Source organism: Streptomyces sp. NPDC107765 (genome assembly GCF_055657085.1).
In genome coordinates this window covers 1-57,671 of record NZ_JBVKBL010000019.1, presented here as the reverse complement: position 1 = coordinate 57,671, position 57,671 = coordinate 1, and the positions used below count along the sequence as shown (strand labels likewise).

Below are 57,671 nucleotides of genomic sequence, written 5' to 3'. Positions count from 1 at the left end.
CGCCCCGGCTCGACCGCCCTGCGACCGTGCAGACCCACTGCCACCAGCACGCGGTGTTCAAGGACGACGCCGACCGTGAGCTGATGCGCCGGGCCGGGCTGGACGCGGACGTCCTGGACGTCGGCTGCTGCGGCCTGGCCGGGAACTTCGGCTTCGAACGCGGCCACCACCAGGTCTCCATGACCATCGCCGAACAGGGCCTGCTGCCGGCCGTCCGCGCCGCCGACCCCGCCGCCCTGGTGCTCGCCGACGGCTTCAGCTGCCGGACCCAGATCGCCGACGGCGACACCGGCCGGGGCGCACTCCATCTGGCCGAGGCGCTGGCGCTCGGCCTCGACGGTCCGCTGCCCGCCGGGCGCCCCGAGCAGGGCGCCGACCGGCCGCGGGTCCCCGCCCGGGACGCCCACCTGGTCACCGCCGGCGCCGCGCTGACCGGCCTCGGGGCGCTGGCCGCCGGGGTGGCCGCCGCACTCAACCGACGAGAAAAGAGGAACGTCCGTGTCGACCAAGGTCTCTGACCACATCCTTGCCCGGCTGCGTGAGTGGGGCGTCGAGCACGTCTTCGCCTACGCCGGCGACGGCATCAACGGGCTGCTCGCCGCCTGGGAACGCGCCGACAACACACCGCAGTTCATCCAGGCGCGGCACGAGGAGATGGCCGCCTTCCAGGCCGTCGGCTACGCCAAGTTCTCCGGCCGGGTCGGCGTCTGCGCGGCGACCTCCGGGCCCGGCGCCATCCACCTGCTCAACGGCCTCTACGACGCCAAGCTCGACCACGTGCCCGTGGTGGCGATCGTCGGGCAGACCAACCGCAGCGCCATGGGCGGCTCCTACCAGCAGGAAGTCGACCTGGTCAGCCTCTACAAGGACGTCGCCTCCGACTTCCTCGAAATGGTGACCGTCCCCGAGCAACTGCCCAACGCGATCGACCGGGCCATCCGCACCGCCTACGGCCGGCGGACCGTGACCGCGGTGATCGTCCCCGCCGACGTCCAGGAACTGGACTACTCGCCGCCCACCCACGCCTTCAAGATGGTCCCCTCCAGCCTCGGCCTCGCCTCCTACGCGCCGGTGCCGACCGACGACGACCTCGCCCGCGCCGCGGAGGTCCTCAACGCCGGGGAGAAGGTCGCCGTCCTGATCGGGCAGGGCGCCCGCGGGGCCCGCGCCGAGGTGGAGCAGATCGCCGACGTCCTCGGTGCCGGGGTGGCCAAGGCGCTGCTCGGCAAGGACGCGCTGCCCGACGACCTGCCGTACGTCACCGGCGCCATCGGGCTGCTGGGCACCCGGCCGTCGTACGAGCTGATGCGGGACTGCGACACCCTGCTCGTGGTGGGGTCCAGCTTCCCCTACACCCAGTTCATGCCGGAGCTCGACCAGGCCCGGGCGGTACAGATCGACATCGACCCGCACATGGTCGGGATGCGCTACCCCTTCGAGGTCAACCTCGTCGGCGACGCCAAGGCGACCCTGCAGCGGCTGCTGCCGCAGCTCAGGACGAAGAAGCACGGCAACTGGCGGAAGAAGATCGAGAAGGACACCGCCCGCTGGTGGGAGGTGATGGAGCGGCGGGCCGCCGTCGAGGCCGACCCGGTCAACCCCGAGTACGTCGTCCACGCCCTCGACGCGCTGCTGCCCGACGACGTGATCCTCGCCGCGGACTCCGGCTCGTCCGCCAACTGGTACGCCCGCCACCTACGGATGCGCGGCACGATGCGGGGTTCGCTCTCCGGGACGCTGGCGACCATGGGACCCGGTGTGCCGTACGTCATCGGTGCGAAGTTCGCCCACCCCGACCGGCCCGCGATCGCCCTCGTCGGGGACGGCGCGATGCAGATGAACGGCATGGCCGAGCTGATCACCGCCGGCAAGTACTGGTCCGAGTGGCAGGACCCGCGGCTGATCGTCGCCGTGCTCAACAACCAGGACCTCAACCAGGTGACCTGGGAGATGCGCGCCATGTCCGGCGCCCCGCAGTTCCTCCCCTCGCAGGCGATCCCGGACGTGCGCTACGCCGACTTCGCCCGCTCCATCGGCCTGGACGGCGTCCGGGTGGAGAAGCCCGGCGAGGTGGAGGACGCCTGGCGCCGGGCGCTCGCCGCCGACCGGCCGTTCGTCATCGACTTCCGTACCGACCCGGCCGTCCCGCCCATCCCGCCGCACGCCAGCCTCGACCAGATCGAGGCCGCGGCCGCGGCCATCCTCAAGGGCGACAGCGACCGCACCGCGATGGTCAAGCAGGGCCTCAAGGCGAAGGTCCAGGAGATGCTCCCGGGCGGCAAGCACCGGCACGGCCGGCCGGACCAGGACTGACGGTGCATCAGACCCACGGGGGCGGTGACCCGGTCGTCGACGCGGTCGAGGCGGCCGCCTACACCGTCCCCACCGACGCGCCCGAGGCCGACGGCACCCTGGAGTGGCACGCGACCACCCTGGTCGTGGTGCAGCTCCGCTCCGGCGGCACCACCGGCCTCGGCTACACCTACGGCGCGCCCCAGACCGCCGCCGTGGTCCGCGACGTACTGGCCCAGGAGGTGCGCGGCGCGTCCGTCTGGGACGTGCCCGCGGCCAACGAGGCGATGTCCCGGGCGGTGCGCAACGCCGGCCGGCCCGGGCTGGTCGCCGGCGCCCTGTCCGCCGTCGACATCGCCCTGTGGGACCTCAAGGCCCGGCTGCTCGGCCTGCCGCTCGTCCGGCTGCTCGGCGCGGCCGGCCGGGCGGTGCCCGTGTACGGCAGCGGGGGATTCACCACCTACGACGCCGACCGGCAGGACCGGCAGCTGCGCGGCTGGGTCGAAGAGCAGGGACTGCCCCGGGTCAAGATCAAGATCGGGGAGTCCTGGGGCCGGGCCGAGGGCCGCGACCGGGAACGCATCGCCCAGGCCCGCACCAGCATCGGCCCCGCCACCGAGCTGTACGTCGACGCCAACGGCGGCTACTCCGTCAAGCAGGCCGTCCGGCTCGCCGACCACCTCGCCCGGCACGGCGTCACCTGGTTCGAGGAGCCGGTCTCCTCCGACGACCTGACGGGCCTGGCACAGGTCCGGCAAGCGGTGCCGGCCGAGGTCACCGCCGGCGAATACGGCTACGCCCTCCCGTACTTCGCGCACATGCTGGACGCCCGCGCGGTGGACTGCCTCCAGGCCGACGCCACCCGCTGCGGGGGCCTCACGGTCTGGCTGCGCGCCGCCGCGCTCGCCGAGGCCCGCGGCCTGGCGCTCTCCGGGCACTGCGCGCCCCACGTCCACGCGCACGCGGCCGCGGCGATCCCCAACCTGCGCCATCTGGAGTGGTTCCACGACCACGTCCGCATCGAGAACCTGCTGTTCGACGGCGTGCTGGACCCGTCGGGCGGCAGCGTGACACCGGGCGCCGACGGAGCCCCGGGACACGGGCTGACCCTGCGCACCGCGGACGCCGAACCGTACCGGGCCGGCTGAGGAGGACACCGACATGGCACAGACCGTCGTCATCACGGGAGCGAGCGCCGGCATCGGCCGCGCCACCGCCCGGCTGTTCGGGGACCGGGGCGCCGACGTGGCGCTGGTGGCCCGCGGCCGGGCCGGTCTCGAAGCGGCCGCGGCGGAGGTCGAACGGGCCGGCGGCCGGGCGCTGGTACTGCCCACCGACGTCGCCGACCACGAGCAGGTGGAGGCCGCCGCGCAGGCCGCCGAGGACGCCTTCGGCCCGCTCGACGTCTGGGTCAACGACGCCTTCACCTCGGTCTTCGCGCCCTTCACCGAGATCGAGCCGGACGAATACCGCCGGGTCACCGAGGTCACCTACCTGGGCTTCGTGCACGGCACCCGGGCCGCGCTGCGCCGGATGCTGCCCCGCGACGCCGGCACGGTCGTGCAGGTCGGCTCGGCGCTCAGCTACCGGTCCGTACCGCTGCAGTCCGCGTACTGCGGTGCCAAGCACGCCATCAACGGCTTCACCTCCGCCGTGCGCACCGAACTGCTCCACCAGGGCAGCAAGGTCCGGATCACCGTGGTCCAGATGCCCGCGGTCAACACCCCGCAGTTCTCCTGGGTGCTCTCCCGGCTGCCCCGGCACCCCTCCCCGGTGCCGCCCATCTACCAGCCCGAGGTCGCCGCCCGCGCCGTCGTGCACGCCGCGAACCACCCGCGCCGCAAGCAGTACTACGTCGGCGCGTCCACCGCGGCGACGATCTGGGCCGAGAAATTCGCCCCCGGCCTCCTCGACCGCTACCTCGCCCGCACCGGCTTCGACTCCCAGCAGACCGACCGGGCCCCGTCCACCGCCCGGGACGTGAACCTGTGGCAGCCGGCCGACGACACCCCGGGCCACGACCACGGTGCCCACGGCGTCTTCGACCCGCAGGCCAAGGCGCACTCCGCCCAGGCGGCACTCGCCCGGCACCCCGCGGTGACCGCGGGCGCGGTCACCGCGGCGGCGCTCGGCGCGCTGTCCGTGCTGCGGTCCCGGGGGCGCCGCGCCGGGCGGTAGCGGCCGGAAGGCTCCGATGGGACGTCCTAGAGCAGATCCCGGGGCAGCGTCTCGTTCCACGTGCGGGAGAACACCCGGCGGTCGTTCTCGAAGCCGTCCAGGGTGGCGTCCACGAAGAACTCCGTCCCGCTGCACCGGAGGACCGTGCGGGTCTCCACCCGGACGTCCCAGTCGTCGCGCCGGAAGCGCGTGGTCCAGGCCGCCTCACCGCGGACGGACGTGAAGTCGTCGGCCACCGCCGTGTACCGCTCGTGGGCGCGGATCCCGACGTCCAGCCCGATGTCCTCGTAGCGCACCGTCCCGCGGTCCTTGACGATCTCCAGCTCGGAGCGGTAGTCGACCAGGTCCCGCTTGACCTCCCAGCGCTGTTCCGGGGCCGTCAGCTGCGTGGTGGCGAGCGGTGGGGTGGCCTCGGGCTCCCCGAACGGGCCGTCCGGCACGGAGTCGGGCTCGCGCACCGGGCGCACCGGCAGGGTCAGGCTGCTGCTTCCCTCGTACACGGTCAGCCGCACCGGCCGGGGCGGCGGCCAGGCCAGGGGCCAGTACGACGTGGACAGCGACAGCCGGATGCGGTGGCCGGGCGGGAACGCCTGGGCGACACCGTTGAGTTCCACCGTGGCCCGGCACCGGGCGCCCGGCTCCAGCGGCTCCGGCGTACCGATCCCGTTCCGGTGGGTCAGGTTCAGCAGCCCGTAGGTGACCCGGGTGGCGGCACCGTCCGGGCTGACGTCGGACAGCCGGGCGGCCACCATGGCCACCGGCTCGTCGGCCGAGAACTCCAGCTCCACCGTGGGGGAGCCGAGGATCTCCACCCGCTCGGTGAGCGCCCCGGTCTCGAAGACCAGCGAGCCGCCGTCCTCCTCGCGCTGGTCGTACGGCAGGTCCGGGGGAGCGTTGTAGGAGGCCCACTTCCCGGCGAACTGGCCGACGGACAGCGGGGACCGGACGGTCAGCGCGGCATCGTCCTTCGCCCGGTCACCGGGCTCTGCCGCCTCCTCTGCCGCATCCTCGGGCGGGTCGATGCGGTGCCGGCGCAGCGGGTGGCACACCGGCCGGACGTGCGGCGACGGCCAGTCCGGCTCGGCCACCCAGCGGCCCGGCCGCTCCTCGTACGACGTCGAGGGCGGCACGCTGTCCTGCATCCAGGTGCGCAGCATCGGGCCGTCCATCACCCCGTTGTCGACGCCCTTGAGCCAGTGGTCCCACCACCGCACCACCTCCTGGAGATAGCCGATGGCCGGGCCGGGCTCGCCCAGGTGCGGGTACTTGTGCGACCAGGGGCCGATCAGCCCCTTGCGCGGGACGTCCAGGTGGGCCAGCAGCCGGGTCACGGCGTTGGAGTAGCCGTCCGCCCAGCCGCTGGAGGCCAGGACCGGGCAGCGCACGGCCGCGTAGTCCTCGCAGACCGACGCGTGCCGCCAGTAGTCGTCGCGGCGCTGGTGGCGCAGCCACTGAAGGACCCAGGGCCGGGTGTGCGCCAGGCGCTCGTGCCACATCTCCCGCCAGCGCGGGCCGACCACCGCGGGGTCCGGCGGGCAGGTGCCGTAGGCGAACATGGTGCCCGCCTCGGCCAGGTTGTCCGACAGCAGCGCGCCGCCCATGTAGTGCATGTCGTCGGCGTACCGGTCGTCCGTGAAGGAGGCGATGACCAGGGCGCGCAGGCTCGGCGGCTGCCGGGCGGCGACCTGGAGGGCGGCGAACGCGCCCCAGGAGATGCCCATCATGCCGGTGGTGCCGTCGCACCACGGCTGGGCGGCGAGCCAGGCCAGCACGTCCTCGGCGTCGGCCTGTTCCCGCTCCAGGTACTCGTCGGTCAGCACCCCCTCCGACTCGCCGGTGCCCCGCAGGTCCACCCGGACGCTGGCGTAGCCGTGCCCGGCGAGGTAGGGGTGGTGCATCGAATCGCGTACGGAGCTCAGATCGCGCTTGCGGTACGGGATGTACTCCAGCACCGCCGGCACCGGCTCCCGGTCGGAGGAGACCGGGCGCCAGATGCGCGCCGACAGCCGGGTGCCGTCGGACACCGGCACCTCGACGTGCTCCTCCTCGGTCGTCGCACAGGGCAGTTCGCTGACGAAACGCATACGGCCGGGGCTCTCCTTTCGCGGCGGCCGGGCAGGCGGGCGGATCAGCTGTCGCGCTCGCCGGGCGGGGGCGGGTCGAAGGCGAGGCCCAGGGCCGCCACACAGCGGTCGTACTTGGTGCACAGCTCCTCCTCACTGTCCCCTCCGGTGAAGATGTGGGCCACTTCGAAGCTGTAGCTGTCCTGTTCCGCCAGGTCCGACAGCCGCTGCCCCTCCGCGGGCCGCAGCTCGATCCGCACGCCCGGGATCTCCCGTTCGATGCGGGCGAGGTCCTCCGCGGTGGGCACCTGGCGGACGATGCCGTCGGTGAACGTGCGGTAGTACCACTTGGCGGCCGTGCGGTAGGGGCCCGCGCCCTTGGGCAGGGCGGGGTCCCGACCGAGGGCGAGGCTCACCATGCAGTGGTGGTTGGGCACCCCGTCGACGTCCTCGAAGAGCTCGGCGTGCGACTGGGAGTGCCGGGGGTTGACCTCCAGCACGTTGATGTCCCCGGTCTGCGGGTCGTAGAAGTACTCGATGCTGAAGGTGGCGGCGTCCATGCCGATCTGCCGGATGAGGCGCTCCGAGACGTCGTGCAGCCGCCGGATGACGGGCTCGGGCAGCGTGGAGGGGTACTGGTGGCGCAAGAAGGACGGCGTATCGGGGTAATTGATGGAATCCAGCACGCCGTAAACGGTGACCTCGCCCTCGTGGACGTAGCCCTCGACCGCGACCTGGATTCCGGAGAGCCGTTCCTCGGCCAGACACACCTCGGCACCGACCCCCGCCATTTCCGGCGGCAGTGACACCCGGTCGAGGATGTCGGCGAACGGCCGGCCCACCCGTCCGATTCCCGCACGGATCTCGTCCACCGCGGTGCGGAATTCCTCCTGATCGCCCACCCCGAAAGCCAGCTCCGAGGAATAGGCGAGTGCCGGCTTGAGCCACATCGGGAACCGGACGCCGTCCGGCGGCCGCGGATCGTCCGCGGCCAGGTCCACCCGGCCGAAGCGCGGATGCTCCTCGATGGCCTTCTGCTGTTCCAGCCGGCACCAGTACTTGTGCTCACACTTGACGATCGATTCGAGGCTCGTGCAGCGGGTGCCGTAGCGCTCGCCGAGGATCGGGACGAAGGTGCTCACCGGGAAGTCCCAGAACCCCACGATGGCGTCGATGCGGCCGTCGAAGGAATCCAGCTGCCGCTGCGCCTTTTCCAGCAGCTCGGGTACGGACACCTCGCCGACCTGGAGTTCCTCCAGCGTCAGCAGCTGGTGGAACCGGTAGTCCCGGGCTCCGGGCAGCTTGCGCAGAAGCGGGAGATTACCGTCGTCCAGGCCGATCACGAAGATGTTCCGCATTACGCCCCCTTTACTCTTCGGGCTGGTGGTCGGGCTGTCCCGTGTACCCCCACCCGGCCGGAAGACACGCCCGTTCCGCGTGTTGTACCCGTTGCGCCGCGGGGGCTGGCGCAGCGGTGGGGGATTAACCCGACCGGCGGAGCCCGGCTCGCCGCCGCCCGCCGTTCCCAGGACGCTGATCGAGGAACCCGACGACTTCGGACCAGCCTTGAGGAGTCCCATGGACACGGCACTTTCGCGGAATTGGCAGCGCGCGGTGGTGACCGGTGGCGCGGGTTTCGTCGGGTCCCATCTCTGCACCGAATTGGTGGCGCGGGGAACCGCCGTCATATGCATCGACGATTTCAGCACCGGACGGCCGGAGAACATATCCGCGCTGCGTGACCACCCCGCGTTCACGGTCGTCGAGGCGAATGTCACCGAGCCGGTCCACCTCGACGCGGAGCCCGATCTGGTGCTGCACTTCGCGTCCCCGGCGTCGCCCGTCGACTACCTCAAACTCCCGCTGCACACCCTGGAGACCGGCAGCCTGGGCACCCGCAACATGCTCGCCCTGGCCCGGGCGAACGGCGCCCGCTTCCTGCTGGCGTCCACCTCCGAGGTCTACGGCGACCCGCAGCAGCACCCGCAGAGCGAGGACTACTGGGGCAACGTCAACCCCGTCGGCCCCCGCAGCGTCTACGACGAGGCCAAGCGCTTCGGTGAGGCCCTCACCACCGCGGAGGCCGGGACGCACGGCACCGACACCGGCATCGTCCGGCTCTTCAACACCTACGGCCCCCGCATGCGCGGCCACGACGGCCGCGCGGTGCCCACCTTCATCCGCCAGGCACTGGCCGGCGATCCCCTCACGGTCACCGGCGACGGCTGCCAGACCCGCTCGCTGTGCTACGTCGACGACACCGTGCGCGGCATCCTCGCGGCCGCCGCTTCCGACCTGCGCGGGCCGGTGAACCTGGGCAACCCGGCCGAGATCAGCATGCTCGAACTCGCCCGGCTCGTCATCGAGTTGACCGGTTCCCGGTCCTCCGTCCGGTTCATCGACCGGCCCACCGACGACCCGGCGGTGCGCTGCCCGGACATCACCATGGCCCGCGGCAAGCTCCAGTGGGAACCCCGGGTGCCGCCACGGGACGGCCTGGCCCGCACCATCGCGTGGTTCCGGGAGCGGCAGACGCCCTGAGCCCGCCGGAGCCCCGGAGACCGAACCGCCGCCCCCGGACGAAGGAAAGGCCCGCGAACCGTGATGCGCATCCTTGGAATCAACGCACTCTTCCACGACCCCGCCGCCGCACTCGTCATCGACGGCATCACGGTGGCCGCGGCGGAGGAGGAGAGGTTCTCCCGGCGCAAGCACGGCAAACGGCCGGTGCCGTTCTCCGCCTGGGAACTGCCCGAGCAGGCCGCCCGCTGGTGCCTGGACTACGCCGGCCTGCGCCCCCAGGACATCGACGCGGTCGCCTACTCCTTCGACCCCCGACTGGCCCGGCCCGCCGCCCAGATGGGCCTGCACGACCCCTGGGACCACCTGCGCCTGACCTACGCCCGCGAGGCACCCGGCTTCCTCGCCCAGGCGCTGCCCGGCCTCGACCCCGACGCGGTGCGGTTCGTACCGCACCACATGGCGCACGCCGCGTCCGGCGCCTTCGCCGCACCGGACGCCGACACCTGCTCCGTCCTGGTCCTCGACGGCCGCGGCGAGGCCACCTCCCACCTGGCCGCCCACCGCGTCCAGGGCAAACTGGAGCCGCTGTACGGCCAGGAACTGCCGCATTCGCTCGGCCTGGTCTACGAGGAACTGACCGAGCACCTCGGATTCCTGCGCTCCTCCGACGAGTTCAAGGTCATGGCCCTCGCCTCGTACGGCAGGCCCCGGATGCTGGCCGAACTCCGCCGCCACATCCACCCGACCGGGGACGGCGGCTTCCACGCCACCGGCGTGCCCTGGCACGAACTGTGCGCCCCGCGCCGCCCGGACGAGCCCTGGAACCAGGACCACGCCGACCTCGCCGCCAGCGCCCAGACCTGCCTGGAGGAGACCCTCCTGGACCTGGTCCGCTGGCTGCACGGCCGCACCCACGACGACGTACTGACCCTCGCCGGCGGCGTCGCCCTCAACTGCGTCGCCAACGCGCGGATCGCCCGGGAGGGCCCGTTCGGCCGGGTCTGGGTCCAGCCGGCGGCCGGCGACGCGGGCACCGCGCTCGGCTCCGCCCTGCTGATCGGCGCCGACGCGGGCGAGGAACCGCTGCCCATGCCCGGCGCCGCCCTCGGCCGCGACTGGACCGACGCCGAACTCGAAACCTGGCTCCGGACCGCCGCCGTCCCCTACGACCGCCCCGCCGACATCGCCCGGACCGTCGCCGAGGCCCTCGCGGACGACGCGGTCGTCGCGTGGTTCCAGGGCCGCGCCGAATACGGACCGCGGGCCCTCGGACACCGTTCCCTGCTGGCCCACCCCGGCCACTTGGCCAACCTGGAGCGGCTCAACGACGTCAAGGGCCGCGAGCAGTTCCGGCCGGTCGCCCCCATGGTGCTCGCCGACCGCGCGGCGGACATCTTCGACGGCCCGCTCCCCAGCCCCTACATGCTGTTCGTCCACGACGTGGCCCCCGAGTGGCGGGACCGCATCCCCGCCGTGGTCCACGTGGACGGCACCGCCCGGATCCAGACCGTCGACCCGGCCGCCGAACCGCTCGTGGCCCGGATGCTGACCGAGTTCGAACGGCTCACCGGCCTGCCCGTCCTGGTCAACACCAGCCTCAACACGGCCGGCCGGCCCATGGTCGACGACCCCCGCGACGCCCTGGAGTGCTTCGGCTCCACCCCCGTCGACCTGCTGGCCATCGGCCCGTTCGCGGTCCGCCGCCGCACCTTCCTCGCCGCCGGGCAGCACGCCCCGCACACAGCGGAGGCCCCCCGATGACCGCCCCGTCCGCCCCGGGCGACCGGTCCACCGACTACACCGTCGTGATCCCCACGCTCGGCCGGCCCAGCCTGACCGCCTGCCTGGCCGCGCTCGCCGCCGCCGACGGCCCCCCGCCGCGCCGCGTGATCCTCGTCGACGACCGCCCCCTCGACGACTGCACACCGCTGCCCGCCGACATCCCCCAGGCGCTGCGCGACCGCACCGTGACCGTGCCCGGCTGCGCCCGCGGCCCGGCCGCCGCCCGCAACACCGGCTGGCGGACGGCCGGCGGCACCCCCTGGATCGTCTTCCTCGACGACGACGTGCTCCCCGGCCCCGCCTGGGCGAGGGAACTGGCCGCCGACCTCGCCGCCGCCACCCCGCGCACCGCCGGCGTCTCGGCCCGGATCGACGTGCCGCTGCCGTCCGGACGCGAACCCACCGACTGGGAACGCAACACCGCCGGACTGGCCACCTCCCGCTGGATCACCGCCGACATGGCCTACCGCCGGGCCGCCCTGGAATGCGTCGGGGGCTTCGACGAACGCTTCCGGCGCGCCTTCCGGGAGGACGCGGACCTGGCCCTGCGGGTCCTGACGACCGGCTGGACACTGGCCGAGGGTCGCCGCCGCACCACCCACCCGGTCCGCCCCGCCGACCGCTGGGTCTCGGTACGGCTCCAGGCCGGCAACGCCGACGACGTCCTGATGACCCGCCGGCACGGCCGGAGCTGGTGGCGCCGCGCCCACGCCCCGCGCGGCCGGCTCCCCGGACACCTCGCGGTGACCGCGGCGGCCGCCGGCGCGCTGCTGTGCGGCGCGGCCGGCAAACGGGGCGCCGCGGCGGCGCTGGCCGCCCTGTGGCTCGCCGGGACCGCCGAGTTCGCCTGGGCCAGGATCGCACCCGGGCCGCGTACCCGGGAGGAGACCCGGACCATGGCGCTGACCAGCGTCCTGATCCCGCCCACCGCCACCGCGCACTGGCTGCGCGGCCTGCTCCGCCACCGCCGCATCGCTCCGGTGGACCCCTGGGGCGGCGCACACCCCGCGCCCGACGTCCCGCCCCGGCCGGCCCCGGAACGGGTATGACCGTGGCCGCCCCGGAGCGGACCGGCGGTCCCTGGCTCTACGCCGGGGGGCCGTGCCCCGCCGCGCCCGCACCGGTGCGGCCCGCCGCGGTGCTCTTCGACCGGGACGGGACGCTGGTCGCCGACGTGCCCTACAACGGCGACCCGGCACGGGTCGCGCCGATGCCCGGGGCCCGCGCCGCACTGGACGCGCTGCGCGGCCTCGGCATCCCGGTGGGCGTGGTCAGCAACCAGTCCGGCGTGGCCCGCGGCCTGCTCACCCGCAGCCAGGTCGAGGCCGTGCAGCGCCGGGTGGAAGAACTGCTGGGGCCGTTCGCCGTCTGGGCGGTGTGCCCGCACGGGCCCGCGGACGGCTGTGGCTGCCGCAAACCGGCACCCGGCCTGGTGCTCGCCGCCTGCCGCCGGCTCGGCGTCGCACCCGAGGACACCGCCGTCGTCGGGGACATCGGCGCCGACCTGGGCGCGGCCCGCGCCGCGGGCGCCCGAGGCGTGCTCGTACCGACCCCCGTCACCCGCCCCGAGGAGATCGCCGCCGCACCCTGCCGGGCGGCCGATCTCCCGGACGCCGTACGGCAGTTGCTGGGCCGGCCGATCAGTGCGGAGCCGGCGCGATGAGCGCCGCGCCGCGCACCCTCGTCGTCCGGCTGGACAGCGCCGGCGACGTGCTGCTCGCCGGGCCCGCCCTACGGGCCGTGGCGGCCGGCTCGTCCCACACCGCGCTGCTCTGCGGCCCCACCGGCGAGCGCGCCGCGCACCTGCTGCCCGGCGTCGACGAGGTGCTGGTCCACGACGCGCCGTGGGTCGGCCTGCGGCCCCCGCCGGTCAGCCGGGCCACCACCGACGCGCTGGTCGACGCCCTGGCCGCGGGCCGGTTCGACCGGGCGCTGATCCTCGTCTCCTACCACCAGAGCCCGCTGCCGGTCGCGCTGCTGCTCAAGATGGCCGGCGGCATCTGGACCGCCGCGGACAGCCCGGACTACCCGGGCGCGCTGCTGGACCTCCGGCACCGGCGGGCGCCGCACCGCCACGAGGCCGAGGCCGCGCTGGACCTCGCCGAGGCCGCCGGATACGCCCTGCCGTCCGGCGACGGGGGAGCCCTGGAGATCCTGCCGCCGCCCGCCACCACGCGGCTCACCGGCCGCGACCCGTACGTGGTGCTGCACCCCGGTGCGGCGGTGCCGGCCCGGGCCTGGAGCGCCGACCGGGCCGCCCGCGCCGCGGCCGCACTGGCGGCGGCCGGCCACCGCGTGGTCGTCACCGGCGGCCCCGACGAACGCCGGCTGACCGCCGCCGTGGCCGGCGACCACGCACTGGACCTCGGCGGCCGCACCGATCTGCACCAGCTCGCCGGGGTCCTCGCCGGTGCCCGGGCCGCGGTCGTCGGCAACACCGGCCCGGCACACCTGGCCGCCGCGGTGGGCACCCCCGTCGTCTCCCTCTTCGCCCCGGTGGTCCCCGCCGAACGGTGGGCCCCCTACGGCGTCCCGCACGTCCTGCTCGGCGACCAGCAGGCGCCCTGCGCGGACAGCCGCGCCCGGAGCTGCCCGGTGCCCGGGCACCCCTGCCTCGACGGGGTGACGGACGCCGAACTGCTGGGCGCGCTGGCCCGGGTGACGAGGGGCCGGGGTGCGGCGGTGCCGGCCGCACCGGGCCGCGCGGACGGCCGGGCACCGGGGGCCGGCGCGCCACGGACACCGACCGACGACGAGCGAGGGGCGACCGTATGAACATCCTGCTGTGGCATGTGCACGGCTCCTGGACCACCGCGTTCGTCCAGGGCCCGCACACCTACCTGGTGCCGGTCACCCCCGACCGCGGACCCGACGGGCGGGGCCGGGCCCGTACCTTCCCCTGGCCCGGCTCGGTGCAGGAGAAGACCCCCGCACAGCTCCGCGAGACCCCCGTCGACCTGGTCGTCCTGCAGCGGCCGCACGAGGCGGAACTCGCCGCGTCCTGGCTCGGCGGCCGCCGCCCGGGCCGGGACCTGCCCGCCGTCTACCTGGAGCACAACGCCCCCGACGGCGCCGTACCGCACACCCGGCACCCGTACGCCGACCGCGACGACCTGGTGCTGGTCCACGTCACCCACTTCAACCGGCTGTTCTGGGACAGCGGCCGGACCCGCACCGCCGTGATCGAGCACGGCATCGTCGACCCCGGCCACCGCTACACCGGCCGGCTCCCGCGCGCCGCCGTCGTCGTCAACGAGCCGCTCCGCCGCGGGCGGACCGTCGGCACCGACCTGCTGCCGGCACTGGCCGGGGCCGCCCCGCTCGACGTCTTCGGCATGGGCACCGAGGGACTCGCCGGCCACCTCGGCCTCTCCCCGGACGCCTGCCGCACGGTCGACCTCCCGCAGGCGGAGCTGCACACCGCCATGGCCGAGCGGCGGGTGTACCTGCATCCCGTGCGCTGGACCTCGCTCGGCCTGTCCCTGCTGGAGGCCATGCACCTGGGAATGCCGGTGGTGGCGCTGGCGACGACGGAGGCCGTCGAGGCGGTGCCCCCCGGCGCCGGCACGCTCTCCAACCGTCCCGAGATCCTCGCCCGCGCCGTCCGCACCTACCTGGCCGAACCGGAAGCCGCCGCCGAGGACGGCGCCCGGGCCCGGCAGGCCGCACTCGGCCGGTACGGGCTCAAGCGCTTTCTCCACGACTGGGAAAGCCTGATCACGGAGGTACTCGCATGACCGCCCGCGGCACCGCCCCCCCTCTGTCCATCGCGCTGGTCTCCGAGCACGCCAGCCCGCTCGCGGTCCTCGGCGGTGTGGACGCCGGCGGCCAGAACGTCCACGTGGCGCGGCTGGCCGGTGCGCTCGCCGACCGCGGCCACCGGGTCACCGTGTACACCCGCAGGGACGCACCCGACCCGCCCGACCAGGTCGGCCTGCGACCGGGGGTGACCGTCCGGCACCTCGCCGCGGGCCCGCCGTGCCACCTGCCCAAGGACGAACTCCTGCCGTTCATCCCGGAGTTCGGCCGGCTGCTGACCGAGGACTGGGCACTCGGGCCGCCGGACGTCGTGCACTCGCACTTCTGGATGTCCGGACTCGCCGCCCTGCAGGCCACCCGGAAGCTGGACCTGCCGCTGGCCCACACGTACCACGCGCTGGGCACCGTCAAGCGGCGCCACCAGAAGGACAGCGACACCAGCCCGGCCAGCCGCATCCCCTCCGAGGCCGAGGTCGGCGACGGCTGCGACCAGGTGATCGCCACCTGCCGCGACGAGGTCACCGAACTGATGCGGATGGGTATCCCGTCCCGCAAGGTCAGCGTGGTGCCGTGCGGGGTGGACGCCACCGCGTTCAGCCCGCACGGGCCGGTCGCCGACCGCGGCCCGGTACGCCATCTGCTGCTGCAACTCGGCAGACTGGTGCCCCGCAAGGGAGCCGCGCTGTCCGTCTCCGCGCTGTCCCGGCTGCCCGACGCCCACCTCGTCATCGCCGGCGGCCCGCCCGCCGCCGAGCTCGACCAGGATCCCGAGGTCCGCCGGCTGCGGGCGCTCGCCCGGGCGGCCGGGGTGGCCGACCGGGTCCGCTTCACCGGCGGGGTGCCGTGCGAGGACGTCCCGCCGCTGCTGCGCGCCGCCGACGTGGTGCTGTGCCCGGCGGACTACGAACCGTTCGGGATCGTGCCCCTGGAGGCCATGGCCTGCGGCACCCCGGTGGTCGCCACCGCCGTCGGCGGCCAGCTGGACACCGTCGTCGACACCGTCTCGGGACGGCTGGTCCCGCCCCGCGACCCGGGCGCCCTCGCCCGGGCCGTCGGCGAACTCCTCGCCGACCCCGAACACCGGGCCGCCTGCGGTGCCGCGGGCCGCCGCCGGGTCCTGGCCCGCTACGGCTGGGACACCGTCGCGGCGGCCACCGAGACCGTCTACCGCGGGCTGCTCGCGCACCGGCCGACCGTGCCGGAGGCCGTCTGACGAACCGTCAACCAACCGGGACGACGCTTTCCGGCCCCGGCCGACCCGGCCGGCTCCCGACTGCGGACTTTTGAAGGAGGTGCGGGCCCCGACCGCCGCCGGTTTCACGCACGGAGCGGCCCGATCGACATGAGCCATCCCCTTGAGAGCGCACACCAGCACTGCCAGTCCCTCCAGGAGGCGCTGGGCCATCTGCGCCGGCACAGTCTGCACCAGCTCGCGCAGTGGGCCTCCCACCTCAGCGCCGTACTGCCGCTGGGCGGCCGGCTGCTCGCGGCGGGCAACGGCGGCAGCGCGGCCCAGGCCCAGCACCTGACGGCCGAACTGGTCGGCCGCTACCAGCAGGAACGTCCCGCCTACTCCGCCGTCGCCCTGCACGCGGAGACCTCCAGCGTCACCGCGATCGGCAACGACTACGGCTTCGACCAGGTCTTCGCCCGGCAGGTCGCGGCCCACGGCCGGCCCGGCGACATCCTGGTGCTGCTGTCCACCTCGGGCCGCAGCGACAACCTGCTCGCCGCCGCCGACACCGCGCGCAAGGCCGGACTGCGGGTGTGGGCGCTGACCGGTCCGCGGCCCAACCCGCTGGCCGACGCGGCCGACGAAGCGCTGTGCATCGAATCGTCCAGCACCGCCACCGTCCAGGAGGCGCATCTGATCGCGCTGCACATCCTCTGCGAGAACTTCGACGCGGTCGGCCCCGAGGCCGCCGTCGCCCTGTCCGCGGACGAGCCCGGCATCAGCCCGGACGGCGCGGTATGAGCTCCCGTCAGCCGCTGCTCGTCGTCGGCGACGTCCTGCTGGACCGGGACCTGGCGGGCGACGCCACCCGGCTGGCACCGGACGCGCCCGCCCCGGTCGTGGAGGTGGCCGACGACCGCAGCCGGCCGGGCGGGGCCGGGCTGGCCGCCGCGCTCGCCGCCCGGGCCGGCCGCGAGGTCACCCTGCTGACGGCCCTGGGCGACGACCCGGCGAGCGAGGAGGTACGCCGCCAACTCCGCCCGCTGCTGCGCCTGGTGGAGCTCCCGCTGACCGGCACCCTGCCCGAGAAGACCCGGGTGCTGGCCGGCGGCCGGCCCCTGGTGCGCTTCGACCGAGGGGGCGGCACGCCGGGCGAGGCCGGTCCCGACGCGGCCGCCGCGCTCGACGCGGCGCGGGCCGTCCTGGTCGCCGACTACGGCCGCGGCACCGCCCGGGCGGTCGCCGGGCGGCTCGCCGACGCCGCGCGCCGCGGGCCACTGGTGTGGGACCCGCACCCCAGGGGCGGCCGGCCGGTCCCCGGTGCGCGGCTGGTGACCCCCAACGCGGCCGAGGCCCGGACGCTGACCGGCGACGACGCCCGGTCCCTGCACGCCGACGCGGCGCGCGGCAGCCGGCTGGCCGCCCACTGGCGCGCGGCCGCCGTCGCGGTGACGCTCGGCGCCCGCGGCGCGCTGCTGGCCAGGGCCGGCGGCGACTCCCCGATGCTGGTGCCCGCCCCGTACCGGGCCACCGGCGACCCCTGCGGGGCCGGCGACTGCTTCGCCGCCACCGCGGCCGCCGCGCTCGCCGACGGCGCGCTGCCCGAGGAAGCCGTGCAGCTCGCCGTCACCGAGGCCACCTCCTTCGTCGCCGCCGGCGGCGCCGGCAGCCGGGCGCTGTGGGACGGCCCGCCGCCCGCGGACCGCACCCCGCCGCGGGACGCCGATCCGTTCGCGCTGGCCCGCTCGGTACGGGCCCGCGGCGGCACCGTGATCGCCACCGGCGGCTGCTTCGACCTGCTGCACGCCGGACACGTCGGGCTCCTGGAGAGCGCCCGGCGGATCGGCGACTGCCTCGTCGTCTGCCTCAACTCCGACGCGTCGGTCACCCGGCTCAAGGGCCCGGGCCGCCCGCTCACCCGCCTCGACGACCGGATGCGGGTGCTGACCGGCCTGGGCTGCGTCGACGCGGTCGCGGTCTTCGACGAGGACTCCCCGGTGAACCTGCTGCGCCGGCTGCGTCCGGACGTCTGGGTCAAGGGCGGCGACTACACCGTCGACACCCTGCCCGAGGCCGCCACCGTCCAGGAATGGGGCGGCCAAGCGCTGGTCCTGCCCTACCTGGACGGCCGCTCCACCACCGCGCTGGCACGGCGCGCCGCCCGCTCGGCCACCGGCCGGCCCAGGGCCCGCTCATGACGCCGCGGACCACACCCCGGGTCGGCGTCGTGGTCATCACCCGCAACCGGTGGCACAGTCTGGCCCGCACCCTCGACCGGCTGGCCGGCCTCCCCGAGCGGCCACCGGTCGTCGTCGTGGACAACGGCTCCTCCGACGGCACCCCGCAGGCGGTCCGCACCCACCACCCCGCCGTGCACGTACTCACCGCGGGCCGCAACCTCGGCGCGGTCGGCCGCACTTACGGAGCCGCGGTCCTGACCACCCCCTACGTGGCCTTCAGCGACGACGACTCGTGGTGGGAGCCGGGCGCCCTGGCCCGCGCCGCCGACCTCTTCGACCACCACCCCCGGCTCGGCCTCGCCGCGGCCAGCACCCTGATCGGCCCCGCCGGTGCCCGCGACCCGCTCAACGCCGCCCTCGCCGCCTCCCCCCTGGGCCGGGAACCCGACCTCCCCGGACCCTCCGTGCTCGGCTTCCTGGCCTGCGCCGCGGTGGTGCGCCGGACGGCCTTCCTGGCGGTGGGCGGCTTCCACCCCGTACTGCACTTCGGCGCCGAGGAATCACTGCTCGCCATGGACCTGGAGGCCGGCGGGTGGGGCGTCGCCTACTGCCCCGAGCTGATCGCCCGGCACCAGCCCGACGGCCCGGACGGCACCCCCCGGCCGGGCCGCACCGTACGGGTACGGCGCAACGCGGTGCTCGCCGCCTGGCTGCGCCGCCCCTACCGCCATGCGCTCACCCACACCGTACGGCTGGCGCTGGACAGCCTCGACGATCCGGACGCCCGGCGCGCGCTGTCCGAGACGGCCCGCCGGCTGCCGGCCGCACTGGCGCGCCGCCGCCGGCTGCCGCCGCGGGTCGAACGCCGCCTGCAGGTCCTCGAAGCCCGCCCGTGACGCGGCCACCCGGCCGAGGGAGCCCGCCGTGACCGACCCCCGCACCACCGTCATCGTCATCACCCACAACCGCAGGCGCGACCTGGTGCACACCCTCGACCGGCTGGCCGAACTCCCCGAGCGGCCACCGGTCGTCATCGTCGACAACCACTCGACGGACGGCACCGCCCCGGCCGTGCGCCGCCACCCGCTCCCGGCCCGGCTGATCGCCCTCGACCGCAACCTCGGCGCGGTCGGCCGCAATCTGGCCGCACGCACCGCCACCACGCCCTACCTCGCGTTCTGCGACGACGACTCCTGGTGGCAGCCCGGTTCGCTGGCCGGCGCGGCCGACCTGCTGGACGCCCACCGCCACCTGGGCGCCGTGACCGCCCGCATCCTGGCCCATCCGCACCCGGACGGCCCGGCCCCCACGGACACCCCCCAGGAGCCGTACGAGGACCCCATCGTCCAGGAGCTCCGGCAGTCGCCGCTGCCCGCCCCGAAGTGGCTGCCCGGCCCGGCACTGGGCTCGTTCCTCGCCGCCGCGACCGTGCTGCGCACCGACGCCTTCCGCGCCGCGGGCGGCTTCTCGCCGCGGCTGGTGCTCGGGGGTGAGGAGGAGCTGCTGGCCGCCGATCTCGCGGTGGCCGGCTGGTGGCTGACGTACGCCGACCATCTGACGGCCCATCACCGCGCCTCGCCGCACCGAGACCCCGCCCTCCGCCGCCGGCAGGGCATCCGCAACACCCTCTGGTTCACCTGGCTGCGCCGCCCGCTGCCCGGCGCGGTGCGCCGCACGGCCTCGCTGGCCGCGACCGTCCCGCGGGACGCCGTGTCGCTGGCCGCCTTCGCCGAGGCCGCCGCCGGGCTGCCCTGGGTGGTGCGGGAACGGCGGCGGCTGCCACCGGAGATCGAGCGGCGGATGCGCCTGCTGGAGGCACCGCAGCGGGCGTCCACGGCCCGGTCCTACCGCGGCTGACCCGCGCCGGGCCGCTCCGCTCCCGCCCCGGCCGCCCCGCGCAGCCGGTCGACCAGCATGCCCAGCAGTCCGCCGTCCGGCCGGTGCTCCGGGTACGTGGCGGCCCGGGCCCGGCCGGCGGGGGACAGGCACCAGGCGAGCAGCCGGTCGAGCTCCGCCGGACGGACCTCCTCCGGGCGCAGCACCGCCGGCCAGCCGAGCGCCGCCGCCTGGGCGCTGACCTTCGCACCGCCCTCGACCGGGTCCACGGCCAGCACCGGCGTCCCGGCGCGCAGCGCGAGCGCGAGCCCGTGCAGCCGGGTCGTCACCACCGCGTCCAGCCGGGCGAGCACCGCCTGCACCTCCTGCGGGGTCGCCGGAAGGCGCCAGTCCCGGGTGTCCAGCCGGGTGTCCATCGGGAGCCGGGCCACCCCGGCGGCGCCCAGCCACCCGGCGAGGGCGTCGGACACCTCGTGATGCCGCCGGCGGTCGCCGTATTCGTGCTGGCCGCCGGTGAGCATCACCCCGACCAGCGGGAGGGGGCCCGGCGCCGCAGCGGACAGGCTGAGGTCCACCGCGGCGGCGGGCCGCCCGGGGGCGTCCCGGGGGAGCACCTCGTCGAACCGGCGCACCGCCGGATCGGCCGGGTCCACGACCGACACCCCGACCGCGATCCGGCGGCACCGGGCGAACCGGTCGTGCAGCGCCGTGAGAGGACTCTCCGCGCCGTCCGGGGGCCGACGGGAGTGCACCGGGCCGCAGACGAACAGCAGATGGGTGTAGCGGGCCGGGTCGGCGTGCGCCAGGTGGAGCGCGTCCGGCCGGAACGCCGGGGACCACGCGGTGTCGTACGGGACACCGGCCCCGTCGAGCGCCCGCTGCACGGCCTCGGCGGCGAGCGCGTCGCCGGCCGTCACCTCGCCGTGCAGGAAGCTGAACCAGCCGGTGACCAGGGCGCGCAGCGGGCCGGTCATCGCGCCGGGGCCATGACGGAGGGCGGCCGGCCGGGGAGCGGCAGCGCGTCGACCGCGGCGAGCACCTCGTCGACGGTGATCCGCAGCAGCCGGTCGTCGGGCCGGTCGCCGTGCGCATCGCCGGGGCGCGGCCGGTCGTCGGGGTCCGGATGCCACAGGACGCGGTGCCGGTCCGTGCCCGGCGGGCCCCACAGCCGGGGGGCGACCGGACCGAACAGCACCACCGACGGCGTGCCCAGCGCGCTGGCCAGATGCGCCAGCCCGGTGTCCCCGACGAGCACCGCGCGGGCCTGGGCGACCAGCGCCGCGAGCTCGGCGAACGGCAGGTCCGCGGCTCCGCCCAGCACCGCAGCCCCCGGCAGCCGGGCCTGCTCCGCGACCCGCCGGGCGAGCGGCCCCTCGCCCTTCCCCGCCGTGACCACGACCCGGTGCCCGGCGCGGTGCAGGGCCGCGGCCACCGCCGCGAACCGTTCCGCCGGCCAGCACCGGGCCGCGGCGTCCGCGCCGGGATGCACCACCACCGCCGCGGGGGCCGGCGAGGGGAGCGCCGGGGCGGCGATGCCGAGGTCGGCCGGATCGGCCGGCAGTCCGTACCAGGTGAGCAGCCGGCACCAGCGGTCCCGCTCGTGCTCGTCCTCCCGCCAGGCCGGGCCGGCGAGCTCCGGGGTGGCCGGACGGGCGTACCCGAAGAGCCGGGCGGGCCGCAGCGCCCGCAGGAGGCCGTGGCTGGCCGGGCCGTTGCCGTGCAGGTCCACCGCGAGGTCCGGGGGCGGGCCGGGCCAGTCGAGGGTCCGCGGGACCTCCCGGCCGGGCGCCGCCGTGGGCAGCAGCCGGTCGACCACGCCGGTCGCCGCGGCCGCCTCCGCCAGCCGCCGGGGCGCCGCCAGGACGAGGGTGTGGTCCGGACGGGCGGTGCGCAGCGCGCGCAGCGCGGGGACCGCGGTCAGCAGATCGCCCAGCCCGAGCGCCCGGAGCACCAGGATCCGCGGGCCGGGATCGTGACCGTCGGGTGGCGGGCAGGAGCGCGGACGGGCCGAGGGCATGGGACGCCTCCTTCGCGGACGCCGGGCGGGCTTCCTCCAATGTGGGGGTGCGGCCGCGCCCCCGCGACTTGTCGCCCGTCACCTGCCCGGGCGCCACCGCGCCGCCGCCGCGGCCCCGCATCCGGCGCCCCACCCGGTATGCCGGTTCTGCTCCCCCGGTGCCGGGCATCCGCAGGGGGAGCGACGGAACCGGTGACGACGAAGGGTGCGCGGAATGTCCGACGAAGCCATGGGTGACGAGGTCTACCAGCCCGACACACAGGACGCGCAGGACGCCGGCCGCGGGCCCGTGGAGGACGCCGTCCGCACGCTGCTCGCGGACGGGGAATGAGACCTGGCCCACAGACCGCGAACCGCCCTGTGAGCAACCACACTCACGCCCGCCCCGGCCGTCATCTCCCGTGCCGGACAAGGGAGATGACACCGGCCGAGGCCGGTCGCCGGCCGTGCGCGGCCCCGCGGACCCCGCGCCGGCTTCCGGGCGTCCCGGCCGATCTGTGAAGATGTGACATCGCTGGCCCGCAAGGAGTCGTCACGGACGGCCCGGCCTGAGCCCAGCACCGACAGACCTCGGTACGGACGCCGCGCACGCAGTGGTGCGTGCCCCGCGCCCGCCGACCCGCTTCCCGAGCCTGACGGGCTCTTCACAAAGTCTCTGCCGCTGTGCCTTCTCCCGCTCTCGCCCCTGCCCGCATCCCGGCGCAGGCGCCCCCGCCCGAGTCCGCCACCGATTCCGCGCACGCCCGGCCGTACGGCCGCGCGCCGCGCGCCGTGCGCTTCCCCGCACCCCGCCGTGCCCTCGGCGCCGCCAAGGGCCCGACAGGGGGCCGGAAGGGCGACCACGCCCCGTGGCGCTCGCTGCGCTACCGCAGCATGCGCTGGTGGTCGTTCGCCAACCTGGTGTCCAACGCCGGCACCTGGATGCAGCTCACCGTGCAGAACCTCCTGGTCCTGCAGCTGACCGGCTCGGCCGCGGCCACCGGTCTCTCGCTCTCCGTCCAGGCGGGGCCCGGGCTGCTCATGGGCCTGGTGGGCGGCGCCGCCGTCGACCGCTGGCCCCGGAAGGTCACCGCCGCGGTCAGCCAGGCCGTCCTCGGTGCGATCGCCTTCACGACGGCCGCGCTGATCGCGTTCGACCAGCTCAACTACGGCATCCTGCTGGCGCTGGCCGGCGTCACCGGCCTGATCGCCACCGTCGACGGCCCGGCCTGCGCCCTGCTGGGCAACGATCTGGTCCCCACCGAGGACGTTCCGTCGGCCATCGCCGTCGGATCGCTGGTGCACAGTGTCGGACGGCTGGGCGGCACCGCCCTGGCGGGCCTCTCCGTGGGCGTCCTCGGTACCGGAGCCGCCTACGCGGCCAACGGCCTGTCGTTCCTCTTCGTCGCCGCGGTCATCCCCTTCCTGCGCCCGGTGAGCGCGGCACTGCGCCGGCCCGCCGGGACGCCGGACGGCGCGGCCGCCGCCCCCGCCGCACCGGCCGCGGAGCCGGAACCCGAAGCCGGCACCGGCGCCCGCGACGGGCTGGCCTTCTTCCTCCGCAGGCCGCGACTGGTGGCCCTGGCGGCCGTCACCGGCCTGAGCGCCATCTTCGGCCGCAACTACCAGCTGACCCTGGCCGTACTGGTCACCGGCCCGCTGGGCGCCGGCGCGGCCGCCTTCGGCACGGTCTCCACCGTCCTGGCGGTCGGCGGCATCCTCGGCGCGGTGCTCGCCGCCCGCCTCCGCAAACCCACCGTCGCCCTGGTCGGTGCGCTGGCCGCGGCCGGTGCGCTGCTGCAGATCGTCGCGGGCTTCTCCCCGTCCCTGATCGTCCTGCTCGTCCTGGTCCTGCCGATGTCCGTGGTCGAGTCGATCTCCGACACCGCCGGCACCACGGTCCTGCAGACCGACCCGCCGGCCCACATGCGCGGCCGGGTGCTGGGGGTGTGGCGCAGCGCCAGCACGGGCTGGGGCCTGGTCGGCCCGCCGTTGCTCGGCTTCCTCATGGAACTGGCCGGCGCCCGCGGCGCCCTGGTGGCCGGCGGCCTGATCATCGCCGGTGCGGTCGCCGCCGGGGGCCTGCTGCAGTCCCGCCGGCGCGCCGCCACCGGCCCGGCCCCGGCACCCTGCCCCACGGCCGCCTAGCCGTCCGGCCCCCGCGGTGCGGCTGCTCCTGCCGCCGCACCCCCTGGCAGCCCGCGGATCCCCGGCGGGGCGGCCCGGGCACCGTGGCGTCCACCCGCTTCATCTCGGGGCGGACCCGCTCGGGGCGGGCCGACCGGACGGTGGCCCGCCACGCCCGTGGACCGGCCGCTGTTCCCCGTGGGCACCGACGGCTTCCCCGGCCGGGAGGAGCCGGCCCGTTCCCTGGTCCGCCTGCTCGCCCACCCGCACGGCCGCACCCGCCGGCGGCAGATCCGGCACACCGGGCACGCCGTGTGCACCGACCACGCCGCCTTCGCACCGCGGTTGCAGACCGCCGGTCCGACGACCGTCCGGGACCGGAACGCGCTGGTCCGCGCGCTGGGCCCGGCGTGGTCGGTCCCCGCCGTGCGCGGCCTGGTCCGCACGTCCTTCGCCCGGCACCCGCCGCCGCGCCGACCGGGGCGGCGGGACGGGTGCCGCGGCCCGTGCCGGGTACCGGCTTTCGGGAGAGGCTCGAGGTGCGGGACGGACGGCGGAGAGGAGCTTCGGGATGGCCGGTGACCCGGGGGAGCGGACGACGGGACGCGGCCGGGCCGCCCGTACGGCGACGTGGTGGCAGCGGGCCCGGTCCTACGACGGCCACGAACGGCACACGGTGTTGCTCATCGGGAAGAGCACCGTGGCCGCCACCCTCGCCTGGCTGATCTCCTACCACCTCCTGCACGCCCGCTCACCGGCCTTCGCGCCGTTCTCCGCGGTACTGATCATGCAGGTGACGGTGTATCAGTCCCTGCACCAGTCCCTGCGCTACATCGGCGCGGTGGTCGCCGGAGTGGCGGTGCAGGCGGTGCTCGGGTTCGCCGGCGGACCCCAGCTCGCCACGTTCGCCCTGGTCGCGCTGATCGCCCTCACCCTCGGCCGGTGGCCGGCCCTGGGCAGCCAGGGCAACCAGGTCGCCACCGCGGCCTTCTTCGCCTTCGCGACCTACACCTCCGCTACCACGTACCTCGACCGGGCCGCCCAGCTCGGACAGATCGTCCTGCTCGTCCTCATCGGCTGCGCCGTGGGCCTCGCGGTGAACGTCACGCTCGTCCCGCCGATGCGCTACCGCAGCGCCGAATACGCCCTGCGCGCCCTGGCCCGCACCCTCGACGACCTGTTCGCCGACATGCACCCGGTCCTGCGGCAGGGCGGGCTGGACACCGAAGCCACACAGCGGTGGCGCACCCGCGCGGAACAGACCGGAGAGCTGATCGATCAGGCCAGGGCCGGTCTGCGCACCGCGCGGGAGAGCCTCTACTACAACCCGCGCCGGCTGCTGGGCCGCCACCGCGGCCGCACCGGCTTCCAGGGCTACCGGTCGGTGCTGGCGGCCCTGGAGCGCGCACTGCACCACGTCGCCTCGCTCGCGCGCAGCCTGGACCAGTGGCGGGAGGCCGAGGACCACTACCGCTACCGCGACTTCCTGCGCGCCTACGCGGACTTCCTGGCCTCCCTCTCGACGCTCACCCAGCTCCTGAGCGGGCTGGACGAGGACCTGGTGACCGCCCAGGCCCGCGCCCTCGGCGCCGCGGCCGAGCGCGCCCGGGAATGCCGCGATGCGCTCGCCGAGCAGGCCGCGCGGGCCGGACTGCCGCTGGCCGACCCGACCCGTCCCTACGGCGTGCTCGTCATCGAGGCGACCCGTCTGATGCAGGAGTTCTCGTACCTCACCGACGTCATCGGCTCGCTGCCCCGAGTCGCGGGCGAGGGACCGTCGGGGTGAAGTAGGAGGAGGGGCGCGGCCTGCTCGGGGCGCCCCTACGGGCTCGGGGGAGCAGAGGAAAGGGAGACCGAGATGGACCACGCCGGAACCCCTGGGGAACCCCACGACGAGCCGAGCAACCCGCCGCCCGCGGCCGGCCCTCCGCAGCCGCCCCCCGAGCCCGGCGGGGCCCCGCCCGCGACCGGCCGCGACAGGCCCATGAAGCTCACCGAGATGGCTCGGCGCAAGGCGAAGCAGGCCATGGAGAAGCTGAAGCCGCACGAGGGCAAGGGCCACGGCGAACCGCACACCTAGGGGACCTCTCCGCGATGACCGCCCGCCCGCCCGGCACCCGCGAAGGCTCCCGCGCGGAGCTCTCGCCGACCGACCGCGCGGAGGTCAGGGACAGCCTCACCGCGCAGGCCGCCCGGCTGCGCGACGAAGTGGCCGCGGCGGCGAGCACCGCGGCCGGTCTGCGCGCCGACTGCGCGCTGGACGCCGCCGACGCCAGTGCGACGGCCGCCTCGATCGAGCAGCTGCGCACCGGCACCGACGCGCCCGGGTCCGCCTGCGGCAAACCCTCGACGCCCTGGACCGGCTCGCCCGCAGCACGTTCGGGACCTGCACCCGCTGCGGCCGCCCGCTCGGCAGGGACCGGCTGTTGGCCGTACCGCACGCCGAGGTGTGTGTCGACTGCCGCCGGACCTCAGGCCCCGGGCAGCAGTGAGTCGTCCGCCACGCGGGCGCCCGGCAGGCGGTGGTCGGCGGCGATCAGGGCCGCGTCCACATCGCGGGTCCCGGTGGAGATGCACAGCGTGTACGCGAGGTCGTCCATCCGCTGCCGCACGCCTTCGGTGCCGCGGTCCGCGTGCAGCAGCTCCAGCGTCCGGTACTCGTCGGCGATGCCCTGCAGCACTGCGGGGTGGGCCAACAGCATGGTGGTCTCCTTCCGTCGGCCGTCCGGGTCCACGGCTGCTCGTGCCCGTTCGCCGACCGTCCACACCTGGCCCGCCGGAGCCTCAGCCCCGCTGGTTGAAGCGGCCGGCCGCCCGCTCGTTGAGCACGCCCAGCACGCTGCGCAACCGGCGGGCGGGCGGCTGCTCCTCGGCCTCGACCCGGTAGCCCTCCGCCGTACCGGTGCCACCGTCGCGGGGCAGCACCCGGCCCACCGCCGACACCAGCCGGGTGGTGAGCACCGGCGCCACGCCGTGCGCCACGGAGCCCAGTTTGGCCGCCGGGGTGAGCACGATCCGGGGCCGCCGCCGCTGCACCGCGGAGACGATGCGTTCCGCCGCCCGCTCGGCGTTCATCGACAGGACGGGCGCGCCGGCCAGCGCCTGGAACCAGGCGTACTCCCGGCGCCGGTCGCCGCCGAACCGCGCGTGCAGATGCGATCCGGTCCGCATCAGCCCGGGATGCACCCCGGTGACGGTGACCCCGTACGCGGCCTCCTCCGCGTGCAGCCCCTCGGCCAGCGCGGCGACCGCCGACTTGGCGCACGAGTACGGCAGCAGGTGCGGCACCGCCAGCAGGCCGCCGACCGACCCGACGAGCGCCAGCCGGCCGCCCGCCGGACTGCGCCTGAGGTGCGGCAGGGCGGCGAACGCGGTGTTCAGGGCGCCGTGGAAGATGGAGTCCAGAGCGTCCCGGAACCCTTCCACGCCGAGGGCTTCGGCCGGGCCGACCTGGATGATGCCGGCATTGGCGATGACGATGTCCAGCCTGCCGTTGTCCCGCGCGATCTCCGCCAACCGCTCCTGGACCGCGGCGCCGTCGCGCACGTCGCACACCATGCCGCGCACCGCGCCGCCGCCCGGCCGGCCGAGCTTGCCGACCGCCCGGTCCAGTTCGGCCGCGTCCCGTGCCAGCAGCACGACGTCGCAGTCCCGGCGCAGCAGCTGACGGGCCATGAGCAGACCCAGTCCGCGTGAGCCGCCGGTGACCACGGCGGTGAGCCCTTCGATCGAGGGAGCGGCCGGCAACACCCGCATGAGGAGCCTTTCGTCGAGCCCGTTGCCCGTGATGACGAGGGCTCCGGCCGCCCGTCTTTCGTGGCGACGAAGAGCCCTTCCTGGGGCGTGCGTGCGGACGCGGCGGGACCGGCGCATCGCGCGGCGGCCCGTGCGCGTCGCCCCTCCGACGCTACCCGGAGGCGTTGCCGTGCGCATGTGCGCCGGGCGGCGGCCGCGGACCCCCGCCGCCCCGTTTCACCGGCCGCGCCCCGGGCACCCGGCTCAGGGACCGGACGGACCGGCCGTGCGGCATCCGCGAGCCGTTCGGTTACCGCGGGACGCATCCGGCTTAATCGCGGCGGATCCGGCATGGGCGGCCGGGCGCACCGGGAATTCGTCCTGCGCGCGATCCCGGCCTCCGCCGCACCGCGCCCTGTGCCGACGACCGGCGCGACCGCACGCATGACAGCGGCCTCGATACCGCAGCAAGAAAGGAACCACGGCTCATGCAGATTGCATTCCTGGTAGCGCCCGAGGGTGTGGAGCAGGTCGAACTGACCGGCCCCTGGCAGGCGGTTCTGGATTCGGGGGACGTTCCCCACCTGGTGTCCACCAAGTCCGGCCGGATCCAGGCGTTCAACCACCTCGACAAGGCCGACACCTTTCCGGTGGACCGGACGGTGGACGCGGTCGACGTGTCGGAGTACGGCGGCCTGGTCCTGCCCGGTGGCGTCGCCAATCCCGATGCGCTGCGGATGGACAAGAACGCGGTCGCCTTCGTGAAGAGCTTCTTCGACCGGGGCCGGCCGGTGGCGGCCATCTGCCACGCACCCTGGACGCTGATCGAGGCCGATGTGGTGCGGGGACGCACCCTGACGTCCTGGCCCAGTCTGCAGACCGATATCCGCAATGCCGGCGGCACCTGGGTGGACGAACAGGTCAAGGTCTGCACGGCGGGCAACAACACGCTGATCACCAGCCGTAAGCCGGCGGATCTCAAGGCGTTCTGCGCCAGTTTCGTCGCGGAATTCGCCCAGGCGGGAAGGGCGGCCTGAGGTGGCGGACCAGAAACAGGAGCAGCGCCGCGCGCATTTCGCGGACGATCCTGCCGCCGGTCCGCTGACCACCGACCAGGGCGTGACCGTCGACCACACCGACGATTCGCTGCAGGCGGGTGAACGCGGCCCGACGCTGATGGAGGACTTCCACTTCCGGGAGAAGCTCACCCGCTTCGACCACGAGCGGATCCCGGAGCGGGTGGTGCACGCCCGGGGCGCCGGCGCCTACGGCTACTTCCAGCCGTACGAGTCCTGCGCGGAGTTCACCCGGGCCGCCTTCCTCCAGGACCCGGGCGTGCAGACACCGGTGTTCGTGCGGTTCTCCACGGTCCAGGGCCCGCGCGGTTCGGCGGACACCGTGCGGGACGTCCGTGGATTCGCCACGAAGTTCTACACCTCGGAAGGCAATTACGACCTGGTCGGCAACAACATGCCGGTCTTCTTCATCCAGGACGGCATCAAGTTCCCGGACTTCGTGCACGCGGTGAAGATGGAGCCGCACAACGAGATCCCCACCGGGGCGTCCGCGCACGACACCCTGTGGGATTTCGTCTCGCTCCAGCCCGAAACCCTCCACATGATGATGTGGCTGATGTCGGACCGGGCCATTCCGCGCAGTTACCGGATGATGCAGGGCTTCGGCGTACACACCTTCCGCTTCGTGAACGCGGCCGGCAAGGGCACGTTCGTGAAATTCCACTGGAAGCCCAAGCTCGGGGTGCACTCGCTGGTCTGGGACGAGGCCCAGGAAACGATGGGCCGCGACCCGGACTTCAACCGCCGCGACCTCTGGGACATGATCGAGGCCGGGGAATACCCGGAATACGAACTCGGCGTCCAGCTCGTACCGGAGGAGGACGAGCACTCCTTCGACTTCGATCTCCTCGACGCCACCAAAATCATTCCCGAAGAGCTGGTGCCGGTACGGCCCATCGGCCGGATGGTGCTCAACCGCAACCCGGACAACTTCTTCGCGGAGACCGAACAGGTCGCCTTCCACACCGCGAACGTCGTGCCCGGCATCGACTTCACCAACGACCCGCTGCTCCAGGCCCGGAACTTCTCGTACCTCGACACCCAGCTCATCCGGCTGGGCGGGCCCAACTTCCCCCAGCTGCCGGTCAACCGGCCGCTCGCGCCGGTCCGCAACAACCAGCGCGACGGCTACCACCAGAGCCGGATCCACCAGGGCACCAGCTACTCGCCGAACTCCCTCGGCGGCGGCTGCCCGGCCCTCGCCGGCGCCGACGAATCCGCCTTCCGGCACCTGACGGAGCGGGTCGACGGGCGGAAGATCCGTAAGCGGAGCCCCAGCTTCACCGACCACTACACCCAGGCGGCGCTGTTCTGGCACAGCATGGCCGATTGGGAACAGCAGCACATCATCGACGCGTTCCGCTTCGAACTGGGCAAGGTCAACGCCAAGGAGGTCCGCGAGCGCACCGTCGGAGAGCTGGCGCACATCGACCACACCCTGGCCTCCAAGGTCGCCGAGGGCCTCGGCCTCCCCGCCCCGGAGGCCATCGACACCCCGCGGCCCACCCCGTCCCCCGCGCTGAGCCTCGAGAACCTCAAGGGCGACGGATCCATCCGCAGCCGCCAGATCGCGGTCCTGGTCAGGGACGGCGTGGACGCGCGGCAGGTCGGCGGACTGAAGCAGGCGTGGGGGGAGCAGGGCGCCTTCGTCGAGGCCCTGGCGCCCCAGGACGGGGAGGTCTCCGGCGCCTCCGGCAGCCTCTCGGCGGACCGCGCCCTGCCGACCGTGGCCTCCGTGCTCTACGACGCGGTGGTGCTGCCCGACGGCGGCCTCGGGGCCGGCGACACCGCGGCCGACGGCGCCGCCCGCCGCTTCGTGCTCGACGCCTACCGGCACGGCAAGGCCATCGGCGCCCTGGGCTCCGGGATCGAGGTGCTGAGGAAACTGCTGCCGGACCAGGTGCGCACCGCCTCCGGGGGTGCGGAACCGGTGAGCGACCAGGGCGTGGTGACCGCCGCCGCGAACGGCGACGCCTTCGCCCGGGCCTTCGCGGAGGCCACCGCCGCCCACCGGCACCGCAACCGCCCGCCGGCGAAGATCTGAGCCGGCACCGGGAGATCGGCTCGGCTCCGCGTCCCGGCGGCCACCCCGGCTCCCCGTCCCGGCGGCCGCCGTCGGCCGCCGGGACAATGCCGCGTCAGCCGATCCGTGCCCCCGTCTTCGCCAGGGCCTCGGTCACCGGCTGGTAGAGGCTCACCCCGCCCGCGGCGCAGCTGCCGCGGCCGCCGGAGGTCAGGCCGAGCGCGGTGTCCCCCTCGAAGAGCGGACCGCCGCTGTCGCCGGTCTCCGCACAGACCGAGGTCTGGATCAGTCCCTCGACGGTCCCCTCCTGGTAGTTGGCCGTCACATTGAGCGCGGTGACCTCCCCGTCGTGCACATGGCTCGTGCTGCCGCTGCGCTGCACCTTCTGGCCCACGATCGGGTCGGCGGCCCGGACGATGTGCTGCGCCCCGCCGCTGTAGAGGTTCACCTCGCTCGGGTGCGCGACCTCCGCGGCGGTGTACCGCGCGATCCCGAAATCGTCACCGGGGAAGCTCCCCGCCTCCGACATCGCGATCGGGGGGCCTTGCTGGGTGGCGGACCAGCTCGGCACCGCGTGCGTGCAGTGGCCGGCCGTCAGGAAGTACGGCTGCCCGCCCTTGACGACGTTGAAGCCGAGCGAACAGCGCGCGGCGGCGCCCCAGACGGCGTCCCCGCCGGCGATCAGCGGCTCGATGGTGTCCGGCGACAGCTGGATCACCGCCCGGTCGCCGAGCGAGCCGGCGACCGCCTTGAGCCGCTCCAGATCCTCCCCCCGGACGGTGCGGTCGGCGGTGACGACCACCTTGTTGATCTTCGGGTCCATGGCCCAGGAGGTCCCGGGGATCGAGGCGTGCTCCTTGAGGGTCGCCCGGGCCGCGTCCAGCGACGCCAGGGAGTGCTTGACGATCCTCGCCTCGGCGCCGGCCGCCCGGGCCTTGCCGGCCGCCTCCTCGGTGGTCACGTTCACCACCAGCTTGTGGTGATCGGGGTCGTAGTAGGAACCCGCGCCGGCCGCACCGAGCGAGGAGCTGATGGCCACCGCCCGTTCGGCGGCGGCGATGGCCGACGGGGGCCCGGGGGCCCGGACGGTGTGCGCCTGGGCGCTCTGCAGGGCGAGCAGGGGAGCGATGGCCAGGGTCACCACACCGGCGCCGGCGAGGACGGAACGAGGCGTGGGTACGCGCGGATGCTTCAACACAAAACCTCTCGCTGGGGAGCGGGCCAGCAGCGGGTCTCCGTCATGCGCACGCCTCAAGGGCTACTGGCGCCACGGGCGGGGCCGAAGGCCGGGCGAGGCGGCGCGGGGTGTCTACTCTCCCTGCCCGTGCGCCACCCCGGCCGCCCACACTTCTCCAGGAATCACCTGTACGGACGGGTGAACGGGCCGCGCCGCCGGGCCGTACAGACGGACAACGACGCCCCGGCCGCCGGCCGGCCGGACCGTCGCCACATCAGTCCGCCTCGTACGGAAGGACCTTCGGGTGCCGCTCATCACGCAGCTGCGTCAGCTCCTGGCCAGGGGGACGAACCGGCGCCGGAGGCGGGCCGTCACCTCCGTCCTCGCCGCCGTGCTCGTGTTCGGCGCGCTCGTCCTGCCGGACGACCTGATCCGCCTGACGCCCGGCGCGTTCGTCCGGATCCCGGTGGAGGGGATCGCCGGGGCGGCGCTGCTGCTCCTGCTGCCGCCGAGGCCGCGCCGGGTCGTCGCGGTGCTCGCCGGGGCGGGCCTGGGCCTGATGACCCTGCTCGACCTCCTCAACATGGGCTTTCGCGCCGTGCTGGTCAGGCCGTTCGACCCGGTGCTGGACTGGGGGCTGTTCGGCGACGCCGCGTCGTTCCTCGACGACTCGGCCGGCCGGACGGGTGCGGTCGCCGCCGTCGTCGGGGCCGTGCTCGTCGCGCTGGCCCTGCCCGTGCTCATGGCGCTGGCCGTGCTCCGGCTGAGCCACGTCCTGGCCCGGCACAGCTCCCTGGCGACCCGCGGCACCCTCGTCCTCGGGACCGCCTGGCTCGTCAGCGCCGCGCTCGGCCTCCAGCTCGCCGGGGCGCCGCTCGCCGCCCGCACCACCGCCGATCAGGTCGACGCCCGGGCCCAGCAGGTGCGCACGAGCCTTGCGGACGAGCGGGTCTTCGCCGCGGAGGCGGCCGGCGACCGCTTCGCGAGCACACCGCCCGACCGGCTGCTGAACGGACTGCGCGGCAAGGACGTCATCTTCACCTTCATCGAGAGCTACGGCCGCACCGCGATCGACGACCCGGTGATAGGCCCCGGCGTCGACAAGGTGCTCGCGGACGGGACCGAGCAGTTGCGGCGGGCCGGCTTCACCGCCCGGAGCGGCTGGCTCACCTCCTCGACGGCGGGCGGCGGCAGCTGGCTGGCGCACTCCACCTTCCTGTCCGGCCTGTGGATCAACAACCAGCAGCGCTACCGCACCGTCACCTCCAGCGACCGGCTCAGCCTGACCCGCGCCTTCCGGCGGACCGGCGCCTGGCGGACCGTCGGCATCATGCCGGGCGTCAGCCGGTCCTGGCCGGAGGCCCGCTTCCACGGCCTCGACACCGTCTACGACTCCCGCACCCTCGGCTACCGCGGCCCGAACTTCAGCTGGTCGCGGATGCCGGACCAGTACAGCCTGTCCGCCTTCGAGCGGCTGCAGCACGGCAAGCGGGGCGGCAAGCCGTTGATGTCGGAGATCATCCTGACCTCCAGCCACAACCCGTGGGCGCCGCTGCCGAAGATGCTCGGCTGGGGCCGGGTCGGCGACGGCTCGGTCTACCGGGCCGTCAGGGCGGCCGGCAAGGACCCCAAGGACGTGTGGCAGGACGCCGCCCGGGTCCGCACCGAGTACGGCCGGGCCATCCAGTACTCGCTGCACAGCCTGCTCTCGTACGTAGAGAAGTACGGCCGGAAGAACACCGTGCTGGTCTTCCTCGGCGACCACCAGCCGGTCCCCACCGTCACCGGCCAGCACGCCGGCCGGGACGTACCGGTGGCGATCGTCGCCCACGACCCGGCCGTGCTGCGCCGGATCTCCGACTGGGGCTGGCAGCCCGGCCTCCGGCCCGGCCCCAGGACGCCGGTCTGGCGGATGGACGCCTTCCGCGACCGCTTCCTGACCGCCTACGGGCCCCGGTCCGGCTCCGCACACCAGGCGCGCAAGTGACCCGCGCCCGCCCCCGGAGCGACCGCCAACCCCCGGCGAAATCCACCGCATTCGCCCTGTTGAGCATCGCTAAGCCGCTGCCTATGCTCGGCACGCACCGACGCACACCACGTGGAGTCGGGCCGCACCCCGCCAGGAGCCCGAATGAGCTTCAACCTCGCCATCGCTCTTCGTGAATCCCGCCGGAACCACCCGGACAAACCCCTGTGCCACCACGGCACACGGACCGTCAGCTACGCCGGGGCCGACGAGACCTCCGGCCGGATCGCCGCGACCCTGCGCGCGCTGGGCCTGCAACGCGGTGACGCGGTCGCCGTCCATCTGCCCAACGTGCCGGAGTTCCTGTTCGCCTACTTCGGCATCCTCAAGGCCGGCCTGGTCATGGTCCCGCTCAACCCCCTGCTCCGGACCCCCGAGATCGCCTACCACCTCACGGACTCCGGGGCCCGGCTGCTCCTCACGCACGAGGAGTTCGCCGACGAGGCGGTCAAGGGCGCCGAACTCGCCGACGGGGTACCGGTGTACGTCGTCCCCGGGCCCGGCAGCGCGCGGCGGATCGCCGGCACCCGGCCCTACGACGAGCTCACCACCGTCGACGACACCGGCGAGATCGAGCCGGCCGACGCCGACGACACCGCCGTCCTGCTCTACACCAGCGGCACCACCGGCCGCCCCAAGGGCGCCGAGCTCACCCACTTCCAGCTCTACATGAACTGCACCGTCACCGGCGAGCTGTTCGGCTGCCGCCCCGACGACATCGCCCTCGCGGTGCTGCCGCTCTTCCACGTCTTCGGCCTCTCCGGCGTCCTCAACCTGGCCGTGCGGTACGGCGGGACGCTCGCGCTGGTCCCGAGGTTCGAGACCGGTGCGGTCCTCGACGCGCTCGAACGGCACCGCTGCACGATCTTCGCCGGTGTCCCCACCATGTACACGGCCCTCCTCCAGGCCGACACCTCCGACCGGGACCTGACCGCGCTGCGCGTGGGGGCCTGCGGCGGCGCGCCGATGCCGGGCGAGACCATCCGGGCCTTCGAGGAGAAGTTCCCCGGCGTGGCGGTCCTGGAGGGCTACGGCCTGTCCGAGACAGCCAGCACCGCCACCTTCAACATCAGTGTCGAGCAGCGCAAGGTGCTCTCCATCGGCAAGCCGATCTGGGGCGTGGAGGTGCGGATCGCCGACGACACCGGCGCCGCCCTGCCGCCCGGCCCCGACCACGTGGGCGAGATCCTGATCCGCGGCCACAACGTCATGAAGGGCTACTTCCGGCGTCCCGAGGAGACCGCCGAGGCGCTGCGCGACGGCTGGCTGCACACCGGGGACCTCGGCTACCGGGACGACGACGGCTACTTCTTCGTCGTCGACCGCAAGAAGGACCTGATCATCCGCGGCGGCTACAACGTCTATCCGCGCGAGGTCGAGGAGGTCCTGTACGCCCACCCGGCCGTCGCCGAGGCCGCGGTCATCGGCCGCCCCGACGACCGGCTCGGCGAGGAGGTCGTCGCCGTCGTTGCGCTGCGCCGCGGTTCGCACACCACTTCCGAGGAACTCACCGCCCACTGCCGGCAACAGCTTGCCGCGTACAAGTACCCCCGGGAGATCCGGCTCGTCGACGCGCTGCCCAAGGGGCCCACCGGCAAGATCCTCAAGAAGGAGCTGCGCGCCCGGTGACGTGACCGTCGGCCCCTCTCTGTCATGCGCCCTTGGCATATGCCAAGGGCGCATGCCGTCATGCATATACAGAAAAGCGGACATAGTATCAAAAAGCGTCCAGGTTGACCGCGGAGGACGGTGGGCGTCCGTCCGGTCACGGGAGGAGGCGGTTCGCTTTGAGCCGCATACACCGCCTGATGACCACGTATGTCATCTTGGTGATCCCGCCCACCGTGGTCTATTTGACGGTGCCCGCCGCCCACACGTACACCTGGGCCGCCATCATCCTCGGCAACGTCTGGGCCATCATCGCCGGCATCCGCAGGCACCGGCCGGCCCACGCCTGGCCCTGGCTGCTGCTCGCCGCCGCGAACCTGGCCTTCATGGCCGGCGACACCACGTACAACGTGCTCAACACCTTCCTGCACGAGGACAACCCGTTCCCCTCCCTCGCCGACGTCTTCTACCTGGCGACCTACCCCCTGTTCGCCGCCGGGCTGCTGGGCTTCATCCGCTACCGCCGGACCGGCCGCGACGTGGCGAGCCTGCTGGACGCGATGATCCTCACCTCCGGGCTGGCCCTGCTCTCGTGGAACTACCTGATCAACCCGTACACCACGGCCCCCGACATGACGTGGGTGCAGCGGATGATCTCGATCGCCTATCCACTGGGTGACGTGCTGATGCTGGCGATGCTGGCCCGGCTGCTGACACCCGGCTCCGCACGGACCCGGGCCGTCCAGTTCCTCACCCTCGGCACCTTCGGCATCCTCTTCTCCGACGTCCTGTACGGGCTCCTCCAGCTCAAAGGGGTCTGGCAGGTCGGCACGCCGATGGACCTGGGCTGGGTGGTCTTCTTCACCGCCTGGGGACTGGCCGCACTGCACCCGTCGATGGTGGAACTGACCGAGCGCACCCCCGTACGCCAGGCGGGCATCCACCCCCGGCGGCTCGCCGTGCTCGCGCTGGCCTCGCTCGTCGCGCCCGTACTGCTCATCCAGGAGGCCGTCCGTGGCGACCTGCACGACGTGCCCGTGATCGCGGTCTTCTCGGCCGTGCTCTTCCTGCTCGTGTTCGCCCGGCTGTCGGGCCTGGTCGTGGTGCACCTGATGGCCGTGACCCGGGAACGCGGCCTGCGGGTGGCGGCCGCCGCGCTGGTGTCCACGTCCGGCGTCGAGGAGATCGCCCAGTCGATCCGCCGGGCGGCCGGACCGCTCTTCGGCCCCGGGGTGGGCCACGAGGTCGCCCTGCTGACCCGCGCCCCCGGCGAGTCCCGGCTGCACACCGTGCCCACCACCGCACAGCCGCACACCTGGACCGTCGACTGGCAGGACGAGGCGGCCGACGCCTGGCGCCCCCGGCTCCTGGCCCGCGAGACGCAGATCGTGCACGTCGCCGACCTCGGTCCCCAGGCCGCCGCGGAACTCGCCCCGTTGCCCAGCGCGCTGCTCTGCCCACTGGCCGTCAGCAACGGGCCCGCCGGGGACTCCCTGATCGGCGCCCTGATCGTCGCCGGCACCGAGAAGAGCCTGGCCGAACGGTGGGGCTCCTTCGAGACCCTCGCCGCGCAGGCGGCCCTGGCGCTGGAGCGCGTCGCGCTCGGCCAGGAGATCAACCGGCGCAACAGCGAGGCGTACTTCCGCACCCTGGTGCACAACACCTCGGACGTCATCCTCATCCTCGACGACGACAACACCATCCGCTACGCCAGCCCCTCCGCGGAGGGCATGTTCGGAAGCGCCTCGCTCAACGGAGTGCGCCTCGCCGAGCTCATGACCGAACAGGACGGCGAACGCGCCCTGCGCGCCCTGGCCCGGATGCGCGACGGCGACTGCCAGGACAGCCGCGACGACTGGCAGGTCCTACGCCGCGACGGCGCGCGCATCGACGTCGAGGCCCGGTGCAGCAACCTGCGGCACGACCAGACCGTCCACGGCCTGGTCCTGACCCTCCGGGACGTGACCGAGCAGCGCAAACTCGAACGCGAACTCACCCACCGGGCCTTCCACGACGCCCTCACCGGCCTGCCCAACCGGCTGCTCCTCCTGGAGCGGATCGAGCGCGCCCTGCTGCGCGGCCGCCGCGACGGCACCGTCCCCTGCGTCCTCTTCATCGACCTCGACGACTTCAAGGTCGTCAACGACACCAGCGGCCACTCCGTGGGCGACGCACTGCTGATCGCGGTGGCACGACGGCTGACCGGAACGATGCGGGCCAGCGACACCGCGGCGCGCCTGGGCGGTGACGAGTTCGGGGTGCTCATGGAAGGCGTGCGCGAGCCCGCCGACGCCGAAGCGCTCGGCGAACAGGTCGTACAGAACCTCAACCAGCCCTTCCGGCTCTCCGCACAGATGGTCAGCACCTCCGCCAGCGTGGGCATCGCCACCGCCCTGGACAGCGCCGACGCCGAGGAGTTGCTCGGCCACGCCGACCTGGCCCTGTACGCGGCGAAAACGGCCGGCAAGCGGCAGTGGCGCCGCTACCAGGCGGGGCTGCACACCGGCATGCTCGAACGGCACGAACTCCGGTCCCGGCTGGAGGGCGCGCTGGACGCGGAGGCGTTCGACGTCCGTTACCAGCCCATCGTGGAGATCGCGACCGGCGCGCTCGCCGGCTTCGAGGCGCTGGCCCGCTGGCCGCACGCCCGGCGCGGCTCGGTGACGCCCCATCAGTTCATCGCGCTCGCCGAGGAGACCGGGCACATCATGCCGCTCGGCGCCTGGGTGCTCCAGCAGGCAACCGCCCACCTCGCCCGCTGGCAGCGCGAACTGCCCCGGCCGGACCCGCTGCACATCAACGTGAACGTCTCCGCCCGGCAGTTCCGCGACCCCGGCTTCCTCGACGAGGTCCGGGCCGTCCTCGACGCCACCGGAGTGGCCCACGGCTCCCTCGTACTGGAGCTGACCGAGACCGTCCTGATGCATTCCGACGAGCAGATCCGCGCGGTGATGAGGGAGCTGAAGGATCTCGGCGTGCGCATGGCGATCGACGACTTCGGCACCGGCTTCTCCTCGCTCAGCTATCTCCGGGAATTCCCCATCGACCTGCTGAAGGTCGACAAATCGTTCATCGACGACATCGGTGTCGACACCCAACAAGTCGCCCTGGTCGAGGGTATTGTGCGCATCGCCGACACCCTCGGCCTGCAGGTCATCGCCGAAGGCATCGAAGAGGACGTGCAACGGGACCGACTCCTGGCCATGGGGTGCCGGTTCGGGCAGGGCTATCTGTTCGCCCGCCCGATGACGGTGGACCAGGCGGAAGAGCTGCTGCGGAGCACGGCCGAGCGCCGGGTCCCGTCCCTGGCCGGCAGCGCGGCGACCAGCCCGGTATCCCGCCGGACCACCGCACCCTCAGACCCACAGCGCACCGGTACCCGCCGGTCCGGGGCGGAGGAGGATCACGTGCACAAGGCACTGAGGACAACCGGCGGAGCACGACGCGATCCGCGGTGGGGCGAGCTCGAACGCCTGCGGCAGACCAACCCCATGTGCGACGCGGTCATCGACGAGGTGGACGGCCGGCACCTGCGCAGCGGCGACCACTGGCTCATCGACTTCGCCTCCTGCAACTACCTGGGCTTCGACCTCGACCCCGAGATCATGGCCGCCATCGAACCGCAGGTCCGGCGCTGGGGCACCCACCCCAGCTGGTCACGGCTGATCGGCAACCCCCGGCTCTACCCCGACATCGAGGACCGGCTCACCGCACTGCTCCACGCCCAGGACAGCCTGCTGCTCCCGACCATCACCCTCATCCACGCCTCCGTGATACCGGTGCTCAGCGGCGAGGGACACATCTTCGTCGAGGCCCGCGCCCACCGCACGGTCTACGACGGCTGCCTGGTGGCCCGGGGCCAGGGCGCCACCGTGCAGCGCTTCCACGCCGACCGGCCCGACGAACTGGAGGTCCTGCTGCGCTCGGCGCCGCGCGGAGCGTCCCGCCTGGTGTGCCTGGACGGCGTCGACAGCATGACCGGCAACCTTCCCGACCTGCCCCTGCTCGCGGGCATCTGCCGGCAGCGGGACGCCCTGCTCTACATCGACGACGCGCACGGATTCGGCGTCATCGGCGAGCGCGGCGCCGGCGAGACCTCCCCGTACGGCAGCCGCGGCAACTGCATCGTGCGCCACCTCGGCGAGACCTACGAGGGCATCGTCCTGGTCGGCGGCTTCTCCAAGGCGTACTCCTCGCTGCTGGCCTTCCTGGCCCTGCCGACGTGGCTGAAGAACCACCTCAAGGTCGCCGCCACGCCGTACCTGTACTCCGGGCCGTCCCCCACGGCGTCGCTCGCCACCGCGCTCGCCGGCCTCGACGTCAACGACCGGCGCGGGGACACCGTCCGCGCCGCCCTGCACCGCAAGACCGCCCGCATCCTGGACCACCTCTACCTGCTGGGCATCGAGACCCCCAACGAAAGCGGACTGCCCATCATCGAGCTCCCGCTCGCCCGCGACTCCGACCTGGACGACGTCGGCCGGTTCATGTGGGACCGCGGCATCTACGTGACGCTGGCGGCGTACCCCCTCGTCCCGCGCAACCGGGTGGGCATCCGCATCCAGGTCACCGCCGCGAACACCGACGACGACATCGGCCGGCTCAACGAGACGATCTCCGCCCTGGCCGAGCGGTTCGCACTCCGGCAGAGGACCTGAATGCGCGTCATGGAGGATGCGGGCCGGGCCCGCCGGGTACGGCTGCTCACCCCGCTCGCCCATCGCGACTTCCGGGTCCTGTGGATCGGGATGAGCATCTCGCTGGTGGGCGACGGGGTGCTGCTCGTCGCCCTGGCCTGGCAGGTCTACACACTGTCCGGCTCGCCCGGCGCGATGTCCGCGGTCGGCGTGGCACGGGCCGTCCCCCAGGTCGCCCTGGTGCTGCTCGGGGGCGTGGTCAGCGACCGCTTCGACCGCCGGCGCACCATGCTGATCAGCGACCTCGTCCGCTTCGTCTGCCTGCTCACGCTGGCCGTCCTGGCCCTCGGCGGCGCCCTGGAGCTGTGGCAGCTGATCGTCGTGGTCATGGTGTACGGCGGCGCCGCCGGATTCTTCCCCCCGGCGTACGACGCCGTCGTGCCGACCCTCGTCCTGAAGTCCGAACTCGTCCAGGCCAACGCCCTCGACCAGTTCGTCCGCCCGGCCGCCGTCCAGATCGGCGGTACCGCGCTGGGCGGCATCCTGGTCGCCGGCATCGGCACCGGCGGGGCGTTCGCGTTCGACGCGCTCACCTTCGCCGTGTCCGTCGGCTGCCTGCTGTGCATCCGCCCCAAGCCGCCACCGGCCGGCGCCCGCGGATCGCTCTGGGCCGACCTGCTCAGCGGTCTGGCGTACGTCCGGGCCAACAGCTGGCTCTGGGCCACCTTCGTCTCCGCCACCTTCGCCTACCTGCTCTTCCTCGGCCCGGCCGAGGTGCTGCTGCCCTACCTGGTCAAGAACGGGCTGCACGGCTCCGCCGCGGACCTGGGCGTGGTGCTCACCTGCGGCGGACTGGCGTCCGTACTGGTCGCCCTGGCCGTCGGCCAGACCGGGGTGCCGAGCAGGTTCATCACCTTCGTGTACGTCTCCTGGACGCTGGCCACGCTCGCCGTCGCCGGGTACGGCCTGGCCGCCCACTCCTGGCAGCTGGCGGTCGCCTGCGCCGCCGTCAACGGCTTCGAGACCGCCGGCCTGGTCGCCTGGGCCACCGCGAAGCAGCGGCTCGTACCGGGCGCCCTGCTCGGCCGGGTCTCCAGCGTCGAATGGTTCGTGTCGATCTCCCTGCTGCCGCTGTCCTACGCCCTGGCCGCGCCGGTCGCGGCCGCCGCCGGCGTCCGGGCGACCCTCATCGGCGCCGGCGTCCTCGGAGCCGTCGTCACCTTGGTCTTCCTCTACGTGCCGGGCGTACGCTCGGTGGACCGGGGCAGTGCGCCCCGCACCGCGAAAGAGGGCACATGACAGAGCCCGCCGAGCACCCGCCGGGTCCGGTCCGCAACGACGACGCCGACTGGGACCACTGGCCGGTCCAGGACTACCTCGCGGAGAACTACCGCGAGATCCACCCCTGCGACGCGGCCGTCATCCGGCACCACTCCGCCTTCTACCGCCGGTTCGCGCCCGGCAGCATCGCCCGCTCCCTGGAATTCGGCGCGGGCCCCAACCTCTACCCGCTGATGCTGGCCGGCGCCGCCAGCCGGCAGGTGGACGCGGTCGAGCGCAGCGCCGCCAACGTCGCCTACCTGACCGGCCAGCTCAGCCACGGCCCCGACGAGAGCTGGCAGGCCTTCTACGCCTTCTGCCGCGAGCTGGACCCCGCACTGCCCCCGACCGCCACCGAGGCCCTGGCCCGGGTGCGCGTGCTGCACGACGACGTCCGGACCCTGCCGGCCGGTACCTACGAACTGGCGTCGATGAACTTCGTGGCCGAGAGCATCACCGAGGACTTCGAGGAATTCGCGCAGCTCTGCCGCACCTACCTCGCCACCGTGCGCCCGGGCGGCCACCTCGTCGCCTCCTTCATGGAGAACATGCCGACCTACCGCATCGGCACCGCCCCCGCATGGCCCGGCTGCCCGGTCGACGCCACCGTCCTCCGCGAGGTCTTCGGCCCGCACACCGACGAGCTGACCCTCACCCACGTGGGCCCCGACCCCACCCGCCCCGACTACGGTGACACCGGCATGGTGCTGCTCCGCGCCCGCACCGTCGCACCGGCCGGAAAAGCGGAGGCGGGCATGCGGGACGACCGGGCATAATCGGTCAACTGTCCTGATCCCGGCCCCTGGAGCCCACCACGTTCGCCGAGCCGCCCGAGCCGTACTCCCCGCAGCGCCCGCTGACCTGGGACGAACTCGACCCGCAGCGCCACCCGTTCACCTTCGACGCGGCGGAAGAGGCCGCTGTCACTGCCCTGATCAAGGAGTGGGTCCCGCCCGTGCTGTCCGGGATGGACGGGTGGTGGCAGGGGGAGCGCTGGTGCGAGCGCCATATCCACCGGATCTTCCTGGAGCGCTACGGCCTCTGGGCCCGGGAGTGGAACTGGACCGTCGGCATGGCCGGGGGAGTGGTCGGCAGCTGGTGCTGCGGCCCCGCCTCGGTGAGCACCCCCGACGAGACCGCCGCCCGGGCCGTCGCCGCTCTCCTGGAGTGGCGGGACTGGCTGGAGGAACTCGCCGCCTGCTTCGCGGACTTGGCCCCGCCCCCTGGTGCGACCCCGGAGCAGCGCAGTTGGCACCTGGAACGGGCGGCGGTGCGGCTGGTGACCCGGGTACTGGACCGCACCGGCGCGGAGAGCGGCTGGTACGGCCAGTGCGCGCTGGCGCTGGAGTGGTTCCTGACCTCGACCGGGATGGACCCGGCGGCGGCCGGTGCGGCGGTGCACACCGCCATCGGCGGGCGGTTCAGGAGCTGGGCAGCGCCCGGCCCGACGGTCATCGACTCGGTCGGCGAGGACCTGGCCGTCGGCCTGACCGGCCGGCAGCCCTACCGCGACCACCGCGAACACGACCACCTGGAGGAGTTCCATGACCGCCGGTACACCCGCCACTGACGCCGGGCCGCCCACCCCGGCCGGCGACGCGACGGCCGCCTGGCACCGGGCCAGGGCGCGGGTCGACTGGGCGCACACCGGCGCGTACGAGGTCACCGGCCCGGTCGTCCCGGCCACGGACGGCTTCACCGCCTGGTGCGAGGGCCCGGTCCGCCGCCGCGACCCGGTCCGCGCCGGGCGGTTGCGGTCCGCCCACGCGCTGGCCCGCGCGGACGCGGCGCGCCGCGCCCCGCTCACCTTCGGCCTGCTGGCCGGCTGGCAGCGGCTGGTCCTCGGCACCCCCGACGCACCCTTCCGGACCGGCGACGCCTACGCGAAGAACGGCCGCGAACGCTACCCGCTGACCCCGCACACCCGCGCGGACTTCGCCCGCTGCCTGCGCGAGGGCGACGAGACGGGCGTGCCGCTGCCTGCCCGCGCCGCCCGGACCTTCCTCGACGTGGCCTTCCACCACCCCTTCCCGGACGGCAACGGCCGGGCCGCGCTGCTCGCCCTCACCTTCGTCCTGGCCCGCGAAGGCGTCGCCCTGGACGAGGTGGGCCCCCTCCAGACCACCCGCTACGCCGACGACCCCGACGGCGCCGCCGACCTCGCCGTACTCGTGGGGATCCTGCTCCGGGCGACCGAGCGCCGCGCGGCCCGCCCCCGGATCCGGCCCGACAGCCACCGCGTCCCCACGAAAACCGCTGCCGTGAGCACCAGATAACCCAGCTCCAGGACCGCGGCATGCGCCGGGGCGACGCTCGCCGACCAGCCCGCCGCGCGCTCCCGTCCCTCGAACACGACCCGGTTGACGCTCAGGAACGCCAGATGCGTACCGATCGCCGCCCACAGCGGCGCGCGCACAGGAACGGTCCGGGCGGCCACCAGCGTCAGCCCGAACACCGCGAGCAGCACCAGATACGCCCACGGGTCCTGGCCGGCCGGCGTCGGGCCCACCGCCGGCAAATCCCCGCCCACCACCCGGGCCGTACCGGCCTGCACCACCGTCGACGCGGCCGGCACCAGCAGGAAGACCACCGTCGTCCCCAGCGCCGACAGCACCCCGCCGAACCGGTCCCGCAACGCCGCCCAGGCATGCCCGCGCAGCGTCGTCTCCTCCGGCAGGGCCTCCAGCAGCACCGCCACCAGCGCATTGCCCGTCAGGAACGCCCCCAGCGCCGCCGGGTCGAGCCCGGACCACCGCACCCACCCGGCCGCCGTGCCCGCCCCGAGCACCAGGCCGGCACACGACACCGTGACGGCCAGCCCGCCCAGGAAGGCCCGCACCGCCGCGGCCGGCGGCCCCGCCCCCAGCCGGCGGTGCCCCGCCCACCGCCCGGCCGACCGCAACGCCCGTACGCCGCCCACGGCCAGCACGCTCACCAGCACCGCGGGCAGCAACTGCCGCGCCCAGCCGTCCGCGCCGAGCGCCCGCGCCAGCCGTTCCCCCAGCGCATTGCCAGCCCCCAGCGCGACCGCCATCACCGCACCGCCCAGCAGCGCCCGACCCCACGCGCCCCACCCCGACACCGCCGGGCGGGCCCCCGCCGTCCCGCTCCCGCTGCTCTTCGTCTCCACCGAAGTACCGGCCATCGCCCTCGTGCTCCCTTCGTGCCCGGCGGGTGTCCCGGGACGTACGGATGCCCGCGTCCCCGGCGGTGAAGCGGCACCCGGGCGGGCCTCCCCCGCACGCCCCGGGAAACCCTCCTGCGGGACGACCCGGCGCCGGCGGGAGCTACATCCCTCGGCGGTCACCCGTGGTGCGGCGGTCGTAAGCCGTCCGCAGGAACGGAGGGAAGGAAGCGGCGGCCGGGCCGGGTGGCGGTGGTCAGGCGACCTTGGCGCAGATCATCGTCCGGCCGTCGTAGACGTTCCAGGAGTAGCGGTAGTGGCCGGGATCGGCCGGGCACGCGTCGGTGCCCGCCGAGGCCGACAGGACGGCGGTGATCTGCATGATGTAGTTGAACGCCCGGGGCACCTTGTCGGCGTTGCAGTTCCACAGGGTGAGGAGGTTCGCGCCGCCGGGCCGGTTGCCGCTGGCCTTGGCGAGGAAGCACTGGCCGTTGCGGAACTGCCGCTCCACACACAGGTTGACGGTGGAGTAGTCCTCGGCGGAGTGCCACCATCCGCCGCGCCCGCCGCCGGACGGGCAGGTCCCGGAACCGGCGACGCGGGTCACCCGCAGATACGCGTTGGCCGCACCGCAGTCGACCCGCGACGGCACCGTACGGCTCCAACTCCCGTAGCCGTCCTGGTAGGCGTCCAGGCAGTCACCGGCCCGCACGGCCGCGAAGGCCTGGTCGACCGGACTGGGCGTGCGGGTGGTGGCGACGGCTGTGGGCACGCCCCCGCTCCCGCCGCTGGTGTACGTCCCGCTCGACGAACTCCCCGAGGAGCTCCCCGACGAACTCCCCGAGGAACTGCTCGACATGCCGCTCGACGACCCGCTCGTCAGCCCGGAGCCGAGCCCGCTCCCGCCGCTGGTGTACGTCCCGCTCGACGAACTCCCCGAGGTGCTGCTGGACGAACCGGACGACGAGCCGGCGGTGTCGGCGGCCTTCCAGGGCTGCCAGACGAACACCGTGAACGCGATGAGGACGAGCACCAGCCAGCCGCACCCGCCGGACGAGGAGCTGCTGCCGGAGGAGTTGCCGCCGGAGGTGGTCGCCGGCTTCGGGGTCGGCTTCGGGGTCGTCTTCGCCGCCGGTTTGGGCGCCTGCTTGGGTGTCGGCTTGGGCGCTTGCTTGGGTGTCGGGGCGGGCCCGGGCTTGGGCTTCGCCTGTACGGGCTTGGGCTTGGGCTGGGGCGTCGGCCTGGGCTTCTGCTGCGCCGGTTTCGGCGGGGGCGTGGGCGTGGGCTTCGGCTTCGGCTTCGGTGGGGACTTCGGTGGGGCGGCGCGCTCCCGCTCCCGCTGCTCGGTGTGGACGCGGGTGGGCCCGGGCGGCGGCACCCGACGCGTCCGCGCGTCGAGGGTGCGGGCCTCCGCATCGCCCTCCGCACCCAGTGCGTGCCCCTGCGCCTCATACTCCTGGATCAGCGCGGTCCACCGCGGCGGCAGCCAGCGTTCGGCGCGGCGCGAGGTCGGTACCCGTTCCAGCCCTTCCTGGAACTCCCGCAGGACGTCGGCGGGCCGCGGCCGCTCGTCGGGCTCGATGGCCAGACACGGGCGGATCAGCGAGCCCAGTTCCTTGGGCAGCCCGGTGAGATCGAGGTCGCCGCGCTGGACGACGGCCAGCAGCCGGATCATGTCGCCGGTCTCCGGGTACGGCGGGCGGCCGACGGCGAGATGGAAGAGGGTGGCGCCGAGCGAGTAGACGTCACTGGCCGCGGTGGAGGGCTCGGCGCGCGCCTGCTCGGGCGAGGTGAAGGCGATGGTGCCCAGCGTCAGCGAGGTGCGGGTGAGGTCGTAGGCGTGCGAGATGCCGAAGTCGATGAGGCGCGGTCCGGACAGCGGCAGCAGGATGTTCTGCGGTTTGACGTCCCGGTGCACGATGCCCTCGTCGTGCAGGGCGACCAGGGCCTGTGCCGTTCCCGCGGCGATCCAGCGCACGGCCGTACCGGGCAGCCGTCCCGCGGTGCGGACGAGTTCGGACAGCGACGGCGCCGGGATGTACTCGATCGCCATCCACGGCTGCTCGGCGTCCGGGTCGGCGTCGAGCACCCGCGCCGTATGGGGGCTCTCGATCCGCCGGGCCAGCGCCACCTCACGGGCGAACCGCCGTCGGTCGGTGTCGCTGACCGCGCCCTCGGCGAGCAGCGTCTTGACGGCGACGAGCGATCCGTCGGCCGTGGACCGCCCCAGATAGATCCGCCCCATGCCGCCCGCACCGAGCCGCCCCAGCAGCCGGTAGTCGCCGAGCCGCTGTGGGTCGTCACCGAGCGGCCTGATTCCGGTACCGGTCATGCCGTGCCCCCTGGTCCCCCTGCCATAGCACCCGTCAAACAGTGCCATGCGGAGGGGAGTTGAGGAAGCCGAAACCCTCCGCCCACCTTGACCTCAAGTCGAGTTGAGGTTCTACGGTGGGCGCGTTGTTGATCACCGAAGGGGCGCAGGAACCCGGAGAAGGGACTCAGGAACCATGGAGCACAAGGGGACCGTGACACTCAAGGACTACCCGGAGGAGGAACTGGCCGCCCAGCCCATCGGCGCATGGACCGGAGAGGTCTACCGCCGGGTGGTCGGCGGCCTGCGCGCGGAGCTGGCGGTGGAGGACCTCACACAGCCGCACTGGTGGACGCTCAACCACGTGGCCGGCGCGCCCGGTACGTGGACCCGCGCCGCGCTGACCGAGCGGCTGCGACCGTATGACGACCTCGGCACCGACTTCGACGCCGTGTACGACGACCTGATCGCCCGGGCCTGGCTGACCGAGGACGCCGACGGCATGACGCTGACCGAGGCGGGCGAGGCCGGACGGCTGCGCGCCCACGAGCGCAACCTGCGGGTCCATCAGCACACGCACGAGGGCATCGACACCGCCGACTTCGTGACCACCCTCAACGTCCTGCGCCGCATGGTCGCCAATCTGGGCGGCAACGGTGATCTCCCCTGATCGTTGTGCTCTCCGGTGCCGCCGACGCCCCCGATTCCCGGCGCGAGGAGACAGTCCGATGGCCCCTGCCCAGCACGACGGCGGTTCCGGTTCGCCCGCCCGGATGACCCGTTTCGACGAGCTCTACGACCGGCCGGACCCGCGCGCGTACTTCCGCGTGCTGGGCGCGCTGGACTACCGGACACCACAGCACGCCCAGGGCGTCTTCCGCCGTCTCCTGCGCGCCGCCGTCGCCGCCGCCCCGGAGGACCGCGCCGCCGGCGAGCGGCCCGTCACCGTCCTGGACCTCTGCTGCTCGTACGGCATCAACGCCGCCCTGCTCAACCACGACGTGACCCTGGCGGAGCTCGCGGCCCACTACACCTCGGCGGAGGCCGCCGGCCTGAGCACCGCCGAACTGATCGAGCGGGACCGGCAGTTCTACGCCGCGCGCCGCCGCCCCGACGCGGTGCCCGTCGTCGGCATCGACATCGCCGCCCCGGCCCTCGACTACGCCCGCGCGGTCGGCCTGCTGGACGCGGCGTTCGCCGAGAACCTCGAAACCGCCGCACCGAGCCCCGCGCTGCGCCGGTCCCTCGGCGGCCTGCGGCTGATCACGGTGACCGGCGGCGCGAGCTTCCTGTCCGCCCGTACCTTCCACTCGCTGCTGGCGGAGGACGCGGCGCGGGAGGGCGGCCGGAACCTGCCGTGGGTGGCGGCCTTCGTCCTCCGCACCGGCTCCTACCGGCCGATCGCCGACGGCCTGGCCCGGCTCGGGCTGACCACCGAGAAGGACGGCACCCGGACCTATCCGCAACGCCGGTTCACCGACGCCGACGAGCAGAAGTACGCCGTCGCCGCGGTGACGGCGGCCGGTGACGATCCGTCGGGCAAGGAGTCCCTCGGCCACTTCCACACGGCCCTGTACGTCTCCCGGCCCGCCGCCGAGGCGGCCGCCCGGCCGCTGAGCGCCCTGCTGCCCACCCCGTGACCGTACATCTCATGAATCAGTGGGCGCCCACAGCACGTGCTTCACGTTCAACCCATTGACCCCGTGCATGTGGCTCGCTTAACTGCCGTACGCCATCAGCGCGTTGAAACGCCACGCCGGCGCATGTCGGCGGCGTGCCCACGCAGTGAGGAGTCGCCGGTGTCCGGTTCCGGATCGATCAGCCGTCGTCACATCTTCAAGGCATCAGCCGGGGCCGCGGTCCTCGTGGGGGCGGGCGCGGGCCTCCCGCTCCCGTCGTCCGCCGCCGCGGCACCCCGTACCGCGGCACGACCGCCCCGCGACCCGAAGACCGAACGCCGGGTCCGGGCGCTGCTGGCCAAGATGACGGTCGAGGAGAAGTTCGGGCAGCTTCAGCAGCTGACCTGGCACGCCGACACCGGGCCGGGCGACGGCCAGAACAAGGAGTGCGCCGAACTCGCCGCCAAGGGCCTGCTGGGGTCGGTGCTCAACCTCACCGGCGCCAAGAAGTGCAACGACCTCCAGCGCGCGGCCGTGGAGAAGTCCCGGCTGGGCATCCCGCTGATCTTCGGCCAGGACGTCATCCACGGCTACCTCACCACCTTCCCGATACCCCTCGCCCAGGGCAGCAGCTTCGACCCCGGCGTGGTCACCGCCGACGCCGAGACCAGCGCCCGCGAGGCCGCCTCGCAGGGCATCCACTGGACGTTCGCCCCCATGGCGGACGTCAGCCGGGAGCCCCGCTGGGGACGGGTGGCCGAGGGCAGCGGCGAGGACCCGTACCTGACGGCGAAGCTGACCGCCGCCAAGGTCCGCGGCTACCAGGGCACGGACTACGCCGCCGGGGACCGGCTCGCCGCCTGCGCCAAGCACTTCGTCGGCTACGGCTTCCCGGAGGGCGGCCGAGACTACAACACCGCCGACCTCTCCGAGCGGCGGCTGCGCGACGTCTGCCTGCCGCCCTTCAAGGCCGCCGTGGACGCCGGCGTCGCCACCGTCATGGCGTCCTTCAACACCGTGGGCGGCATCCCCGCGCACGCCAACCGGCACACCCTGACCGACATCCTGCACGAGGAGTTCGGCTTCGACGGCTTCGTCGTCGGCGACTACACCGGCGTCCAGGAACTCATCGCGCACGGCATCGCCGCGGACGGCGCCGACGCCGCCCGGCTCGCCCTGGGCGCCGGCGTCGACATGGAGATGGTCTCGACGACGTACGCCGAGAACGGCAAGAAGCTGGTCGCCGCGGGGAAGATCAGCCGCGACCGGCTGGACGACGCGGTCGCCCGGGTGCTGCGCGTCAAGTTCCGCGCCGGTCTCTTCGACCGTCCCTACGTCGACGAGGCCGCGGAGATCACCGCACCGAGCGCCGCGGCCCGCGCGGCGGCCCGGACCGCGGCCGCCCGCTCCATGGTCCTGCTGCGCAACGAGAAGCACACCCTGCCGCTCTCCACCCGCACCGGCTCGATCGCCGTCATCGGCCCGCTCGGCGACGACACCAAGGAACTGCACGGCACCTGGGCGAGCATCGGCGCCGCCCTGTTCCCCGCGGTGTCCGTCCTGGACGGCATCAAGCAGGCCGCTCCCTCCGCCACCGTGCGCTTCGCCCGCGGATGCGCCGTGGAGGGCGACGACACCGGTTCCTTCGACGAGGCCCTCGCCGCGGCCCGGGCCGCCGACGCCGTGGTCGCCGTGGTGGGGGAGAAGGCCGCACAGAGCGGCGAGGCGGCCGCCCGCAGCGACATCACCCTGCCCGGCGTCCAGGCGCAGCTCGTGGCGAAGCTGGCCGCCACGGGCAAGCCCCTGGTCGTCGTGGTCCTCTCGGGCCGCCCGCTCGTCCTCACCGGCGTCGCCGACCGCGCCGACGCGGTCCTCCAGGGCTGGCACCCCGGCATCGAGGGCGGCCACGCCGTCGCCGACCTCCTCTTCGGCAAGGTCAACCCCGGCGGCAAGCTACCGGTGACGTTCCCCCGCTCGGTCGGTCAACTGCCGCTGTACTACGCGCACGAGAACACCGGCCGCCCCTTCGACCCGGACAACAAATACACCTCGAAGTACCTCGACCTCCCGCACACCCCGCTCTACCCCTTCGGCCACGGCCTCAGCTACACCACGTTCGCCTTCTCCGGCCTGGAGCTCTCGGCCGAGGTCCTGCCGGCGAGGAGCGTCGCCGACGGCGGGGCAACGGTCCGGGCCGCCGTACGGGTCGAGAACACCGGCCCCCGCGCCGGCGACGAGGTCGTCCAGCTCTACCTCCGCGACAAGGTCGCCAGCGTCGTCCAGCCGGTCCGCAGGCTGGTCGGCTTCTCCCGCGTCCACCTGAGGCCGGGGGAGCGGCGGACGGTCCGCTTCACCCTCGGACGCCAGGAACTGGGCTTCCACACCAACGACCCGCGCGGCGAATTCCGCATCGAACCAGGGGAGTTCGAGCTCTACGCGGGCAACAGCTCGCAGGCCACCCTGAGGACGGGTTTCACCCTGACGTGATGCCGGGGCCGCAGCCGCCGGTGCGCGGGGCGCCGGTGGTTCGCAGGTGTTTTCCGGCCCGGACGCATGCGCCACCGCGCCCGTGGACAGGCTCTTGACGCGGCTCCGGCCGCGCCTCGACACTCAGGGGCCAGAACCCTGGCGAACAGGTGGGAAATCATGGGGCACACAGGGCTGGGCATCACTCGCGCCGACGGCGCGATCCAGCCGCTCCCCCTTCTGACGTCGCGTCGCCACATCGATCTGCTGCGCGTGTGCAGCGCGGCGAGTTCGCTCCTCCGAAGCCGGTAGTCCGCCGGGCAACGGCCCGGTGAGCCGGCCGGCAGCGGCCCGACGGCGCCCGTGCAGTGCTGCCCTGCCGCCGTGCGGGTCCTGCGCACTTCCGCGCCCCTCGCCACCTCAGAGCACCCCGGACCCCAGGGAGTCGTATGTCCACCCCGTCCCAGACCGTCGTCCCCTCCCTCCGCGGCAGGATCGGTGGTGACGCCCGCAGCGGCCACTACCCCGTACCGCACCGCTACCGCCTGCACCTGACGCGGTCCTGTCCCCGGTCCCTGAGAATCGCCGTCACGCACGGCCTGCTCGGCCTCCGCGAGACCCTCCCGGTGACGCTGCTGCCGGCCGTCCCCGACGGCCCGGAGGGCGAATACGCCGCCCTGCGCCCGCTGTACGAGGCCAGTTCCCACCAGTACCCCGGACCGGCGGCCGCCCCGGTCCTCAGCGACGGCTGGACCGGCCGGATCGTCAGCGCGCACGCGCCGGACATCCTGCGGGACCTGGCCGGGCGGTTCCGCGGCGAGGGCCCCGAGCTGTACCCGGCCCACGCCCGCGACGACATCGAGGAGGTCGCCCGGCTCTGCGAGCAGGACGTCCACGAGGCCGCACAGCGCGCCGGGCGGCTCGGCATCGGCAGTTCCGGCCACCAGGACGCGCTGGAGACCCTGTTCCGGGCACTGGACGGGCTGGAGCGGCGACTGGCCGGCCGGGACCACGTACTCGGCGGGGACCTCACCCTCGCCGACGTCCATGTGTGGGTGTCGCTGGTCCAGCTCGACACCGTCCACCGCTGGCATCTGGACGCCACGGCGGTGCACCGGATCGCCGGGTACCGGCGGCTGTGGGCGTACGCACGGCGGCTGGCCGCCCTGTCCGCCATCGGCTCCCACCTGGACCTGGACGGCATCGCCCGCCGCCACCACGCACGCTGCCGGGGGCAGGAGGCCGCCGGGGCGGCGGTGCAGATCGTGGACTGGGCGGCGCACGTTCCCGTGGCCTCCCCCTCACGCCCGACTCAACCGACGGGTTGACGACGCCGCCCGGACCCCCCACGTACGCTTCCTTCGTCGAAGCGGCCGGGGGGCCGGGAAGGAGCGGACGACGGTGCGTCTACTGCTGGGGATCGCCGGTGCGGTCATCGTGCTCGGGGTGTTCTCCTCGGTGCTGCACTCGCTGGTGATCCCCCGGCCGACGCGGTCCGGCCTCGGCCGGATCGTCCAGCGGCTGGTCCACCGGCCGTTCCGGCTGCTGGCCGACCGCCTGCCGAGCGCGGAGGCCAGGGACCGGGTGCTCGCCCCGATGGCGCCCCTGTCCATCGTCGTCACCCTGATCGCCTGGCTGGGCTGCTTCCTGATCGGGTACGCCCTGCTGGAGGCGGCGGTGAGCCAACTGGGCGTCAAGGAGGCGCTCACCGAGTCCGGTTCCTCGCTCTTCACGCTCGGGTTCGCCAGCGGTGACCGCGCGACGCTGAACGCCATCGACTTCTGCGCCGCCGTCACGGGCCCGATCGTGATCGGCCTCCAGGTCGGCTATCTGCCCGCCCTCTACGGCGCCTACCAGCGCCGGGAGACCGAGGTGACGCTGCTCCAGGCCCGCGCCGGAAGCCCGGCCTGGGGACCGGAGATCCTGGCCCGCTACGCGCAGGTGGAACTCCTGGACAACCTCACCGAGCTGTTCCGCACCTGGGAGCGGTGGAGCGCCGGGGTGAGCGAGAGCCACACGACGTACCCGGTCCTGATCCACTTCCGATCCCCGAAGGTGACCCGCAACTGGCTGATCGCCCTGGTGTCCGTGATGGACGCCGCGGCCCTGCGACTGTCCTTCAACCCCTCCCAGCCGCAGGCCGAGGTGCGGATGGCGCTGCGTGCCGGCTTCGTCTGCCTGCGCGAGATCGCCACCATCGAGGGCATCGCCTACGACCAGGACCCGCACCCCGACGACGCGTTGCAGCTGAGCTACGAGGACTTCCTGCGGGGCGTCGAGCGGATGGCGGCCCAGGGCTATCCGATGGAGCGCGCCCCCGAGGAGGCCTGGCCGCACTTCCGCGGCTGGCGGGTCAACTACGAAGCGCTCGCCTACCGCCTGGCCCGCGACATCGAGGCGGTCCCGGCCCCCTGGTCCGGGACCCGCCGCAGGGAAGTCACCATCAGGACCCCGCTCACCCCGGTCGACCGGCGCCCGGTTACCAGTGAGTAAGTTTGGCTGATCATCGCCTCCCGGGGCCGATCATGCACCCGTACGCTCACCAGCACCGCAACCGGATGGGTGTCACCGTGGCACGGCGGTCAGAATTCCGATGGAGCATCGATGGCGCGAGTCCGCCGTACCCACCGCACGCCCCACGGCCACCGGCACCGAGCAACAACTGCCTTACTCATAGCGGCACTTGGCGTCGGTGCCGGCCTCACCACCGCCCCCGCGTCGGCGGCACCGGCGACCGCCCACCGGCCCGCCGCCACCGCCCCCGCGCAGCTCGGCCACCCCTCGTTCCGGCTCGCCGACATCCCCATGAAGGACGGCACCGTCCTCAAGGCCGATGTGTTCACCCCCGCCCCCGGCACACCCGGCGCCGACCGGAAGGGCCACTACCCCCTCGTCGTGCAGCCGGCCAGCTGGGGGCAGAACGACCTGGAGTACATCGCCCAGGGCAAGCAACTGGCCGCCGCCGGCTACCTCGCCGTCACCTACACCGTGCGCGGCTTCTGGGGCTCCGGCGGACAGGTCGACGTCGCCGGACCCAAGGACACCGTGGACGTGTCGTCGGTCATCGACTGGGCCCTCGCCCACACCCCGGCCGACCGGCAGCGCATCGGCATGGTGGGACTCTCCCTCGGCGGCGGAATCACCCTCATGGGCGCCGCGTCCGACCCCCGGATCAAGGCGGTCGCCGCCATGAGCGGGTGGGGCGACCTCACCAACTCCCTGTACAGCGGCGGCACTCGGCACCTCCAGGCCGCCGCCCTCCTCGCCGCCATCCAGACGCCCACCGGCCGCCGCAGCCCCGAATACGGCCGGATGCTGGCCGACCTCTTCGCCGGCCGGGACATGCCCAAGGTGGTCCGCTGGGCGGACACCAGGTCCCCGGCCACCTACGTGAACCGCATCAACGCCCACGGCACGGCCGTCTTCCTCGCCCACGCCTGGGGCGACAGCTTCTTCAACCCCAGCCAGCTGACCGCCTTCTACCAGCGGCTGACCGGCCCCAAGCGACTCGAACTCCGCCCCGGCGACCACGCCACCCAGGAGCTGACGAGCCTGCTGGGCCTGGACAACCCGACCTGGAAGAGCGCCCGCCACTGGCTCGACCAGCACCTCATGGGCACCGGCGGCGGCCACGGCCCGCGGCAGTCGGTGGACCTGGAGGTCCGGCCGAACGGCAACCACGAGCGCTACCCGAACTGGCGCGCCATCAGCTCCCGCACCGCCCACCTCCGCCTGGGCGGCCCGGGCCCGCTGGAGACCGGCGCGCTCGGCGGCACGGCGGCCGGACCCGGCTGGCGGAAGTCCGTCGTCGGCGGCACGGATTCCGGTGCGGACGGCGGCGTCGCCCTGCTCGCCGGGGCGCTCGACCAGGTCGCCGCGCTGCCCCCGACCGTCATCCTCCCGCTGCTGCCCCGCAGTTCCGCCGCCGTCTGGCAGTCGGCGCCCTACCCCTCGGCCCAACACCTCCGCGGCGCCGCACGGGTGCACACCCAGGTCACCGCCGCCGCACCGGACGGCACCGTGTTCGGCTACCTCTACGACGTCAACGCGCTGGGCGTGGGCAAGCTCATCTCGCACGCCCCGCAGAGCTGGTCCGGCAAGCAGCCGGGCCGCGCCTTCCCGCTCGACCTCTCCCTCTTCACCACCGCCTACGACCTGCCCGCCGGGCACCGGCTGGCGCTGGTCCTGGACACCAAGGACCCGATGTACGCCGGCCGTACGCCACGGGGAAGCAGCGTGTCCTTCGGCTCCACCACGGCCGATCCGGCCGAGCTGACCCTGCCCCTGCGCTGACCGGACCCGCCGCAGTACGGGCAGCACGCGGTACGGCATACGACGGCCCGCGGCGCGTACTGCGGCTGATGGGGGCAACCCTGTTCCGGGCGCGCGTGGTGCGTGGCCTCAAGAATTGCAGGGTGCAAGGGTTGCCGGGGCCGTCACCGGACCGGCCGGCCGTCTGTCTCCCGGGTCCTTTCGGCCTGCCGTCCGGTGACACCGCGCCCATCCCCGGGTTCCCCCGCGGCCGCCGGCGGACCTCATCGGGGCTCAGCGGGCCGGGGCGCCGGACAAGCGCCTCGGCCGCGCCGCCGGCGACGCCGGCCCCGAGCGCGGCGCCGCCACGTTCGGGGCCGGCCGGCACGGCCACGCGGGTCAGCCGGATGCCGCCCTCCGCGACGACCCGGTGCAGGCTGCGGTTTCCCCTCACGCCCCCGAGAACGACAAAGGACCCCTTTGGCCTGCGGCTTTACGCACCACAGGTACGGGGTGACCGGAAACCGCACGCGGTGCGCCGTACGCGAGGGCGACCAAGCCCCTGCCCGCCCCGGACACCCGGCCCGGCAGGAGGGCGTGCCGCCGGGGCCCGCCGCCCGCCGTCCGATGAAAGCGGAACCCGTCAGGCGTAGGCTGGCCGGAACGCCGCAAGTGCGATGGAGGCGGCGCATGACCGACCCTTACGGATTCCTCAGGACACCGCGGCGGCCCGTTCCGCCGCGACCCGTCGAGGAGCGGCTGAACGACTGGCACGAGGTCTACGCGGGCCAGGCGCTGCTCCCGCTCGTGTCCGAGCAGGCCGGGCGCTGCATGGACTGCGGCATACCGTTCTGCCACAACGGCTGCCCGCTGGGAAACCTCATCCCCGAGTGGAACGCGTACGCCTCGCGCGGCGACTGGCGGGCCGCCGCGGAGCGCCTGCACGCCACGAACAACTTCCCCGAGTTCACCGGGCGGCTGTGCCCCGCGCCCTGCGAGGAAGCCTGCGTACTGGCCCTCAACGCCGATCCGGTGACGATCAAGAACGTCGAGCAGGCCATCGCCGACGAGATCTGGGAGCGCGGTTACGCACCCCCGCACCCGCCGCACCGGCTCAGCGGGAAGACCGTCGCCGTCATCGGCTCCGGCCCCGCCGGACTGGCCGCGGCACAGCAGCTCACCCGCACCGGCCACACCGTCGTCGTCTACGAACGCGCCGACCGCCTCGGCGGACTGCTGCGGTACGGCATCCCCTCGTTCAAGATGGAGAAGTACCAGATCGACCGGCGGATCGAGCAAATGCTGGCGGAGGGCACCAAGTTCCGCACCGGAGCCGACGTCGGGGGCGAGCTGGACGCCCCTGAGCTCAGGCGGCGGCACGACGCGGTGATCATCGCCGTCGGCGCCGGTGAGCGGCGCGAACTCCCGGTACCCGGCCGCGAATTGACCGGCATCCACCAGGCCATGGACTATCTGACCTTCGCCAACCGCGTGGTGGAGGGCGACTACGCCACACCGCCGGTCACCGCCGAGGGCAGACACGTGGTGATCGTCGGCGGCGGGGACACCGGCTCGGACTGCCTGGGCACCGCACTGCGCCAGGGCGCGTCCTCCGTGGTGCAGCTGGACATCAACCCGGAGCCGGGCCGCGAACGGACCGAGGCCCACCCCTGGCCGACGTACCCGAAGGTCTACCGGATCTCGCACGCCCACGAGGAGGCCCGGGGCCGGGAGGGCACCGATCCGCGGCTGTTCTCCTCCGCGACCCTGGCCTTCGAGGGGGACGCGGCGGGCCGGGTCCGCGCGTTGCACCTGACCGAGGTCGAACCGCAGGCCCGGCGACCCCTGCCGGGCAGCGAACGGGTACTGCCCGCGGAACTGGTCCTGCTCGCCCTCGGCTTCTCCGGCCCGGAACGGGACAGCGGTCTGCGGACGCAGTACGGGCTCGCGCTCGACGACCGCGGCAACTTCGCCCGCAACAGCGCCTTCGCCGCCGAGGGCGCCGAAGGTGCCGAGGGCATTTTCGTCGCGGGCGACGCGGGACGCGGACAGTCCCTCGTCGTCTGGGCCATCGCGGAGGGCCGAGCCGCCGCGGCCGCCACGGACCGCTACCTGACCGGCACCACCACACTGCCCACACCGGTCACAGCCCATGACCGACCCCTCGTGGCTTGAGTTCCGCTGCGCTTTGCGGTGCCTCCCACGTAGCCGTCTGTCCCGCCGCGGGTGTTGGTCGCCGTTGCGCGCTTTGCGGCGCCGCGTACGTACCTGGCCGCCCCGCCGCGGGTGTTGGTCGCCGTTGCGCCTGCGGCGGGCGAGGTTGTTGTGGGTGCGGTGACGGACCTCCGGGGCCTTGTTCGTGGACTGCTGACGCTTTACGTCCACGAA

Annotated in this window: 44 protein-coding genes and 1 pseudogene (1 of these 45 running past the window's edge); 36 read left to right on the top strand and 9 right to left on the bottom strand. The window is 74.0% G+C overall.

Annotated elements, in window-relative coordinates; translation table 11 throughout:
* The 4 genes in view from ACZ7MX_RS34000 to ACZ7MX_RS33985 are tightly spaced (at most 13 nt apart) and all read left to right on the top strand, a layout consistent with a single transcriptional unit that may run on beyond the window.
* On the top strand, window positions 1-518 hold the 3' portion of the coding sequence (locus ACZ7MX_RS34000) for an FAD-binding and (Fe-S)-binding domain-containing protein (RefSeq protein ID WP_472137818.1). 2,614 nt of this gene lie to the left of the window's left edge; 518 of the gene's 3,132 nt are visible here — the last part of the coding sequence; its start codon lies beyond the left edge, outside the window; its stop codon occupies window positions 516-518.
* Window positions 499-2,313, top strand: a complete 1,815-nt coding sequence (locus ACZ7MX_RS33995; RefSeq protein ID WP_472137817.1) for a thiamine pyrophosphate-requiring protein — start codon at window positions 499-501, stop codon at window positions 2,311-2,313. The genes ACZ7MX_RS34000 and ACZ7MX_RS33995 overlap by 20 nt, the downstream gene beginning before the upstream one ends.
* Window positions 2,310-3,440 carry an enolase C-terminal domain-like protein gene (locus ACZ7MX_RS33990; RefSeq protein ID WP_472137980.1) on the top strand — a complete coding sequence of 377 codons (1,131 nt, stop codon included), beginning with the start codon at window positions 2,310-2,312 and terminating at the stop codon, window positions 3,438-3,440. Before ACZ7MX_RS33995 ends, ACZ7MX_RS33990 begins: the two co-directional genes overlap by 4 nt.
* A gap of 13 nt (window positions 3,441-3,453) precedes the next feature.
* Window positions 3,454-4,470: an SDR family oxidoreductase gene (locus tag ACZ7MX_RS33985; protein WP_472137816.1), complete on the top strand. Its 1,017-nt coding sequence runs from the start codon at window positions 3,454-3,456 to the stop codon at window positions 4,468-4,470.
* 26 nt (window positions 4,471-4,496) lie between these two features.
* Here the strand turns inward: ACZ7MX_RS33985 and ACZ7MX_RS33980 are convergent, their stop codons facing one another.
* Both ACZ7MX_RS33980 and ACZ7MX_RS33975 read right to left on the bottom strand, forming a co-directional pair.
* On the bottom strand, window positions 4,497-6,554 hold the full coding sequence (locus ACZ7MX_RS33980; RefSeq protein WP_472137814.1) for a CocE/NonD family hydrolase: 2,058 nt from the start codon (window positions 6,552-6,554) through the stop codon (window positions 4,497-4,499).
* A gap of 44 nt (window positions 6,555-6,598) precedes the next feature.
* Window positions 6,599-7,891, bottom strand: a complete 1,293-nt coding sequence (locus tag ACZ7MX_RS33975; protein ID WP_472137812.1) for an ATP-grasp domain-containing protein — start codon at window positions 7,889-7,891, stop codon at window positions 6,599-6,601.
* Window positions 7,892-8,111: 220 nt separating this feature from the next.
* On the opposite strand from ACZ7MX_RS33975, the gene ACZ7MX_RS33970 reads away from it, so the two are divergent.
* The 11 genes from ACZ7MX_RS33970 to ACZ7MX_RS33920 all read left to right on the top strand — a co-directional run bounded on the left by ACZ7MX_RS33970 (window position 8,112) and on the right by ACZ7MX_RS33920 (window position 19,808).
* Window positions 8,112-9,074 carry a UDP-glucuronic acid decarboxylase family protein gene (locus ACZ7MX_RS33970; RefSeq protein ID WP_472137810.1) on the top strand — a complete coding sequence of 321 codons (963 nt, stop codon included), beginning with the start codon at window positions 8,112-8,114 and terminating at the stop codon, window positions 9,072-9,074.
* 63 nt (window positions 9,075-9,137) lie between these two features.
* A complete protein-coding gene (locus ACZ7MX_RS33965) occupies window positions 9,138-10,817 on the top strand; it encodes a carbamoyltransferase family protein (protein ID WP_472137978.1) in 1,680 nt (559 codons plus the stop codon).
* Window positions 10,814-11,887, top strand: a complete 1,074-nt coding sequence (locus tag ACZ7MX_RS33960; RefSeq protein ID WP_472137809.1) for a glycosyltransferase family 2 protein — start codon at window positions 10,814-10,816, stop codon at window positions 11,885-11,887. The genes ACZ7MX_RS33965 and ACZ7MX_RS33960 overlap by 4 nt, the downstream gene beginning before the upstream one ends.
* Entirely contained in the window at window positions 11,884-12,501 is a 618-nt protein-coding gene (locus tag ACZ7MX_RS33955) for a D-glycero-alpha-D-manno-heptose-1,7-bisphosphate 7-phosphatase (RefSeq protein ID WP_472137807.1), read from the top strand. Before ACZ7MX_RS33960 ends, ACZ7MX_RS33955 begins: the two co-directional genes overlap by 4 nt.
* Entirely contained in the window at window positions 12,498-13,613 is a 1,116-nt protein-coding gene (locus ACZ7MX_RS33950; RefSeq protein ID WP_472137805.1) for a glycosyltransferase family 9 protein, read from the top strand. The genes ACZ7MX_RS33955 and ACZ7MX_RS33950 overlap by 4 nt, the downstream gene beginning before the upstream one ends.
* On the top strand, window positions 13,610-14,575 hold the full coding sequence (locus ACZ7MX_RS33945; protein WP_472137803.1) for a glycosyltransferase: 966 nt from the start codon (window positions 13,610-13,612) through the stop codon (window positions 14,573-14,575). Before ACZ7MX_RS33950 ends, ACZ7MX_RS33945 begins: the two co-directional genes overlap by 4 nt.
* Entirely contained in the window at window positions 14,572-15,810 is a 1,239-nt protein-coding gene (locus ACZ7MX_RS33940; RefSeq protein ID WP_472137802.1) for a glycosyltransferase, read from the top strand. The genes ACZ7MX_RS33945 and ACZ7MX_RS33940 overlap by 4 nt, the downstream gene beginning before the upstream one ends.
* A gap of 129 nt (window positions 15,811-15,939) precedes the next feature.
* A complete protein-coding gene (locus ACZ7MX_RS33935; protein ID WP_472137801.1) occupies window positions 15,940-16,572 on the top strand; it encodes a D-sedoheptulose-7-phosphate isomerase in 633 nt (210 codons plus the stop codon).
* A complete protein-coding gene (rfaE2, locus tag ACZ7MX_RS33930; RefSeq protein WP_472137800.1) occupies window positions 16,569-17,969 on the top strand; it encodes a D-glycero-beta-D-manno-heptose 1-phosphate adenylyltransferase in 1,401 nt (466 codons plus the stop codon). Before ACZ7MX_RS33935 ends, rfaE2 begins: the two co-directional genes overlap by 4 nt.
* Entirely contained in the window at window positions 17,966-18,847 is an 882-nt protein-coding gene (locus tag ACZ7MX_RS33925) for a glycosyltransferase family 2 protein (protein WP_472137798.1), read from the top strand. Before rfaE2 ends, ACZ7MX_RS33925 begins: the two co-directional genes overlap by 4 nt.
* Before the next feature lie 28 nt (window positions 18,848-18,875).
* Window positions 18,876-19,808: a glycosyltransferase family 2 protein gene (locus ACZ7MX_RS33920; RefSeq protein WP_472137796.1), complete on the top strand. Its 933-nt coding sequence runs from the start codon at window positions 18,876-18,878 to the stop codon at window positions 19,806-19,808.
* On the opposite strand, the gene ACZ7MX_RS33915 is transcribed toward ACZ7MX_RS33920, so the two are convergent.
* Together ACZ7MX_RS33915 and ACZ7MX_RS33910 are read right to left on the bottom strand one after the other, a co-directional pair.
* Entirely contained in the window at window positions 19,796-20,761 is a 966-nt protein-coding gene (locus tag ACZ7MX_RS33915; RefSeq protein ID WP_472137794.1) for a polysaccharide pyruvyl transferase family protein, read from the bottom strand. The genes ACZ7MX_RS33920 and ACZ7MX_RS33915 overlap by 13 nt on opposite strands.
* The gene (locus ACZ7MX_RS33910; protein ID WP_472137792.1) at window positions 20,758-21,804 is read right to left on the bottom strand and encodes a glycosyltransferase family 9 protein; all 1,047 of its coding nucleotides are present in this window, start codon (window positions 21,802-21,804) and stop codon (window positions 20,758-20,760) included. The genes ACZ7MX_RS33915 and ACZ7MX_RS33910 overlap by 4 nt, the downstream gene beginning before the upstream one ends.
* Window positions 21,805-22,677: 873 nt before the next feature.
* Here ACZ7MX_RS33910 and ACZ7MX_RS33905 point away from each other — a divergent pair.
* The 5 genes from ACZ7MX_RS33905 to ACZ7MX_RS33885 all read left to right on the top strand — a co-directional run bounded on the left by ACZ7MX_RS33905 (window position 22,678) and on the right by ACZ7MX_RS33885 (window position 26,402).
* Window positions 22,678-23,931: an MFS transporter gene (locus ACZ7MX_RS33905; protein WP_472137976.1), complete on the top strand. Its 1,254-nt coding sequence runs from the start codon at window positions 22,678-22,680 to the stop codon at window positions 23,929-23,931.
* A 156-nt stretch (window positions 23,932-24,087) separates the two neighbouring features.
* Window positions 24,088-24,492 carry a hypothetical protein gene (locus ACZ7MX_RS33900; protein ID WP_472137790.1) on the top strand — a complete coding sequence of 135 codons (405 nt, stop codon included), beginning with the start codon at window positions 24,088-24,090 and terminating at the stop codon, window positions 24,490-24,492.
* Entirely contained in the window at window positions 24,482-25,696 is a 1,215-nt protein-coding gene (locus ACZ7MX_RS33895; RefSeq protein WP_472137788.1) for an FUSC family protein, read from the top strand. Before ACZ7MX_RS33900 ends, ACZ7MX_RS33895 begins: the two co-directional genes overlap by 11 nt.
* A 72-nt stretch (window positions 25,697-25,768) precedes the next feature.
* Window positions 25,769-25,990, top strand: a complete 222-nt coding sequence (locus ACZ7MX_RS33890) for a hypothetical protein (protein WP_472137786.1) — start codon at window positions 25,769-25,771, stop codon at window positions 25,988-25,990.
* A gap of 169 nt (window positions 25,991-26,159) precedes the next feature.
* Window positions 26,160-26,402, top strand: coding sequence for a TraR/DksA family transcriptional regulator (locus ACZ7MX_RS33885; protein ID WP_472137974.1), 243 nt, complete (start codon window positions 26,160-26,162; stop codon window positions 26,400-26,402).
* Here the strand turns inward: ACZ7MX_RS33885 and ACZ7MX_RS33880 are convergent.
* Together ACZ7MX_RS33880 and ACZ7MX_RS33875 are read right to left on the bottom strand one after the other, a co-directional pair.
* Window positions 26,382-26,612 (bottom strand): DUF5133 domain-containing protein, encoded by a 231-nt coding sequence (locus ACZ7MX_RS33880; RefSeq protein WP_472137784.1) that lies wholly within the window; start codon window positions 26,610-26,612, stop codon window positions 26,382-26,384. The two genes, ACZ7MX_RS33885 and ACZ7MX_RS33880, sit on opposite strands and share 21 nt — an antisense overlap.
* An 82-nt stretch (window positions 26,613-26,694) precedes the next feature.
* Window positions 26,695-27,666, bottom strand: a complete 972-nt coding sequence (locus ACZ7MX_RS33875) for an SDR family NAD(P)-dependent oxidoreductase (protein ID WP_472137782.1) — start codon at window positions 27,664-27,666, stop codon at window positions 26,695-26,697.
* 467 nt (window positions 27,667-28,133) lie between these two features.
* On the opposite strand from ACZ7MX_RS33875, the gene ACZ7MX_RS33870 reads away from it, so the two are divergent.
* Entirely contained in the window at window positions 28,134-28,682 is a 549-nt protein-coding gene (locus tag ACZ7MX_RS33870) for a type 1 glutamine amidotransferase domain-containing protein (RefSeq protein WP_472137780.1), read from the top strand.
* A gap of 1 nt (window position 28,683) precedes the next feature.
* The gene (locus ACZ7MX_RS33865; RefSeq protein ID WP_472137778.1) at window positions 28,684-30,765 is read left to right on the top strand and encodes a catalase; all 2,082 of its coding nucleotides are present in this window, start codon (window positions 28,684-28,686) and stop codon (window positions 30,763-30,765) included.
* Between the two features lie 94 nt (window positions 30,766-30,859).
* Here the strand turns inward: ACZ7MX_RS33865 and ACZ7MX_RS33860 are convergent, their stop codons facing one another.
* Entirely contained in the window at window positions 30,860-31,939 is a 1,080-nt protein-coding gene (locus tag ACZ7MX_RS33860; RefSeq protein WP_472137777.1) for a S1 family peptidase, read from the bottom strand.
* A gap of 286 nt (window positions 31,940-32,225) precedes the next feature.
* Between ACZ7MX_RS33860 and ACZ7MX_RS33855 the strand changes: the two genes are divergently transcribed.
* The 7 genes from ACZ7MX_RS33855 to ACZ7MX_RS33825 all read left to right on the top strand — a co-directional run bounded on the left by ACZ7MX_RS33855 (window position 32,226) and on the right by ACZ7MX_RS33825 (window position 43,788).
* Window positions 32,226-33,908 carry an alkaline phosphatase family protein gene (locus ACZ7MX_RS33855; RefSeq protein ID WP_472137775.1) on the top strand — a complete coding sequence of 561 codons (1,683 nt, stop codon included), beginning with the start codon at window positions 32,226-32,228 and terminating at the stop codon, window positions 33,906-33,908.
* Window positions 33,909-34,052: 144 nt separating this feature from the next.
* Window positions 34,053-35,576 carry a long-chain-fatty-acid--CoA ligase gene (locus ACZ7MX_RS33850; RefSeq protein WP_472137773.1) on the top strand — a complete coding sequence of 508 codons (1,524 nt, stop codon included), beginning with the start codon at window positions 34,053-34,055 and terminating at the stop codon, window positions 35,574-35,576.
* A gap of 179 nt (window positions 35,577-35,755) precedes the next feature.
* Window positions 35,756-40,213 (top strand): aminotransferase class I/II-fold pyridoxal phosphate-dependent enzyme, encoded by a 4,458-nt coding sequence (locus tag ACZ7MX_RS33845; RefSeq protein WP_472137771.1) that lies wholly within the window; start codon window positions 35,756-35,758, stop codon window positions 40,211-40,213.
* Window positions 40,214-40,222: 9 nt separating this feature from the next.
* Window positions 40,223-41,491, top strand: a complete 1,269-nt coding sequence (locus ACZ7MX_RS33840; RefSeq protein ID WP_472137769.1) for an MFS transporter — start codon at window positions 40,223-40,225, stop codon at window positions 41,489-41,491.
* A complete protein-coding gene (locus tag ACZ7MX_RS33835) occupies window positions 41,488-42,288 on the top strand; it encodes a class I SAM-dependent methyltransferase (RefSeq protein ID WP_472137767.1) in 801 nt (266 codons plus the stop codon). Before ACZ7MX_RS33840 ends, ACZ7MX_RS33835 begins: the two co-directional genes overlap by 4 nt.
* Window positions 42,289-42,467: 179 nt before the next feature.
* Window positions 42,468-43,082 carry a hypothetical protein gene (locus ACZ7MX_RS33830; RefSeq protein WP_472137766.1) on the top strand — a complete coding sequence of 205 codons (615 nt, stop codon included), beginning with the start codon at window positions 42,468-42,470 and terminating at the stop codon, window positions 43,080-43,082.
* Window positions 43,057-43,788, top strand: coding sequence for a Fic family protein (locus tag ACZ7MX_RS33825; RefSeq protein ID WP_472137764.1), 732 nt, complete (start codon window positions 43,057-43,059; stop codon window positions 43,786-43,788). Before ACZ7MX_RS33830 ends, ACZ7MX_RS33825 begins: the two co-directional genes overlap by 26 nt.
* A 107-nt stretch (window positions 43,789-43,895) precedes the next feature.
* Here the strand turns inward: ACZ7MX_RS33825 and ACZ7MX_RS33820 are convergent.
* Together ACZ7MX_RS33820 and ACZ7MX_RS33815 are read right to left on the bottom strand one after the other, a co-directional pair.
* Window positions 43,896-44,546: pseudogene (locus ACZ7MX_RS33820) on the bottom strand (CPBP family glutamic-type intramembrane protease); the annotation flags it as partial.
* A 346-nt stretch (window positions 44,547-44,892) separates the two neighbouring features.
* Entirely contained in the window at window positions 44,893-46,968 is a 2,076-nt protein-coding gene (locus tag ACZ7MX_RS33815; protein ID WP_472137762.1) for a serine/threonine-protein kinase, read from the bottom strand.
* 175 nt (window positions 46,969-47,143) lie between these two features.
* On the opposite strand from ACZ7MX_RS33815, the gene ACZ7MX_RS33810 reads away from it, so the two are divergent.
* The 7 genes from ACZ7MX_RS33810 to ACZ7MX_RS33780 all read left to right on the top strand — a co-directional run bounded on the left by ACZ7MX_RS33810 (window position 47,144) and on the right by ACZ7MX_RS33780 (window position 57,458).
* Window positions 47,144-47,617, top strand: coding sequence for a MarR family transcriptional regulator (locus ACZ7MX_RS33810; protein ID WP_472137760.1), 474 nt, complete (start codon window positions 47,144-47,146; stop codon window positions 47,615-47,617).
* A 58-nt stretch (window positions 47,618-47,675) separates the two neighbouring features.
* Window positions 47,676-48,587, top strand: coding sequence for a hypothetical protein (locus ACZ7MX_RS33805; RefSeq protein ID WP_472137758.1), 912 nt, complete (start codon window positions 47,676-47,678; stop codon window positions 48,585-48,587).
* A 342-nt stretch (window positions 48,588-48,929) separates the two neighbouring features.
* Entirely contained in the window at window positions 48,930-51,053 is a 2,124-nt protein-coding gene (gene bglX / locus ACZ7MX_RS33800; protein WP_472137972.1) for a beta-glucosidase BglX, read from the top strand.
* A gap of 428 nt (window positions 51,054-51,481) precedes the next feature.
* The gene (locus tag ACZ7MX_RS33795; RefSeq protein ID WP_472137756.1) at window positions 51,482-52,360 is read left to right on the top strand and encodes a glutathione S-transferase C-terminal domain-containing protein; all 879 of its coding nucleotides are present in this window, start codon (window positions 51,482-51,484) and stop codon (window positions 52,358-52,360) included.
* Window positions 52,361-52,433: 73 nt separating this feature from the next.
* Window positions 52,434-53,525, top strand: a complete 1,092-nt coding sequence (locus tag ACZ7MX_RS33790) for a hypothetical protein (RefSeq protein ID WP_472137754.1) — start codon at window positions 52,434-52,436, stop codon at window positions 53,523-53,525.
* 111 nt (window positions 53,526-53,636) lie between these two features.
* On the top strand, window positions 53,637-55,325 hold the full coding sequence (locus ACZ7MX_RS33785) for a CocE/NonD family hydrolase (RefSeq protein WP_472137752.1): 1,689 nt from the start codon (window positions 53,637-53,639) through the stop codon (window positions 55,323-55,325).
* A gap of 648 nt (window positions 55,326-55,973) precedes the next feature.
* Complete coding sequence (locus ACZ7MX_RS33780) at window positions 55,974-57,458, top strand: glutamate synthase subunit beta (protein WP_472137750.1); 1,485 nt, start codon at window positions 55,974-55,976, stop codon at window positions 57,456-57,458.
* Window positions 57,459-57,671: the final 213 nt, after the last annotated feature.

Coding starts and splice junctions, on each gene's coding strand:
- ACZ7MX_RS33985 (WP_472137816.1), top strand. CDS start 3,454: ATGGCACAGACCGTCGTCATCACGGGAGCGAGCGCCGGCATCGGCCGC.
- ACZ7MX_RS33980 (WP_472137814.1), bottom strand. CDS start 6,554: ATGCGTTTCGTCAGCGAACTGCCCTGTGCGACGACCGAGGAGGAGCAC.
- ACZ7MX_RS33975 (WP_472137812.1), bottom strand. CDS start 7,891: ATGCGGAACATCTTCGTGATCGGCCTGGACGACGGTAATCTCCCGCTT.
- ACZ7MX_RS33970 (WP_472137810.1), top strand. CDS start 8,112: ATGGACACGGCACTTTCGCGGAATTGGCAGCGCGCGGTGGTGACCGGT.
- ACZ7MX_RS33965 (WP_472137978.1), top strand. CDS start 9,138: ATGCGCATCCTTGGAATCAACGCACTCTTCCACGACCCCGCCGCCGCA.
- ACZ7MX_RS33960 (WP_472137809.1), top strand. CDS start 10,814: ATGACCGCCCCGTCCGCCCCGGGCGACCGGTCCACCGACTACACCGTC.
- ACZ7MX_RS33955 (WP_472137807.1), top strand. CDS start 11,884: ATGACCGTGGCCGCCCCGGAGCGGACCGGCGGTCCCTGGCTCTACGCC.
- ACZ7MX_RS33950 (WP_472137805.1), top strand. CDS start 12,498: ATGAGCGCCGCGCCGCGCACCCTCGTCGTCCGGCTGGACAGCGCCGGC.
- ACZ7MX_RS33945 (WP_472137803.1), top strand. CDS start 13,610: ATGAACATCCTGCTGTGGCATGTGCACGGCTCCTGGACCACCGCGTTC.
- ACZ7MX_RS33940 (WP_472137802.1), top strand. CDS start 14,572: ATGACCGCCCGCGGCACCGCCCCCCCTCTGTCCATCGCGCTGGTCTCC.
- ACZ7MX_RS33935 (WP_472137801.1), top strand. CDS start 15,940: ATGAGCCATCCCCTTGAGAGCGCACACCAGCACTGCCAGTCCCTCCAG.
- rfaE2 (WP_472137800.1), top strand. CDS start 16,569: ATGAGCTCCCGTCAGCCGCTGCTCGTCGTCGGCGACGTCCTGCTGGAC.
- ACZ7MX_RS33925 (WP_472137798.1), top strand. CDS start 17,966: ATGACGCCGCGGACCACACCCCGGGTCGGCGTCGTGGTCATCACCCGC.
- ACZ7MX_RS33915 (WP_472137794.1), bottom strand. CDS start 20,761: ATGACCGGCCCGCTGCGCGCCCTGGTCACCGGCTGGTTCAGCTTCCTG.
- ACZ7MX_RS33910 (WP_472137792.1), bottom strand. CDS start 21,804: ATGCCCTCGGCCCGTCCGCGCTCCTGCCCGCCACCCGACGGTCACGAT.
- ACZ7MX_RS33905 (WP_472137976.1), top strand. CDS start 22,678: ATGCGCTGGTGGTCGTTCGCCAACCTGGTGTCCAACGCCGGCACCTGG.
- ACZ7MX_RS33895 (WP_472137788.1), top strand. CDS start 24,482: ATGGCCGGTGACCCGGGGGAGCGGACGACGGGACGCGGCCGGGCCGCC.
- ACZ7MX_RS33890 (WP_472137786.1), top strand. CDS start 25,769: ATGGACCACGCCGGAACCCCTGGGGAACCCCACGACGAGCCGAGCAAC.
- ACZ7MX_RS33880 (WP_472137784.1), bottom strand. CDS start 26,612: ATGCTGTTGGCCCACCCCGCAGTGCTGCAGGGCATCGCCGACGAGTAC.
- ACZ7MX_RS33875 (WP_472137782.1), bottom strand. CDS start 27,666: ATGCGGGTGTTGCCGGCCGCTCCCTCGATCGAAGGGCTCACCGCCGTG.
- ACZ7MX_RS33870 (WP_472137780.1), top strand. CDS start 28,134: ATGCAGATTGCATTCCTGGTAGCGCCCGAGGGTGTGGAGCAGGTCGAA.
- ACZ7MX_RS33850 (WP_472137773.1), top strand. CDS start 34,053: ATGAGCTTCAACCTCGCCATCGCTCTTCGTGAATCCCGCCGGAACCAC.
- ACZ7MX_RS33845 (WP_472137771.1), top strand. CDS start 35,756: ATGACCACGTATGTCATCTTGGTGATCCCGCCCACCGTGGTCTATTTG.
- ACZ7MX_RS33840 (WP_472137769.1), top strand. CDS start 40,223: ATGGAGGATGCGGGCCGGGCCCGCCGGGTACGGCTGCTCACCCCGCTC.
- ACZ7MX_RS33835 (WP_472137767.1), top strand. CDS start 41,488: ATGACAGAGCCCGCCGAGCACCCGCCGGGTCCGGTCCGCAACGACGAC.
- ACZ7MX_RS33825 (WP_472137764.1), top strand. CDS start 43,057: ATGACCGCCGGTACACCCGCCACTGACGCCGGGCCGCCCACCCCGGCC.
- ACZ7MX_RS33815 (WP_472137762.1), bottom strand. CDS start 46,968: ATGACCGGTACCGGAATCAGGCCGCTCGGTGACGACCCACAGCGGCTC.
- ACZ7MX_RS33810 (WP_472137760.1), top strand. CDS start 47,144: ATGGAGCACAAGGGGACCGTGACACTCAAGGACTACCCGGAGGAGGAA.
- ACZ7MX_RS33805 (WP_472137758.1), top strand. CDS start 47,676: ATGGCCCCTGCCCAGCACGACGGCGGTTCCGGTTCGCCCGCCCGGATG.
- bglX (WP_472137972.1), top strand. CDS start 48,930: ATGACGGTCGAGGAGAAGTTCGGGCAGCTTCAGCAGCTGACCTGGCAC.
- ACZ7MX_RS33795 (WP_472137756.1), top strand. CDS start 51,482: ATGTCCACCCCGTCCCAGACCGTCGTCCCCTCCCTCCGCGGCAGGATC.
- ACZ7MX_RS33785 (WP_472137752.1), top strand. CDS start 53,637: ATGGCGCGAGTCCGCCGTACCCACCGCACGCCCCACGGCCACCGGCAC.
- ACZ7MX_RS33780 (WP_472137750.1), top strand. CDS start 55,974: ATGACCGACCCTTACGGATTCCTCAGGACACCGCGGCGGCCCGTTCCG.